The organism is Lactiplantibacillus plajomi, assembly GCF_005405405.1.
In the GTDB taxonomy this organism is placed as follows: Bacteria; Bacillota; Bacilli; order Lactobacillales; family Lactobacillaceae; genus Lactiplantibacillus; species Lactiplantibacillus plajomi.
This window is the reverse complement of sequence record NZ_BJDZ01000004.1, coordinates 57,672-114,438: the sequence shown is the minus strand read 5'-3', so window position 1 is coordinate 114,438 and position 56,767 is coordinate 57,672. Positions and strand designations below refer to the sequence as shown.

Below are 56,767 nucleotides of genomic sequence, written 5' to 3'. Positions count from 1 at the left end.
GATGACCATTAAAGTTGGAATTGTCCCGGCCGCGATCCAAGTCGAAATCATGGCACCGATTAAAATAAAGATAAAAATTGGAACGATACCTTTGTCGATACCTTCTTTAATGCCGGCGTTAACGGCTGGCCAGGGAAAGCCACGCAACATGGCCCAAGCGGTAACGACACCCATTGCCAGTAAAACCGGTACTTGGGGTGACAGGCCGAAGCCAATGACGCCCAGGCTCATAATGCCTAAAACGACTAGTAAAACAATTGCTGCTTCTAACGTGCTAACTTGTGGGGTACTCGTTTCTTTTTTCATTTGCTAACTCCTCTTTTTGGCTGAATCGACGACCAACAACCAAGTTCAGTCCTAATATCGAGCTAAGCCACCACACCGTTTCATTGTCATCCTAATCATCCTCTTCATTTGAATTTTTAATAAAAAAATCGTCCCCGTTGTTCATTCAGAACAACAGGGACGATTAGACTAGTCGCGGTACCACCCAGGTTGAGAATTGCCGACGGTGCACAATTCCCCACTCACTAGAAGATAACGGTTCTAGTTATTACCCGTTCAATCGAAACTCGGTTACCGTATTTCAACTACAGTTCCTGATCGGTTCGCAGCAACCACCGACTTCCTGACACCCAAAACTGCACCTACTTGATGTAACGTTTAACGTTCGTTTATTAACTTGTGTCTAACAATACCACCAACATTTTTAATCGTCAAGCAATTGTTTTAATCTTTTTATCATAAAATAATCAATCCGACGACGAACGAATTAATATTCTTTTCCACACCCGACTCGTATAATTGACTTAGTTAGTTGGCCGGTTTGCCTTACTAACCACCGACAATTTGGAGGGATTACATTGGACGATCAAAGTTTTAAGTATCCAGACAAGGCTGCTTACGAATTCGTGAGTCACGCCTTAGCTGCTAAGGGCATCACCTACAAGGAAATTGCGGAAATCACCTACAACTTACAAGTAAAGTACGTGCCCCAACTCACGGTTGCGGAGTGCGAGGCCGAGACTAAGGAAGTGCTTCATAAACGTGAACTGCTCAATAACGCGATGGTCGCACTGGAACTCGACCGACTCGCAACCGAGGGTCAGCTAAAGGAACCACTGCAATCAATCGTGGCCAACGACGCTGGCGTTTTCGGCGTTGACGAAGGGCTGGCACTGAACATGGCCAACATTTACGGTACGATTGGGGTCACCAATTACGGGTACGTTGACAAGGTCAAAGAAGGCATTATCAAACGTTTAGACGAAGACAAATCCGGCTCGGTCAATACCTTTATTGACGACTTAGTGGGTGCGATTGCGGCGGCGGTGGCTGCAAAGATTGCGCATAAATACGCATAGATTGACAAACAATTCAAAAGGCAACTACCTGCGCTCATCAGTTTTTGAGGGCAGGTAGTTGCCTTGGTTTTACATTTTAATTGGTTTTCCCAAAACTACGGCGGCTACTCTTAAAGCCAGTAGTTCTAAGCCATTTGATGGCTTTCCATCGCGCGCATCTTCAAAATTCGCTGTTCGCGAGGAATAAACATCCGAATTTCATCCTGGTTAAAGCCACATAGTAAGCGGTGATCATCAAAAATTATCGGGCGACGTAGCAGTTGTGGTGTCTGACTCAAGACCTTAACCGCCTCACTCAACGGCATGTCTTCAATCGGTGTCGTCTTACTGAGTTGGTGATACGCATTCGACTTGGTACTAATTAAATCGTCGATGCCATCATACGTATACTGTAGCAAATGCTTGATTTCGGCTTCCGTCAGTGGCTGAGCATTCATATTCCGTTCATGAAACGGAATCCGGTGCTCCAATAGCCAACGATGGGCTTTGCGACAACTTGCGGTACTTGGTAACACACATAAGTTAATCATAATATTATCCCCAATCTTGCTTGCCTAACAATGCAACCCCCATTATTGTGCACTGTAATAGTTGACGTCATTAATTAGCACCATCATCATAGCAGAAAAGCCTTATGATTACTAGCTTTTTCAGGTAAATAAATAAAATAATTTGATGTCCGCAGTTTAGCGTTGGTTTAACCGCCGAAATATCTATACCAGTATTAGCTTATTTATATATTAGTTTTCCGGTAACTTGCCACTGGCTTCCAAGTACGCTTTAAGGACGACCGCCTGGTTATGTTGCTCATCCTTAGCCCCGAAGAGTAAAATAACGTTAGTAGTCTTTAACTGGGTAGCCACCTGCTTGATGAAGTCGGCCGTAATCGGGTTGGCATCCAATTCAGCGCGGTACTTCTTCACAAATTCCGGATATTTTTCAACGTCGTGGTTGAACCAGCGCCGCAGTTCGGTTGACGGGCCAATCTCTTTGACCCAGTCATCCAAGTGGGCGTTCACTTTCGAAATACCGCGTGGCCACAACCGGTCAACCAGTAGCCGGTAGCCATCTAAATCAGCGGGTTTCGTATAAATGCGTTCAAGTTTTAACAACATTTCAACATCTTCAATCTTTTAGAATTAGAGGGATCTATTTTGACAACAACTAACTTTGCGACCGCCAGTTTCTTCACCGGCCGGCCAACGACTGAAATCGCCAAAGCGCTCCTCGGGTCAACTTTATTATACCGCAGTTCCAATGGGCTTACCGGTGGGTTGATCGTTGAAGCCGAGGCCTACTTAGGTACCAACGACACCGCGGCTCACGCCTATAACGGTCGGCGGAGTAAATTTACCGAACCGCTGTACCGTGAGGCCGGCACCCTGTACATCTACCAATTACGTGCCAACCTCTTGTTCGACGTCGTCACCCAACCGGCGGAAACGCCGGAAGGGGTCTTAATTCGTGCCATCGAGCCGACTCACGGCACCGACCAGATGCTCGCGAACCGCGGTAAATCCGGGGTCCAGGTTTCCAACGGTCCCGGTAAACTGACCCAGGCACTTGGCATCCGTGATCAAACGGATAATTTAAGCCTGATCGATGATAGTCCCTTCACCATTAGTCTAGCAGAAACCCGGCAGCCCCGCCAAATTCTGGCAGTACCACGGGTTGGTGTCAATCCGGACGCGGCCAGCGGACAACTGCCGCTCCGCTTTATTGTGGCGGGTAACCCCTACATCAGTGATAGTCGTAAACGTGACTGGCGCGATGACCATGGGTGGACGGAATAAAGTGCCAGCCAACCATTAAATAAGATTTAGGATACGATTGTCTCGTAAAAGTTAACGAATAACCATTGCGTTCCCATCCGTTAATTTTTACGGGATTTTTACATTGATTGATCAGTCAAAAATATTTATTGATCAAACATTTCTCTCTATATAAGAAAGCACCGACTCCTTAGTCGGTGCTATTTTTGCTTGTACACATCATTGCGTTTACCCGCCTTAATGACTTCAACCAAAAAAATGCCATCCTGGATATCAGCAATTATCCGATAGCTGCCCACTCGATAACGCCAAAGCGTGCTAAACTCCCCCTTGAGCGCTTTACCCCAAATACGGGGATTATCGGCACCTTCAATATGGCTACCCAGCCATTTGATAATTCCAATTTGAACCGGTTTATCAAAATTCGTTTTAAAATCTTTGAAAGCTTTTTGATTAAATGACCAAGTATATTTCATGATCAAAGGCCTAACTGCTTTTTAACATCTTCACGAGAGCTAGTTTGACCATGTGCTGCGCGAATATTTCTGATTGCGTCCCGGTAGTCAAGACTGTCTTCAAGTTTTTCTAATATCGCCCGACGCATAAAATCAGTGGCAGTTTGTCCATCCAATTTAGCCTGCTTATGAATTAAATTAAGGACATCTTCATCAAAACGGATCGTGGTTGATTTAGTAACTGTTTTCATTACCAGAACCTCCCTACTTGTGTAGTAGAATTATATCGCAGAAAGAATGCAAATGCGTTCTATCCCACCCGAATCCCGTTTTTTCAAAAACCAGCTAATAAATCACGATTTTAGCACGTGCTATCGAGAAAAAAATCCGGTTACTGGTACGCACCAGTAACCGGATCATTGATCGGTTAACCCTCACCAACCACAACTTCAACCTGCCCGCGTTTGGGCACAAAGTTGATGCCATAAATCGGTTCACGGAGTACTTTTTCGTATTCTTCCAACACGTCGTTCGGTAACGGGGTGTGCTCACTCAACTCCCGCAGGAGGTCGTCGACGGCGTAGACTTCACCCATATCAATGAAGATCCGCATGTTACTAACGACGTCGTTTAAGAGCGCGGTCAGGATCGCGTTCGGCTTGCCGTTACCGTCCGTGACGACCACTTGGTTACTATCGACTTCCTTATGATCAATTTTAGTTAGCTTAACAATGTCAAAAACGTTCAGCATCCCGTCGTCCTCCATTAATTTTCTTAAGTTTGCTATATTTTACCACACCGCGGCAAAATCGAAACCTAAAGTGTTGGCGCTTACTTACAACTCGATGCCGGCGCGGTCAAAAATTTTCGCTTGAACTTTGGGAATCGGCAGTTGCGCCAACGCTGATGGGGCAACACTTTGACCCGCAAAGTAGGCTAAATCAGCCGGGGTCACGGTGGCCGCAACCAGCTGAATTGTCCATTTTTGGTGAGTAAACGTATGGGTGACTGCTCGTAAGTCCAACTGGTTAACCTGAACGTCCAGTCGGCTGTCGTGTTTAAAGCGGGCCGTAATTGCCGCACGAAGTTCATCGAAATCACGCGGGTTTTCTAAATCCAAATCATCTAGTTTAATCAGGGGAACCGTCCACAGATTCGCCAGCATGCCGTTACTCGGTCGCTGGGTCATCAACCACTGCTCACCCATCCGTGCTAGGACCGCCACGTACGCCACCGGTTTAGGTCGCGGCTTCTTGGTCTTAACCGGGTATTGCAATTCATCACCATCTAAGTAGGCCTGGTTAAAGCGGCGAACCGGCGAATGCGCACTGTCCGGCTGGCGGGCCGTCATGTAACTGGACCCCAAGTCCATAATTGCTTGGTTAAAGTCACCCGGTCGCTCGCGCGGAATAATCCGAGCAATGACTTGTTCAAACAGCTTACGGGTCTGGGGCTTAGCAATGTCCGCATCAATCTTTAATAGCCGGCTAAAGACGCGGTAGGCGTTCCCATCGACGGCGGGAACCGGCTGATTAAAGGCAATGCTCGCAATCGCCCCGGCCGTGTACGGCCCAATTCCCGTCAATTGCGTCAATTCAGCCGCGGTTTGTGGCCACTGCCCGTCGTAGTCGGCTAGTAACTGACGGGCACAGCGTTGCATGTTGCGCACCCGCGAATAGTAGCCCAGTCCCTGCCATGCCTTGAGTAAGCGCTCTTCCGGGGCGTTCGCCAACGCCGTCACGGTCGGGAACCAGTCCATGAAGCGCTGGTAATAGGGAATCACCGTTTGGACCTGGGTTTGTTGCAACATTATTTCTGAGACCCAGACGTGGTACGGGTCGTGGTCGTGGCGCCAGGGCAGATCACGGCCTTCTTGGTCAAACCAATTCAGTAACGTGGTCTGAAAATCTTTAATCGTCACGTCATCCCATTCAATCGTAAGCAATTCCTCCTTGTCAAAAAAACGCCACGTACCCCGCAACGGGGCCGTGGCGTCACCAATAATTAGTTTAAGGTTCCTACTAGATCCACGAGGGTCTTTTCGTAGTGGTCGGTCACACTCTCGTCCTGGAAATCAGCGTTGAACACGGCCAACGTTAAATATTCCGGGTACTTCAAGATGACACCGGCTAACCGTTCGTGCGTTTCCGGGTATTTTTGATCTTCGTTATTTAAAATATCTAAACTTGCTTGGTAGCAGACGTTTGCTAAGAACAAATAGTCCACAAAATAATTAAATCCGGGCTCGTTTTTTAATTTGAAATGCGCCCCAACATCGACCGTTTCAGTAATATTGTCTAAATACTTAGTCACTATTTCTTGATATTGCCGAAGTAACTCCACCTTAGCTTTTGCGTGTACCGCTGTTGCCATGCTCAATCCCACCTAACTTTTCTCTATGGGAATTATAACATATGCCGCAACCCCTGCTGAATATTCTCAGCCAAACCAGCCAGTTGTGCGTACTGCCAGCGCCGTTCCGCACTGACCGCGACCTGGTTGTTTGGTTGGGTTAAGTTGACCAACTTAATGGCTAAATCGGAGGCCCGCAGCGCGTTTTCATCCGCGTCGGCCGAAGCGACCGCCCAGCGAACACATTCAATTGCGGTCGCCCCGATTGAGCTCGTACTGTTCGCCTGTAGCGCGGCCAACCTGGTCAACGCCTGGCGAACTTGATATACCGTCACCAAGTTAACTTGCCAAAGTTCATTGGCGTCAATTGCCAAGCGCAGTTTCCGATCATACTTTTGTTGATCGTCCACGTACTGTAACGCCTTCTTAGCAATAATCAGCGCCCATTTTGCGAGTTGCTGTTGTGAGAGTTCACCCGTTAAGGCTTCGATGTCGGCCCGTATTCCAGGGTCATCATCAATCGATATTTTAGGGTGACTCGGTCTAAAACCTTCCGTCATCACGCATTCCTACTTTCTTAATCAATCCGACAACAATTCCACGTTCACAACGAACGCGACTGGCAATTCCTCCAGTAACTTTAGATTGTACCAGATTTTTATAAATTTTGTGTTAATTATCCTTATTCTGTCTGTAAAACTTTTTGTCGTAAAAAACCGGCGGTCGGGATAATTCCCCCGACTGCCGGCCGTTTAGCTACCGTTTACTGAATTTCAATGTGATGGGTATCGGCCGCCGCCTTCTTCGGCAACGTCAACTGTAAGACCCCGTTTTCGTAACGGGCTTCAATCTTATCCACGTCAACGTCTGGCAGTGAATACTGGCGACCAAAGCGCCCGGAACGGCGTTCACTGGCAATCACGTTGCCGTCCGCGTCACTTTCATCATCGAAACTATCGCGCTTAACGGCCAATGATAACGTCCCATCGCGATACTTCAACGCAATGTCTTTTTTATCAATACCGGGAACGTCGATCTTCATCACGTACTGTTCATCGTTTTCTTTAATATCCGTCTTTAAAACCAAGCCGTTGTTGGCAACGTTCCAAAATGAGCGTCCCAAACCGTTGACCAAGCCATCAACCTTGGATAGGTCGTTAAAACGATCAAATAAATCATTATGCCAATTTAACATATCGTTAGCCATCTATAATCATCCTTTCAACTTATCTACACTATTAATGATAGGCGCTTCAACAACAATTTCAAGAATTTAGCACTCCATCTATCCGAGTGCTAAATCCCTACTTAACGCCGTAACGCGCCATATCGACCGGAATCACCCGCACAACTTTGTGCGGTGTGATCGTCAAGTTACGGGTCGTTGTCTGGCGCGGCCAGCTCGAGCGCGGTCGGTCTGCTAATTCGATTCCCACTAACTCCCGAACCCGCGTTAAGATGTCAGTCGCTCCGTACGCGTTGTCCCCCTGATTCAACGACGTTTGTAACATTGTTAATTCCACTTGCAAATGGTGATCATGGCAACTAAAAGTTGTCGGTATGAACACCACGTCGGCGCCACTAACGGTTTCCGTCCGCAGCGCATGATCTAACTCGTCAATAAAATGGCTAAATTCATCCATTTTTGCCACCCCCCATGGTTAGTCACATTATACTGCAAGCGGTGTCAAAAATGAACGCCAGTTTAATTGCAAAAAAAAGACTAGCTACCAAAGATTGGTAGCTAGCTTCATAACACTAAGCATGCAACTCACTAGTTGTCTTGTGACAACTTTTTAGCATCTTGGTCGATGGTTTCAAAACCGGAAACCCCGCTCTTCTTCTTTGGATGCTTTGCACGTTCTTCTTCGGCTTTTTGAATCATAGCCTTTTTTTGTTCCTTGCTAAGCTTTTGTGCCATGAAAATCGCCTCTTTTGTTTTGGTGTACCGGAGTCGAACTTCGATACAAGTCCATTATAGGACTAATTTTAAAAAGTGACATAATTTTGACCCACTTTTTTTGAAACCGTTCACTTGCATTCTGTAATCATTAGATTTACAGTTAAATTGTTTAGGAGGAGATTACATGACAAACGTACTGATTCTAGGGGCTGCCGGCCAAATTGCCCGGCTAGCTGAAAGCCAATTTTTAGCTGACGACCGCTTTAAACTGACACTTTACTTACGTCGTTCACAGCGGGTCGCCAACTTGAAATCCGACCGGGTCGCCATTGTCGACGGCGACGTGACCGATGAAACGAAGTTGGAAAAAGCAATGGCGGGTCAAGACATCGTTTACGCTAACTTAGCCGGTCAAAACATCCAGCAACAGGCCGAAACGGTGGTCAGCGCCATGCACGCAACCGGCGTTAAGCGGGTCATCTGGATTTCGACGCTTGGTATCTACGACGAAGTTCCGGGTAAATTCGGGCAGTGGAATAACCAAACGCTCGGCGACTACCTCACTCGCTACTACGACGCGGCCCAGGTCCTCGAAACTTCCGATTTAGATTACACCATCATCCGACCGGCTTGGCTGACGAATAAGGATGAAATTGATTACGAAACCACGCAACGACACGATCCGTTCAAAGGGACCGAAGTTTCCCGTAAAAGCATCGCGGCGTTAGTCGTCAAGTTGGCGCAAACTCCAACCGAAGGCGTCCGCGCCTCACTCGGAGTCAACAAACCGAATACCGACGGTGACAAGCCCGCTTGGTATTAACTCACAAAACGACATTCTTAAGGGGCTGTGACATTAGTCACAGCCCCTTGTGTGTTTCCGGATATTGATAGTCGAAACGTGCGCCAAAAGTCAGCTGGCTCCGCTTAACCCCGTAAGTCCAACAATCCAAGCCCAGGATTATTCGCCTTACGCCGTTATGCTCACCAACTAACCGACTTTTGTCACACTCTCTTTTTTTTTCGAATCACCAGTAACCTCACGCAACAAAAACCACGCGCGGCCTATTAATGTAAATACCGGTTTAACGTTGCTAAGTCCGCCGCCACCGCCGGCCGGACCTTCTTAAAGCGACGGGCGTAGGACGGGTGAAATAGCGGAAAGATTCGGTATGGGGCACTCGTTAGCTCAAATCGTTGCCGCGACGCATTCCAATAACGAATCGGCTGATTCAGTAATTGACCATGAACCGCGCTAATTTTAACTTTCGGCCCTAGCAACCGCTGCAAGCCGGTGTTACCCAGCGGAACGAGCAAGTGTCCCGCGAGCGCCCGTAGTTCCGCATCCAATAACGGCGCACTAGCACTAATTTCTGCTTGGGTCGGGCGCCGGTCACGCTTTAACCCGGTCGGACCGAGCTGATACGGTCGCGACCGAACCGCCCCGGTCAAGTAGAGCTGGTCGCGGGTCAGCCCCAATTCTGCGAACCACTGGTCGAGTAACTTTCCGGCCGGGCCCTGAAACGGGTGGCCAACTTCGACTTCCTTTTTACCAGGCGCTTCGGAAATCACCACGAACGCCGGGTCAACGGCCCCCTCACCCGGCACAAAACCTTCCAAGTGTTCGAATTGTAACGGTAAGGCCCGCCCCTGCTGGATTTGGGCGGCTGTAAGTAGTGTTGCCACGGTTGACCATCCCCTCTGCTTAAATTAACCTCATTATAACAAAACAGGGCTGCGACCTTATGCCATTTTGGATAAGGGCCTCTTTTAATCCGTCCTCAAAATCAACGATGTGATGAGGCATCTCTGCTTATTAGCAGAGACCGTGTAGTCACGATCGAAGTCCAAAAGCCTACGTTCAATTGTTAACGGACAGATACTCACTAAAATACAAAAAGTCCTGTAAAATCAGTTTGATTTTACAGGACCACGCTTAATATATTTTAAATTTAAGACTGCTCCGGATCACTCCGGTAACGTTGTAAGATGTAAATCGCAACGATCACTAATAATGATCCTAAGATTTCTACCCAGCTAACCGCTAAGCCCAAGAAGATAATACTGAGGACGAATGTTACGACCGGCTGAACGGCATCAACGATACTGACAACGGCGGACGGTGCGTACTGTAAACTATGCAGTAACGCCCCGAACGCCATAATCGTCCCAATCAACACGATGGCGCCAATCGAGATCACCAGCGTGGGCGTAATCGTTGGTGCGCCAACCCAAATCGGGTGGTATAGGTTGAACAGCACCCCAGCAATCAGGGTTCCCCAGCCTAAAATGATGATGGGTGAGCTATCCGCCACAATATTGCGGGGCAGCACCACGTACAACGCGGCCGTCACCCCGGCCAGGATTCCCCAAATCAGGGCGTCCGTTGGGATTGCCAATTCGTGGATATTCCCCTTAGTGATGGCCAAGAAGACCCCTAATAAGGAAACGCCGAACGCAATCAAGTCAGTCCGCAACGGTAACTCCCGTTTAAAGACCAACGTCCCGATAACAATGAATAGCGGACTTAAATATTGCAAAATGGTGGCCGCCGCCGCGGTCCCCTTTTCAATACTCACGTAGAAAGTATACATATTCGCCATCAGTCCCAAAGTTGCGTAGGCCACCAATTGGCCCACCGCCGCCCACGACCGGAAAACGTCAAAGATCCGCTTTCCACGTTGAATAAACCCGATGACCAGTAAGATAATTCCGGCGGATAAGGTCCGAACGGATAGGAACCAGTCGGCGGGAATCGCCTGGTTTTGTGAAACAAACTGCATCACCGTTCCAGAAATTCCCCACAGCGTTGAGGCCAGCATGGCCCACAAGATGCCTTTCATATAACGGCTAGTTGTGATATTTTTCAAGACTTCATTACCCCAATTTAATTGATGGCAATATTATACCGGTGGATAATTAAAACTCACTGATAATTTCGTGCTAATTCATATTATTAAAAAAAATACCACAGTCAACTTTTTATTTAATAAGTGGGGCCTACCGTGCCGGTCCATCCTAGTGCACCAGCGCGACCAAAATCAAAACCAGCACTAACAGGCCACCTCCAATAACAAGCGCGCCGCACCCCAACTTCGCCACCGTGAAACTCGCCCGCGTTAAGTCGTCCCAGGCCGTTGGTGGTACCCGCTGCCGTTGCCGCTCCTCCGAACGTTGCTTTCAAAATGCCATGTCATCACCCTCCCAATCATCAACTGGTTGCCCCCATTATTCAGGATTACCAAGATGACCGCAATAAAAAGACCATCAGAACCGAATTTCGATTCTAGTGGCCTACAATATTTCAAATTAAAATAATTTCCCGACGTAGTAGTGAATAAACATCGTGATGATACCGACGATCACGTTTCGGATAACGGCCGTCTTAACGTTCCCCTTACCCAACACCGCGGATAAGTAGCCGGTCAGCGCAACTGCGACCGACACCGCGATAATTGTCGCCGGCCATTGAAAACTGGCGGGCGCAAAGGTCATCGCAAACAGCGGGAAGATCCCGCCGGCCGAAGCCGAAAAGAGTGACGCAAAGGCCGCGTCCCATGGATTCATGTAATGGCCGAGTTCCATATCGTACTTAACACTGACGACCGTCTCCAACGGTTTCTTCGATAGTAAATCCTTCGCAATTTCAATCGAGGTGGCTTCAGAAACACCTAGGGTCATGTAGTGGCGTTTGACGGCCGCAATTTCATTATCAAAATCAGTCTTTAATAATCGCTTTTCTTTTTCAACCACCGCTTTTTCAGTATCCTTCTGGGTGCTGACCGAAGCGTATTCGCCCGACGCCATCGAGAAAGCGCAGGCTAATAAGTCGGATAAACCGGCAATAAAAATTGTAAATTGATTGGTCGTGGCGGCCGCAACACTGAACAGCACCCCGACAACCGTTAAAATCCCGTCGTTCGAACCTAACACCCCGGCCCGCAGCGAATTTAACTTCTCGTCCATCGTTTGTTTGGACTTTTTAGTTTTCGTTTTGGTTAATTGCATACTTTCGCTCCCCTTGACCTAAGAACCTACGCGAATAAGTGGCCGATAAAATAAGTTACGACCATCGTTAACAATCCGGAGACCACGTTCCGAAAAACCCCGTGCCCACGGTTGGCGTTCCCCAAGACCGCCGCCACGTAACCGGTAATCGCTAACGCAATCGCCACCGCAATCACGGTCGCCACCACCTTGACGTGTGGTGGGAAAAAGGTAATTGAAACTAGCGGTAAAATCGACCCGGTCGGAAACGAGATCATCGAGGCAATGCCGGCCGCGTACGGGCTAATGAACTGACTCGGATTAAAGCCGTAGCGTTCCCGCACCGTCGTGACCAGTGCGTCTTCGCTCATCATTTCCTGCGTCGCTTTCTTAGCTAACGGCGCGCTAATTCCTTGCTTAATGTACTTTTGGGCGACCCAGTCGGCTTCGCCATCGTAGTTAGCCGCGAGGGCCTGCTTTTGGTTGGCAATCGCCATTTTCTGCGAATCCTTTTGGGTGTTGACCGACACGTATTCCCCCATCGCCATCGAAATCGTCCCGGCTAGCATACCAGCTAACCCGGAAATCAGAATCGAAAAGCTGTTGCTAGTCGCACCGGCAACCCCCACGACGATCCCGGCAACGGAAAGAATCCCGTCATTGGCCCCCATCACACTCGCACGCAAAATATTGACGCGCTGTGCCAACGTCATTTTCTTTTTCATTAGAACGCCGCCTCCACGTTACTTTATAATCATTATCACATAGTAAATATTATATCTTTAGCCGAGTAATTGCAAGTTTTTCATTAAGTCGGGCACAATTAAAGTTATGGGCACCTAAACTCAAAGCTAGTGTAACATTAATTAAACGAAAATGTCAGCCACTTAAAAACGCGCCATTGATGAGATAACTAACTAATAGGACTAAAAAAACGATCGCTAGAATGTACTTCTAACGATCGCACTTTTAATGTTCAATTAACTTAAACGCGGGCCGCTTCCTGGAACTGCTGCTTAGCTGAAAGTGCAAATTCCGTTGGCTGATCCGCCGTCATCAAATCGTTGGTCAACGCAACCCGAGTAATCGTTTGATCCCCGTATGGTTGCATATAGAAGGCCGGTTCGTGCATGCTCATGTAGGCCCGGTACTGGGTGTAGTCCGCCGCCCCGTCGGCTTTGATCTTGACACCCTTAGGAATTTCAACCGAATTCAACATGTGGCTCAACGTATTGACCGCTTCCGCATCCGTATCGACCGCGTCGGTATGTTCGCGAATAAAGGCCGTCCGCACGAAGCGTGACACCGAGGTGTAGTCACCCGGCATCCCCAGCGCACCGGAACCGGGGCCGAACGCGTTAACCGTTAAGTCGCCGTATTGCCGCGCTGGGTGCGGCGTTGGTTGTAGTTGCATATAATTGTTCAAGTTCTTTAAATGCCAGTTAAAGTCGGGGGTGTTGGTCATCACACCGACCGGGTTTTCGATAAAGTGCATCCCGTCAGCTTCACGTTCCAAGACGTAGGTCGCCCCACTCTGGTCACTAACAATCCAGTGTAGCGGGACCACGATGTTCAGTAACGGTGCGGCGGCTTCGGTAATGTTCAAATCGTTTAAGCGTTCGCCCAATTCCTGAACGGTCTTGACGTTGCCCAAAATCCACATCACAACTTCGTGCGGTGCAAGGTTGACCTTGCCGCTTTCTGCCTGGGTCGCGTAGGCCGCTTGACCGGCGAAATAAAGGGCCGCGGCACTAACCCCGTGTTCATTGACCCCGTCGACGAACACGTAGCCGTTCAAGTTGCGGCCAGTTCCGACAAAGCTATACGGTGCATCGAACCCCTGCGCATCGACTACGCTGGTAAAGTGGTGCTTGCGGGGAACGGCAACCGGCCGCCCACCGAGTTCAAACCCAAAGTCCATTGTCCGGGCCAAAAATTGATCACCCGTCGTTGTTTGATACGTTAAACTAGTGCACATTGGTCTCACATCCTCAAATTAAGTACTTACATTTTATCACCTAATTCACGGGGAAACATGCATTTCGTCAAATTAATTTACGCTTATCAGTTTAGCCTGCGGTTCCCAGTTTATTTCCCAAGTCGCAACGTCATCGCGTTAATAGCGACAATAATCGTACTTAACGACATCACGACCGCGCCGAACATCGGGTTAAGTAGAAAGCCAACCGGGGCAAGGATGCCCGCCGCTAACGGAATCGTAATCACGTTATAGCCAGCCCCCCACCAGAGGTTTTGCGACATTTTGCGGGTCGTTTTACGTGCCAACGCTAGGAAATCGACCACGTCATTCGGATTACTTTTAACCAACACAATGTCGGCCGAGTCAATCGCGACGTCGGTTCCGGAACCAATTGCGACCCCGATATCCGCTTGCGCCAAGCTGGGCGCGTCGTTAACCCCGTCACCGATCATCATGACGTGCTGCCCTGCTTGTTGGTAATGCTGAACCAGCTTGGCCTTATCTTCTGGTAACAGGCTCGCATGGACGTCCTGAATGCCAAGTTGACGGGCGACGACTTGGGCACTTTGCTGGTTATCCCCGGTGAGCATCACTGGCGTCACGTTTTGTGCCAATAGGCTATCGATCAAGTGCTTTGCTTCCGGTTTGATCTGATCCCCCTGCGCAACGAACCCTAAGACCGTTTGGCCCGCCAATAAATAACTTAACGAGTTGCCGGCCGCCGCCAACTCGTCAAAGGTCGCGTGGTCGTAAGTTAAACCGTGCTGGTCGAGGTAAGCTGCCGAAACGATTTGGTAATCCTGCCCGTCAACTTGACCACCAAGCCCGACCCCGGTCAGTTGCTGGACATTACTTGCCTGCGCTGCCGTCAAACCGTGTGCTTTGGCTGCGGCTAAGATTCCGACCGCCAGTGGGTGACTCGAACCACTTTCCAAGCCGGCCATAATGGTTAAGACTTGGTCAGCGGTCAACTGGTCGCTCGTACTTTGATAGGCCGCGACCTTAAAATTACCGGCCGTTAACGTCCCGGTCTTATCCATTAAGGCGTAATTCAAATCCTTGACCCGTTCCATGGCGTCCCGGTTTCGAATCAACAACCCGTGGCTAGCCGCAATCGCGGTACTGCGTGCAACAACTAGCGGAATGGCCAACCCCAAAGCGTGCGGGCAGGCAATCACTAGCACCGTCACGGCAATCGATAGCGCAGCCGCCAAACTACCAACTAGCGCCCAAACGATGAAGGCAACGATTGCCACCGTCAAAGCCGCGTAAAATAACAGCCCCGCCACGCGATCAGCCATGTTTTCCTGTGCGGACTTAGCCGCCTGGGCGTCACTCACTAACTTCATGACCTGGGCCAAGTAACCATCTTCGCCGGTCCCAGTCACCTGCATCTCGAAGGTGCCGTCACCGTTGACGGCCCCGCCGACGACCTGATCATGCACGTGCTTTTCAACTAACCGGGCTTCGCCGGTCACCATCGCTTCGTTAACGCTAGTCGCACCGCTGACTAACACCCCGTCCGCCGGGATTTTCTCTCCGGCCCGGACTTGCAGGTGGTCACCGTGTGCTAATTGGTCAACACCGACGTCTTGCACCGTCCCGTCAACAAGCTTATGCGCGCGACTCGGAAGCAGCTTCGCCAAGTTATCAACTGCCGAGCCGGCGTTCATGACCGTGTTCATTTCAATCCAGTGGCCTAACAACATAATGTCGATCAAGGTCGCGAGTTCCCAGAAGAAGTCGGTCACGGCGGGCGTCACGTTCAATAAATTATTGGCGATGACGGCGTAAATACTGTAAACGTAAGCCACGCCGATACCCATACTGATTAGGGTCATCATCGCCGGTTTTTTATTTTGAAGTTCCGCTTTGGCCCCGCTAAAGAATGGCTGACCGCCATAGACGAAGAGCACCGTCCCTAAAATGGCGACCAGGTAGTCCGACCACGGCTGAAAAGTCAGTTGAAATGGTAACTGTATCCCCATCATCGGGCTCATTAAAATAATCGGTAGCGTCAATACGAGTGAGACCCAGAACTTGCGCTTCAAGTTACCCATGTGCATCATGTGACCGCCGCCCATATCCATGTCGTGTTCGGACATGTCCATTTGGTGATCGTGGTGCATCTTTTCCATTGACATTTCGTCGTTATGATCCATTTTCATCGTCATGACCGTCCCTTCTTAAACTTATGCCTAATCCGCTTTCACAAGTATAGTTTACAATTGTAAACGACAGCTGTCAACGAAACCCACTTCAACTAAAAAGGACCTAGCCAGAAACTATTCCAACTAGGTCCATTAATTTAATTGTTTATTAACACGTTTCGCCGGGAACGCAGTCACAGTCAACCATTTCCGGTGCCGTCGTGGCCTTTTGCGCTAAAATCGTTTGTAAGTTCGCGATGTCGCTCTGACTCAGTTCGGTCCGCTCAACGATGTCTGCCAAGGTCTGACCGACCCGCATCTGGCACAGGTGGGAGAACAAGGTCGTGACGGCTTCGTCCATCGACGGTTGTTCATCAACGGTCGGGTAGTAGGTAAACGCCCGGCCGGTCTTTTCCGCCCGCAGCGCACCCTTCTTGATTAACCGGCCGAGCAGCGTCTTAACGGTGGCCGGTTTCCACCCCATCTTGGCCGCCATGATTTCGGACACCTGACTACTGGTGACGTGGTCCAGCGTCCATGCGACCCGCATGACTTCCCACTCGGCGTCACTAATTTCAATTTTGGCTTGAGCTTCCATCGATTAACCCACCTTTCAATATTCCATAACTATAGTTTACACTCGTAAACGGAAAAGTGCAACTTTCCGGTTGTTAAGTTCCTCATTTAATTAAATGATTTCAATCATTAATTGATTAACCGTTTGGATGTGCAAACTGCGTCAGTAACGTGCTTAACTTAGTGACCGTTGCCGGATAAGTTGCTGGGTGTTTCAATAAGTAGCTGGTCAACTTACCTTGGTACAAGACGACGGTTGCGGCTTGGCCGTTCGTTTGGAGTAACGTCCGTCGGAATTCATGTAGTAGGTCTTGCAGCCCACTTTGTGCCGAATCCGTTCGGTCCAACGTTAACGCAGCCCGACTGACAGCGTCCAAAACTTCAGTTGGTGTCACTTTTGCTTTAGTTGCCATTCTGGCTCCCCCCATTTATAAGAATAGTTTCTAGTATACACCGCTGACGCTAAAGCGACCCGTTTTTTATCGCTAATTGTCACTCACGCTGGAAGTATGTTAGGATATGCCATAATCAATCGCGGAAGGCGGGCTAGTTTAATGAAGCCAAATTCAAAAACAATCCAACGTGTTCAGCGGTTCATGCGCGGACGCTACGGTCAAAACGACCACCTGAACCGTTTTTTAACGAATTTATCGCTACTACTGTTAATTATCAGCCTCTTTTTACGGACCCAGTGGTTAATCCTGGTCGCAATCCTATTACTGGCCTTTGGCTACTGGCGGTTATTTTCCAAGAAAATTTACCGTCAAGTTGCAATCAACCGCGGTTTTGAACGGATTTGGCTACCAATTATTCGCCCATTTTCACGGTTCCGCTACTGGATCAGTCAACACCGGCATTACAAGTTCTTTACTTGTGAGTCCTGCCAGCAACGTATCCGGATTCCGCGACACCATGGGTGCGTGCGGGTGACTTGTCCGACGTGTCACCACCAATTTAAGGCCCGGACTTAGGCCTAAATTTCAGAAATTCTCACCTTTTTTTCACAAAACACTTACGAAACGCGCTTTTTTTTGCTACAGTAACCTATTGTGCTTACTGTACAAAACAAAGGAGCGTTTTTTTATGACTAAGGAACACCGTACTAACCCAAATCTGATCATGATTGGGTTATTACTCGGGGGCTTCGTGGGAATGTTTAGTGAAACCGCTTTAAACATTGCCCTGCCCCAATTAGAACAACAATTAGGCGTTAATACTGGGACGATCCAGTGGTTAGTGACCGGCTACCTCTTAATGGTCGGCATCGTCTTACCGCTGTCCAGTATGCTGACGAAACACTTTACGACCCGTCAGTTGATCATCTTCGCGCTAGCGGACTTTATTGTTGGCGCCATCATTTCCGCCCTAGCAGGTTCGTTCGCCGTCTTGCTGATTGGCCGGATGATTCAAGGGATTGCGACCGGGATTTTACTACCGATGATTTTCATCGTCCTACTCGCGTTTTACCCGCCACAAAAACGGGGCGCGGCCATGGGACTGGTTGGTTTAGTTATCATGTTCGCCCCGGCGGTCGGCCCAACAATTGCCGGAATTATTTTAGGTGCCCTTTCTTGGCACTGGATTTTCTGGTTATTCGTCCCACTGTTAGCAATTGCCCTTATTATTACAATTTTCTTCATGCAAAACGTGTCCGAGCTGACCAAACCAAAAGTGGATGCCCTTTCGATTGTCTTGTCTTCATTTGGCTTCGGTGGCTTAGTCGTTGGTGCCAGCTTAGCCGGGGACCGCGGTTGGGGAAATCCAATGGTGGTCATTGCGCTGTTGATCGGGTTAGTTTGCCTGTTCTTCTACGCCTTTCGGCAACTACACTTGGAGACCCCCATCCTGAACTTACGCGCGTTCAGTTTCCATAAGTTCAGCTTAGGGACCGCCCTCGTCATGATCGACTTTGGGATCATCATGTCGTCGATGTACTTATTACCAATGTACTGGCAACGCGGACTGGTCGTACCGGTCGCCTTAACCGGGATCCTGATGTTACCCGGTGGTGTGATTAACGCCCTCGTATCCGCCACTTCTGGTCGGTTATTCGATAACTACGGCGCTAAGTACCTCACTCGAATCGGTTTCGGGCTGAGCTTTATCGGCGCGTTAATGCTCCTCTTCACGTCAACGACCTCCCCTTACTGGTACGTCGTTTTGGCCCACGTCGTCTTAATGATTGGCGCCCCACTAGCGATGTCACCCGCCCAGACGTACGGCTTAAATGCTCTACACGGGCCGGTTTCTGCCGACGGGAGTACCATTTTGAACACCTTACAACAAATCTTAGGGGCGTTAGCGACCGCCATTGCTACCAGCCTACTCGGAATTGGTCAAAGTGCCAGTGCAGCTGGCGGTGCGACCGCCTTCGTTCACGGTGTCCACTACGGTTTCTGGTTTACCCTGATCTTAGCCGCAATCGGCTTCGGGCTTTCAATGTTCGTATCCAACGAACCGGAACCCGCTGACGATCCGCTGGCTGACCGTGACCAAGCCGCCGTTGAAAATAACTAGCCGTTGCTAGCAATTAACTCTCAGTTAACCTATAATAAACATTGTTAATCAAACCGTTTTAGCTATGACAAAGCTGATTGTCATAGCTTTTTTATCTTCAATTAAAGAGGTGTTCTGATGAAAAAGACCGTCCCCCTACGCGTTCAACTTTCAATTTTAGCCGTAGGACTCCTGACCTTCCTAGGCGTTCTAATCGAAACGTCAATGAACGTGACTTTTCCAACCCTAACTAAGGAACTCAACGTCTCGCTGGGAACCGTCCAGTGGTTGACGACCGGTTACTTATTACTCACGACCATCGTGATGAGTACGACCGCCTTTATTTTAAAGAAGTTCAATCCACGGCGTATTTTCGTGGTAGCCGTCAGTCTATGCCTGATTGGCTCCTTGATTTGTTTTAGCGCGCCAAGTTTCGCCATTTTAATGGTGGGTCGCCTGTTACAAGCCGTTGCAACCGGCCTAGCCACCCCATTAATGTTCAGCCTGATTTTTGAAGAAATTCCGGTCACCCGTTTAGGCCTGTATACCGGCATCGCCGGCGTGGTCATCTCGCTCGCACCCGCACTGGGTCCAACTTACGGCGGCATCGTCAACCGTATTTGGGGCTGGCGCGAAATTTTCATTGGCATTTTACCGTTAATAGTGATTATTTTAATTCTCGGCTGGTTCACGATTCGCGGTCAAGCCCGCGGAACGGACGGAATTTCCTTCGACTACCTCGGCGTAGCCAGCCTAGCCGTCATTTTTGTGACCATTTTACTGACCTTTGATTCAGCGGGGCGCCACGGCTGGACATCGCCGCAATTTTGGCTAGGCACCTTAATTTCGTTAGCTTTCATTGCCGGCTTTAGCTGGTACACCCGTCACAGTAAGCGCCAATTAATCGATTTCAGTATTTTACGCCTACCCGTCTTACGGTTACGATTGTTTAGCTATTTTGGTCTGCAATTCATGAACATCGGGCTATCGTTCCTACTCCCCATTTTTGCCCAAACGGTTTTAAAAGCCGACTCCGCTCAAGCCGGACTCATGCTGCTTCCCGGCTCACTACTAGGATCGGTAGTGGGCTTAATTGCCGGCCAACTTTACGACAAGCGCGGTGCCACCCTCCCACTGATGCTGAGTGGCGGCTTAATCACGCTTGGCTGCGGGCTTTTCCTAGTTAACGCCGCAACACTGACGTTGACGAGCATTACCTGGATTTATATTCTCGTACGGGTCGGCTTCAACTTCGGTTTCAGCACGACCCTATCCGACGGGAGTGTTCAAGTTCAGGGTGCTTTAAAGTCGGATCAAAACTCCCTTTTCAGCATGATGCAACAGTATGCCGGTTCACTCGGGACCAACGTCTTATCGGTCGTGATTTCCGCAGTCGCACTGACCACCAGCAACCCCGTGACTAGCACGGCGCTTGGGGCTAAAATCGACTTTGTTTTGTTGACCATCCTCGCCGTTGCCATCTTAATTTCAATTATTTACGTTTACTGGCGCTACGAACGTCACCAGGCCTGAGATGACCGCGCTTTAATTGCAATTTTGCTCATTTTCCCGCACAATTAACGGTGAAAGGAACGATCCGCCACTATGGAACTGACCATCGACTTAATTATCGCAACCAGCAGCCTACTGGCCCTACTCTGCTGGGGACTAGCCGGCTACTACGTTCATCAGATTCGCCACCGCATCGCCAGCCTCTGGTTCGTCAGTGGCCTACTCGCCGCGGCGTGTGCCGGCTTCTTCATTTGGGCCGCCATTCCACTTTGGACCAGCATTTAAACCAGGAGGAGATCACCATGCACTCACAAGACCTGTTCCAACGCTACCTCGCTAAATACCACATTAAGTTACAGCACCCCGAACACGGCATGGTGCTACTGACCTCCCCCGTCTGGCCCCAGCACCCGGAGTTGCAACGTGCCATCCAAACTACCATTCAGGGCCTAACCGGTGTCGCCAGCGTCACCGCCTGCAGTCCCGAACAACTGATTGTTCGTTACGACTCCAACCAACTGCGCCGGATCAACCCGCTTTCACTAATTGGCGTTGAGCGCCGCTTAAACCAGCAATATCATCAAGCCGGCTATTAGCCAACTTATCCCACTTAATTATTTAAGTGGGATTTTTTATGACTTTGAAAACTCGTTGGCAAGCGTTAGAGAGTAGATTTTATTAATGAAAATCAGTAAGAAAACTCATTGCCAACTTGAATTGTATGAAATACAGACTTAGACGCACCAAACAGATGAATAACCCCACTTTATCTCAGTAGTTGGTAATCGATTCGAAGTTAGTAATCACTTGCCAGCCCTCCGGTCAGCGGCAATCAGTCCGGAACGCGGTGGCCGCGGGGTTAAGCCCACAGCCCAGGTCTTAACCGCCGGGCTTTCACTAACTCGCCACAAATCGGCGACCAAGTGAAACTTCACCGCTGGGACTGTTCCCGCCTTCCCTCCTGGCTTGAATTGGTCGTTGGCGGGCGGTAGTGGTTAAATTTTGCTGATGAGAAACAGCGAATAAACACGCTGCTAACCCGATTAGTACGGAATACAAACTTAGACGTACCAAACAGATGGATACCGGCACTTCATCTCAGTAGTAGGTAATCGATTCAAAGGTAGTATTCCCTTGCCAGCCCTCCGGTCAGCGGTAATCAGTCCGGAACGCGGTGGCCACGGGGTTAAGCCCACAGCCCAGGTCTTAACCGCCGGGCTTTCACTAACTCGCCACAAATCGGCGACCAAGTGAAACTTCACCGCTGGGACTGTTCCCGCTTTCCCTCCTGGCTTAAGGTGGTAGTTGGTGGGCCATGATATGTTAATTTGTATGAACTGATTGAGTTAGTCTGGCAATTGATTATTGAATGGTGGTCACTATTTATACAACTCGGCATTTCTGAATCCGGTCATCTATAATCACTGATCAAAGTTAGTTATCGATGAGCTTCAAATTGATTTTCTGCTAAGATGTCCAAGTTTAATGAATTGTCTACTAACTGTGTGGCTAGTTCATTAAAATTGTCACGTTATTAGTTATAGTGACGTTGTCAAGGTCCCGGAGCCCTTCGAAACATGGCTGTGAAATTGTTGTTGGTCGTCGTATTTTGACGACTTACAACAAGGCCGTCTTGGGAGACAATTCGGGGTGTGAATTAGCTTCCAAGCGTGCCCACAGCCTTGCTTTCGTGACGGCGGAGTGGACCGACATATTAGTACTATCTGTAAAATAAATTTTGCGAGCGATTTACATTAGGAAATGCTGTTTAATCTATGTATGAATGACTGTTAAATTAGATGCTACTACTCAGGTCCCGGAGCCCTTCGAAACATGGCTGTGAGATTGTTGTTGGTCGCCGTTTTTGGGCAACTTACAACAAGGCCGTCTTGGGAGACAATTCGGGGTATGAATTGACTGCCAAGCGTGCCCGCAGCCTTGCTTTCGTGTAGGCGGAGCGGACCGACATATTGGAATTATTTTAAAAATGAGTTTCGTGGTTAGTTGCTGTTGCTTGCGACTTACAACAAAGCTGGAATGGGCCGGCGCTTACGAACTCGTGTGATTGATAAATCAGCATAAAAATAACGCGTCCCCTAGTCGAAACACTAGTGGACGCGTTACGTTTTTTGAAATTAGAACTTGATGGCGGCTAAGATTTTACCCTCAGCGCCGCTAAAATCGATGATTTGGCGCTTAAGGTTGGCGGTCCAAGCTTGGCACCCGGCCGCGGTCAATTGCTTAGTGGCGTCCTTTAAGCTGAGCTGGCCGGCAACGTAACTGGTTGCGACCTTTTCAACGGTTGCCGGGTCTTCTTCGCGAGCCACCCGTTTACCGAAGCCGTTGGATAACCGTTCAACGAGATAGCCGTTGGCGCCAAAATACGTGGTCGATCCGTCGGCAACGTCGTATTGGAAATGTTGAACGCCGAGGTCGGCCTCCTTCTTTGCAACCGTGGCAAAGTCCACGTGGTCGCCTAAGTTACTAAGTACTTCATCTAAATCTGCTAATTTAAACATCGTGCCACCCCTTCAATTTTGTGTACATTACCATTGTAATCCAAACCGCCGCGGTTGACGATTGTTAACCCAAGTTGCGGCGTTGCGTTCCCCATAGATTCGCCGTAAGATAATCATATTAATATATTTATTAAAGGGGGCTAATTCATTGAAAGGCGCACTTGAAGGATGGCGGCGTAACCTTGCTGTCCTCTGGTTAGGCACGTTCATTGCCGGCATGGGCTTTTCGGAAGTCATGCCGTTTTTGTCACTTTACGTTGGCCAAATGGGCGATTTTTCCAAGGGTGAGCTAACGATTTATAGCGGCATTACATACGCGGTCACCTTCTTCGTGGTGGCAGTCGTTTCGCCATTATGGGGCAAACTAGCTGACCGGCGCAGTCGCAAATTAATGTTGCTGCGCTCCTCCTTAGGAATGGCAATCGTCATCGGTTTAATGGGGTTTGTCCACAACATTTGGATCTTAATCCTACTCTGCTTCTTACAAGGGCTGTGCGCCGGCTACATCCCCAACGCCAGTGCCCTGATTGCCACCGAAACACCGAAAGAAAGCAGCGGCACCGCGATTGGCATTTTAACGACCGGCTACGTGTCCGGCAACTTAATAGGCCCGATTTTAGGCGGAATTCTAGCCCAGGTTTTTTCGATTCGGTTAACTTTCATCATTACCGGCGTCTTGTTACTTATCGTGTTCGTACTCAGCCTGACACTAGTTCACGAGAACTTTAAGCCAGCCACCGACGCACCAGTTAAACACCAGGGATCGTTACTATCCCAGTTTAAAAATCCCACTTTAATTATCACGCTGCTAGTCTCAACGATGATTATTCAAATGGGGAATAACTCGATTACCCCAATTATTAGCTTGTACGTTAAGGAGCTGATGCACAACGTGGGGCCGATTACCGTAGTGGCAGGAATCATCGCCGCTTTACCGGGGATTTCTACGCTTCTGTCAGCCCCGCGACTCGGTCAGCTGGGGGATTCACGCGGAACTGACCGCATCCTCGTTTTTGGTTTTGTTTTCGCCATTCTGATGTACTTTCCGCAGGGGTTCGTCTCCAGTATTTGGACGCTAGGACTACTACGTTTCATGATTGGAATTTCGGACGGGGCACTCTTCCCGACCGTCCAAACGCTGTTGTCAAAAAATACTCCGCAAGCGTTGACCGGCACGATTTTTAGCTGGAACCAGTCCTTCCAAGCGATGGGCAGTATGCTTGGGTCGCTACTCGGCGGGCTGGTTTCAAACTGGTTCAACTATAACGGCGTCTTCATTTTTACGGCGCTATCACTACTACTGAACTTCATTGTCGTCCTGATTTTTATTCCGAGCATGCGCCATCCGCTTGCCCGTAAAAATCAAAAAATGAGAGTGTGACAAAAGTCGGTTTGCTGGTGAGCATAACGGCGTAAGGCGAATAATCCTGGGCTTGGATTATTGGACTTACGGGGTTAAGCGGAGCCAGCTGACTTTTGGCGCACGTTTCGACTATCAACATTCGGAAACACATAGGGATCTGTGACTAATGTCACAGATCCCTTTTTTGATTATTTAAGATATTTTGCCATGAACGTGGCCACTTTTTTCGTATATAACTGTGGGTGCTTCGTGAATGATTCCGCATGGGCAGCACCGTGGACGACCCAGAGTTGCTTATCCTTAACGCTGGTGGCGCGATAATTCTCGTAGACCATCTTAGTTGGCACGAAGGTGTCCTGATCCCCGTGAATGAAGAAAATCGGTAATTTATTTTGCTTAAGCTGGTCAACCGAGCTAGCGGTCATGAAGTTGAAGTGGGCCTTGGACTGTGCGACCCAGTTCGCCGTGTAAAGTAACGGGAAATTCGGTAAGTGGTATAACTGTTTCAACTCATACCCCAGTTCATCACCAACACTAGTATAGCCACAATCTTCAATAATCGCCTTCACCTGGGTCGGCAAGCGTTCACCGCTCATCATCATCACGGTCGCGCCGCCCATCGAAACGCCGAACAGTCCGATTTGACTGGACTGGCCGTTGCGCCGAATAACCTGCTTGGTCCATTTAACGTAGTCCAGCCGGTCCGGCCAGCCAAAGCCGTAGTAGTTTCCTTCACTCTTCCCGTTACCGCGGTCATCGGGGGCCAACACGTTGTAGCCCTGACGGTGCCATAACCGGATATAACTGGCCATTTCTTCTTTATTCCCCATGTAGCCATGGGCGATAACGATCGTCTTGTTCGTTTTTTGCTTAGCCGGCACGTAATCGGCCACCAATTTCAAATCATCGGTCGCCGAAGTCTCATGCCAAGTCTGCTTATCAACCCGCTTTAACCAGGCTTGATTACGTTTTAACGTTTGCTTATTCTTGCTGGAACTATGGTTCAACACTTTCGGCGTCGGTTCAAACGCGAAGTGGTATAAATAAAAACTACCGCCAGCTACCCCAACGATAAGAACGGTCACAACCGTCATTAGGGCCACCAGCCATTTTTTGCGGGTGCTCATACTTTCAATTCCTCTCTCTTATACAACTAACCCAGCGTTTGAACGGTTAGTAAGTGGTACGCCACCGTTTGTGCGGCGGTTTGAATCGCCACCGCCATCGTATCCGTCGCTGGTTGGAGCGCTTCTGCACGCAGTGTCTTTTCAAACGCCGTGCAAAAGGTCTGATAACGAGCCGCGACCTGCCGGGAATCGCGAATCGCTAGAATGGCCTTACCGATTGTCGGCAACTTAAAGTCGACCTTTAAGATTGATACCACTAACACTGCAACGACGTGGTTGCGGGTGTAGCGGCGCCCACTTGGTCGGCTAAAAAAATGCTGCTTAACGTAGCTGTTGACCATCGTTTTCGTCACTGCTGGTAATCCCAGCGGCGCCAGTGCGCTATTGACCAGCTGCAGTAGCTGATCCATGTAAACCGGGACGGTCGGTAACTCGTCCCAGCGAATCAATTTAAACCGGGTTAAATCCGTTGGTGCCATTAAAAAGCCTCCCCATAATTTACCTTAAAATAGAGTTGATTTCAAGACTAGCTCATTTATACATTATATTATGTAGAATTATACATTATATTATGTAAAATTACAATCTATTTAATATTTTAGCAAACGTTTGAAAACAGTTGTCAGTGATAATGCTTTTCCGCTACAATAGCCTTATCACGCAATTACTTGTAGTCCAGAAAGGAAAACTTTTCATGAATAACGTTTATTTAGCAGCTCCTTTTTTTGACGACGCACAAAAGCAACGCATCGCACAGGTTAAGGCCGCGTTGCAAGCAAACCCGACCATCAACTCGGACGGGATCTTCATTCCGGAAGAACATCAATTCGAAGAAGAACCGTTCGGTAGCCGCGCTTGGCAACAATACGTCTACGCTTCTGACATGCGCCAAGTTCACCGTGCGGACCTGGTTGTCGCCATCCTCGACTTCGACATGACCAGTGCTACCAACGAACCCGACTCCGGGACCATGTTCGAAGTCGGCGCCGCGGTCGCTGAAAAGACCCCGGTCCTCATCGTGCAGTTCGACCCTAAAAAGGACTTGAACTTGATGATTGCCCAAGGCTTAACCGGCTACTTCGACGCTAGCAAGGACGGCTTAAAAGAACTTGCCGCTTATAACTGCGACGACTTACGTTCTAAGCCAGCTAAACGCCCGGTTTTCTAATCAAGCTAATTTCAAAAAGACCACTAGGCAATCATCAGATTGCTTAGTGGTCTTTTACTTTAGGCCCATTTATTCAAAATCAGCTGTCCAATGGTACGCCAATGAGTTTCTAAAACGAAGTGGCCACCGTCCAGCAAATGCACCTCCGCGTTTGGGTCGTCCTTTAAGAACGCCTGCGCGCCCCGATAAATAAAGCTAGGGTCGTGCTTACCCCAAGCCGCAATCAGCTCCGGTTGGTTCTCCCGCAGATAACGTTGATACCGCGGATAATTAGCAATGTTATTTTGATAATCAAAAATGAGGTCCGACTGCCGTTCAGCGTAGTCTGGCGATTCCGTGTAGTGAATATCTAGCGTGTAGCCATCGGGACTGACCGTTCCGACCTGCTCACCACCCGTGTACTGGCCGATGATCGCGGCCGGTGCGAAGGCGGTTTGGTATTGTTCACGTAGTGCCTTAGTCGGGTGCCGCCAATACTGCTGGCGCCCCGCCCACTTTTCACCAAGCCCTTCTTGGTAGACATTGCCATTTTAACTCACGATTCCGAGAATACGTTGCGGATCACGCACCGCTAAGTTGAACCCGATCGGTGCACCGTAATCGAAAACGTACAGGTAAAAGCGCTCAATTTTCAACGCACACAAAAAACCGTCAACGTAATCAGTCAACTGGTCAAACGTGTAGTCAAACGCCGTATGCACCGGCGCGGCCGACTGACCAAAACCGATTAGATCCGGTGCAATGACGTGAAAGTCTTCTTCTAGCATTGGCATTAAATGACGAAACATGTGACTGGCCGTTGGAAACCCGTGTAACAGTACGAAAGTCGGCTTTTGCCGATCACCACTTTCCCGGTAAAAAACATCCAACCCGTTCACCTTAATCGTTGCGTACTTCATCATTGCTCCACCCCTGTCTTCACTAATTAGATAACTTTATTATAAACCAAGCTGACCTAACAAACCTTGTCATGCAATTGCCGTGATGGCAACTTAGTTATAACCAAAACGCCGAACGCTAACCAATTAGCATTCGGCGTTGAAATGTTTCCCGTGAAACATTTTATCCGTTAAGAGATTAACTTTCCTTTTTGTTCCGTTATCAGCAGTTGCCGCAGTTCGCTGGGGGACTGACCGTACCGTTGCTTGAACTTCTTGTAGAAGAACGATTTGGACGAATATCCAATGTAGTTAACGATTTCTTCCACCGAGATCCGCGGGTTTTCCAGCAGACTAACGGCCACGTGCATCCGCCGATCATCCACCAACTGGATGAACGACTTACCTGTCGCCGCTTTTAACCGGTTCGACAAGTAGTTCGGGTTATAATCAAACGTCTGGGCCATCATCGTCAGCGAACTAACGTCATAGTTTTCATCCAAATAAGTGAGTAGTTCCGTCGTGGTGACGTGTCGGGCCGGCAAACTTTGCGGGGCCCCGGCGTAGTCGGCCTGCCGTAATAATTCAATCAACAGCAATTGAAAGAAATGGGGCATCCGGGCCGCGCCAAACTGGGTGGGTGCCATGACTTCGCAAATCATCCGCTCCGTAATGTACGCCGAATCCGCAATCTTATTCCCATTAAACCGCGCGCAGTGCCACTGGTGATAATCCGCAATAATCCGCTGAATCACTGGGACCGACTCACCCGCGGACGTTGCCGGTAAGAGCTGTAATAACGATTGGTCCGCGGGCAAGTGGAGCGTGACCAACACGTCACCGGCTTTGAGGGCATCAACTTGGTAGGGCGTGTTCGCCGCTAAAAAGACTAAGTTACCGCTCAATAACGGCAGTTGTACCTGCTGAGTCGTTACCCGGGCCGTTCCTGAAAAGAGGTATAGTAACGTTGGCCGCGGACTTTGGTGCCGGTGCCGACGTCCATCTTCATTTTCTAACTTAGCATCTAACGTTGGCGTGAGTAGTGAGTTTGCCGGTGCCAAGTTTAACCAAGTCCCCTTCACTTGCCGCTTTTTGGCGACTAACTGTCGCTGAACTAATGCTTCACCTACGTGATAAATATCCATGTCACTGCCCCCAAGGTCACCTTTTAGTTAACGGCTTTCGCCGCGTTCAGACCCGCAAGCCGTCCGGAAGTGTAAGCAAATCCTAGCGTACCACCTTCAAAGTCTACGTAAATTTTACCATACATACCACCGGCGTCGGCCCCCGCCACGTACAAGTTCGGGATAGCCTTACCGTTAGACTTGGTGGCTTGAATCTGATCATTGATACGAACCCCACCGAGGGTCCCTAAGTTCCGCGCAACGTATTTGACCGCGTAGTACGGTCCGGTTTGAACATTGATCAAGCGCTTCGGGTTCGCAAAGAACTGGGTATCTTTCCCCTGCTTGATCGCACCATTATACTGGTTGACTGACTTCTTAAAGGCCGTCTGACTAACCCCCATTTGCTTGGCGAGGCCTGAAATCGAGTCGCTCTTGAACACGACCCCGTTGCCCGCTAACTTACTGAGTAGCGGTTCAAAATTCGTTGGGGTGTTCTCCTGTTTGATACTATCCTTGGTGTTCGACGGCTCGTTGAATTCCATGTAAGACTGCGGGTTATGCTTCCACTTACCGAACTGGTCTTCGATGGCGACGGTCCCCTTCGCCTTAATTTTATTCAACATGGCCGTATCAAAGACGACGTACTCCGTTTGTTTCGGTTGAGCCGCAATTTCAGCACCGCGGCGCGCGTACAACGTTGCGTCGGTTTCGTCACTGAACCGTTGGCCTTCCACGTTGACCCGTAAGTTCGGGTAAGCCGTGAAGGCGTTTAGCATGAAATACTTGGCCCCGACCGACTTGGTCATGTGTTTCACTTCATTATCCGTAAACGTTTCCCAGAAATAGTGGGTCGTATCCGTACCTTCCTTGCCGGCACCGGCGGACCAAGCCATCTTCAAGCCGTCACCCTTATTTTGTAGGACCTGCCCCTTGGTATTGGGTTTGCCTAAGTAACGGTTCAACATTTTCTGATTACCACCATAACCACCAGTTGCGATAATGACCTTTTTGGCGTGAACAGTGAACTTGGCTCCGTCCGCCTTGGTGGCCACGACCCCGGTAACCTGGTGCTTGTCATTAGTTAACAATTTCTTAGCCGGCGTACTAAAGTACAATTTACCGCCGTCCTTTTGATACTTATTCAATAACGTTTTGATTGCCTTGGTACCGCCCTTTTGGTAGCCGTGCAAGGTCGCCGGGTCCCCCTGATGGGCGTAACTGCCACCGGTTCCGGCATCCACAAGCTTCATGTCAGCGCCGTTCTTATTCAGCCAATCCACGGTCGGTCCCGACTGGTCGATTACTTTACGGACCAGGACGCTATTCATATAACCCTGCGACGCATCCATATACTTATCGTATAACCACTTTTTCGAAACGGTTTTGTGTTGCGCCTTTTGTTGCGCACTATCAGCGGCAAACATCCCGCCGGCAAGGGTCCCGGCCCCCATCGGTGACGCCGTCTTTTCAAGCAAAACCACTTTGGCTCCCGCTTGACGAGCGGCTAACGCGGCGGCTGTCCCGGCTGCTCCGGCCCCGACAACGGCGACGTCGGTATCCGTACTCTGGGCCTTAACCGCCCGCTTTTTAGCCGCTTTATTCAACTGGGCGTCAGTGGCACCGGCCTTTTTAAGGGCCTTCTTCGCACCGGCGATAATCCCGTTAGACGAGTGGGTCGCACCGGAAACCACGTCGACCTTCGTCGTTTGATACTTAACGATTTCCTTAGTGACTTTCTTTTCGGCTTCGGCGGCTAGTTTCTTATTATCATGCGTACTGAGCACTTTGACACCCTTAATTTTATCCTTTGAAACCGTAACTTGGACTTTGACCGGACCATCTTTCCCCTGACCAGTCCCGGTGTAAGTCCCGGCTTTGTAGGTTCCGGCACCGTTGCCGCACCCCGCAACGCTAAGCAACAGTACCGAAGCTGCTAAACTTGTGAACATTTTATTGAGCTTCATCGTAATCCCTCCAAGGTATTAATCTCGAGTCAAGATTACCAAATTTTGATGGCAGCTATAAGCCCAATATCAAAGGTGGCGCGTCCGCTTTTCACAGGTTGGCTTAATTACGGCCGGTAGCGTTACCATTACCAGCAGCTCAGTTTTTTGATAAATGAAAATAAGGGGCTTCAAAAACCCGCTAACCGTTGACGCCCGTTGAGACGATTAGCGTACGGAAACGTAAAAAAGCCGTGACCTCTGTCACAGCTTTCCATTTATCATCACTATTCCGCCACTTCAACGGCATACCGTTGTCGCCGTTGCCAGCGTTTATTTAATTCTAAGACTACGGTTGGCACCAACACACCGGCCAAGACGATTACCCAGCTCACTGCGGGTAACGCGGTTAAGCTGAAGAACGCCCGCAATGGTGGTACCGTCGCGATGACCAGCACTACGAGAATTCCCGCTAATAACCCACGGTTCAGGCGGGGATTACGGGTCAGGGTGTCCCAACTCATGGTGCGCCGATCCTTAATGGCGTAAATGTCGATCATTGACCCTAACGCCAAGACTAGAAAGACCATCGTCATCCCAACGGAAGCTTGGTTATCGGTCAAGCCAAAGCGGCCAACCGCGTAAATTCCCAGTGTTAAAGCCGTGAAGGTCGCCGCCCGCACAAACAAGCGTTGACCTAACCCGCGGGCCAGGATACTTTCATCGTTAGCCACCGGTGGTTGTTGCATCGCCAACGGTTCGCCCGGCTCCTGACTAATAAAGAAGCCCGGAATCCCGTCCGCCAACACGTTAATAATCAGTAGTTGTTCCGCTAACAACGGGGCGCCCCAACCAAAGAGGACCGCGCCGACCATTAGGAAAATCTGGGCGAAGTTCACGCCGACCAAGAATTCCACGGCCTTGATAATGTTTTGGTAAACCGTCCGCCCCTCTTTAACGGCGGCGATGATGGTCGCAAAGTTATCGTCCGTTAAGACCATGTCGGCGGCTTCCTTCGACACTTCGGTCCCGGTAATCCCCATGGCAATCCCGACGTCGGCGGCTTTCAGTGCCGGCGCGTCGTTGACCCCGTCCCCGGTCATTGCCACCGACTTGCCCAGTGCCTGCCAAGCCTGGACGATCCGAATCTTATCACTCGGCGATACCCGGGCGTAAACGGCGATTTGTTCAATTTGCTCACGTAAAGTTGCGTCGGACATTTCCCGGAGCTGGTCACCACTCACGGCCACGTCGCCGGCGGTCAAAATTCCGATTTCCTCGGCAATCGCCGTCGCCGTGACGAGGTGGTCACCGGTAATCATAATTGGCTTAATCCCCGCCTGCTTAGCATCGCGGATAGCCGCGACAACTTCCGGCCGCGGCGGGTCGATCAAGCCGACGATCCCGGCAAGTTGCAAGTCGCGGTTGACGGCGTCCCAGTCACTGATATCCGCATCCGCTGCTAAGACCCGGTAGCCGACCGCCAAGACCCGTAACGCGGCCTGACCAAAGGCGTCGTGGGCCCGCTGTCCGGCCTTCAAGCTCGGTAGGTCCGCCCGAAATGGCAGCCGGTCCCAAGCCCCCTTCACGATGACTAACTGGCGGCCATCCGCCAGCCGGTGTACCGTCGTCATCATTTTCTTAGTTGAATCAAACGGGTCTTCGGCAATTCGCGGGGCGTCCCGTTCCAAGCCCGCCCGACTTTGTTGGTGGTCTGCTAGCCAGCGGACCGCGGCCAGTTCAGTTGCGTCACCGATGGCTTGTTCCTCACCGTCGACCTGGTTGATTTCAGCGTTGGTCGCCAACCCCAAGTAGCGCATTAGTTCGCGACTACCACTGGTTAACGGCGTATCCGCCGCCAGGACCCCGGTCGTGGGTGTCCACAACTTAGTGATCGTCATTTGATTTTGCGTCAACGTTCCGGTCTTATCGGACGCAATCACGTCAACACTTCCGATCGTTTCAACGGCACTGACCCGCCGCATAATTGCGTTGCGGTCCGCCATCCGCCGCACTCCGTGTGATAAACTAATCGTTACGATAATGGGCAACGTTTCGGGCACCGCGGCCACTGCCAGCGAGACCCCGATCATTAAGCTGTCACCGATCCCTTGATTTTGAACCCAGACACTCAGGGCGAAAATTGTCATGCCACCCAGCACGGCAAAGGTCGTTAACCAGCTGGATAACCGGTTCAACCGGCCCTGTAACGGGGTCGCTCGCTGCTTCGTTTTATTCAGTAGACCGGCAATTTGGCCTAACTCGGTCGCCATCCCGGTCGTAACGACCTGGATCAACGCCGTTCCGGCCGTCACCGCCGTCCCCGAGTAAACTTGTTGTTCCGCGACGGGGGCGCCCGTCACGTACGGGCGTTTTTCAACCGCTTCACTTTCACCAGTCAAAACGGCTTCGTCAACGGCTAAGTTGGTACTTTCTAAAACAACCGCGTCGGCCGGCACCTGGTCACCCGCTTTTAGCAGGACCAAGTCGCCGGGGACGATGGCGGTCGCATCAACGGTCTGTACGTCGTCGTTACGCCGGACGTTAGCGGTGGGCAAACTCATCGACTTTAACGCTGCCAACGACTTTTCCGCCGACGCTTCCTGGTACAAGCCAATCACCACGTTAATGATTAAAATCGTCCCGATGACGATGGTCTTGGTCCAACCACCATTTTGGGCGATTGCTAAGTACGTCGCCAACCCCACCGCAAATAGCAGAACTAGTGACGAGACGTCACTCATATGGCGCCAAATTTTTTGCCACAGGGGAACCGGACGGGCAGCGACCAATTCGTTAGGACCGTACTTGGTCGTTCGGGTCGCGATTTCCCTGGTTGTTAAACCGGACTTGGGGGTAAGTTTCAATGTCGTGTTATTATTCTGCATGGCATCTCCTCCGTATTCGATTATGGTTACAATTGTTCTTATCTAATGATAGCGCATAATTTTAGTCGTTCTTTGCCCAAATTATGAAGAAGGTTTGAAGACCCGCGGCCCAACCTAACACGCCGGCGGAACTTCGTTAACCAACTTAACGATTTTTTTCGTGCATTCTACGTCCAAAACGGTTAAAGCTGCGAAAGATTGTTATAATAGAGGATAAATATTAACTGGAGGCTGGGCGATATGCAAATCAAATTAATTTCAACGAGTGACGTGCACGGCTACTTAGCCCCAACCAATTATAGCCGCCGAGACCACGTTGCGCCCTTTAGCCTCAGTCGGGCCGCCACGGTAATTGCCCGCCTGACCGCCCGCGACGACGACCAGGTGTGGCCGATCGTCATCGAAAACGGTGACTACGTTCAGGGTTCGCCACTGACCTACTTCATCGCCCGCCGACACCGCGAAGCCGCGCCGTTATTTTCCCGCCTAGCGGATTGTAACCACGTCGCTGCCGGGGTCCTCGGCAACCACGAATTCAACTACGGGCTCGACTACCTCGACCTGTGTGAATCCAGCCGTAACTACCCGCTACTGACCGCCAACATCCACGACGATCAACAACGGACACTCTTCTCAAAACCGTACACGATTCTCGAACGCGCCGGCGTCAAGGTCGCCATTCTCGGCATGACCACCCAGTTCGTCAGCCACTGGGAACAACCCAAAAACATTGCTGGCCTACACTTCGAAGACGTGGTCACCTGCGCCAAACGCTGGGTGCCTAAGCTCCGCGAACTAGCAGACGTCGTGGTCGTCGCCTACCATGGTGGCCTCGAACGTGATCCGGAGACCGATGCCGTCACCGAACGCTTAAACGGTGAAAACCGTGGTTCAGCATTACTCGCCGAAGTTCCGGGTATCGACGCCCTAATTACCGGCCACCAGCACCGCACACTCGCCGTCACCGTTCACGGCGTCCCGGTTACCCAACCCGGCATGAAGGGCAGTAACGTTGGCGTGATTACTTTAGAACTTGACGCTAACCACCAAGTGACCCACCGCACGCCCGCCGTCCTCAGCGTCAAAGACGCCGCGCCGGATTCACGAGTCATGGCGCAAGTGGACCCCATTAATCAAAAAATGGAAGACTGGCTCGACACCCCGCTCGGCTATATCAACGGTAACATGCTGGTTCACGACCACCTCGACGCCCGCTTGCATAACCACCCGTACATCGACTTCATTAACCGCGTGGAAATGGCCGCGACCGGTACCGACATCGCCGCCACGGCGCTTTTTAACGACGACGTTCCGGGGCTCAAACCGCACGTTACCATGCGCGAAGTCATGAACAGCTACGTTTATCCCAACAAGCTCGCCGTCGAAACCATTAGCGGTACCGATCTAAGGGGGGCCTTGGAGCGTTGTGCCAGCTACTTTTTATTGGTCAACGGCCGCGTTAGCGTCAACCCGGAGTTCTTACACCCGAAACTCCGGCACTACGTCTACGACATTTACAGTGGCATCGACTACACCTTCGATCTAACCCGCCCCATCGGTCAACGGGTCGTCCGCCTCGACTACCACGGTAAGCCCGTGGCACCCGAACAACGGCTGACGGTCACGCTCAACCACTACCGCGCCGGTGGTGGTGGCAACTACCCGATGTACACCACCGAGAAAATCGACCGCCGCCTGCCTACCGACATGACGGTCTTGATTGCCGAGTACTTCGCCACTCATCCGGTGGTCAACGCCGTTCAACCGACCAACTTTAACGTTGAATATTAATACAAAATGCGCGTCCCGAAAAATCGGGACGCGCATTATTGTTTATTGTGACAATTTCAATTTACTTATTGCATCAAGCGTTCGGCGTGGTAACCAGACGAACGGCGGCACGGCATGCTAATTGTTTAATCCCAAGTTAGCGGTCACTTATTTTAAATGATAACGTACATGACCCCCATCAATTTAAAACCCGTGAAGATCGATCATTTAACAACTGAATATCATATGAGCGACCATAAGCGCTATCCTTTCGATTAGTATCTAGATAAATTTGACCCGTCCATCGCTTGAATGACTTGGTTGGTGGTCGAAGTATCACGCGATAGACGATTGGACAATTTTTAAGCGTTAGGTTTGAATCAGAACGCTTGATTTTTTTTAGATATTTCTTGCTTTCAGCTAAAGTTTGCGCGTTAGAGAAGGTATATTCATACCACACAATTCCACTGAAAGGGCCAGATTCTGATTTCATTATTTTACTTCTGGGGATGCGCTGGACATAGTTGTTTTCTTTTAACATGATTCCCATCGCTGCCTTAGCGCGACTTAGCTCCATGTTAGTTTTCACGAACACACCGATTAAGCAAACGCCAATAACAAGAAATACGTAAAATAGCCTTCTAATAACTTTATGTTTTTTTAAATAGGAAAACATGACTAATATGTACCCACCTTATAGGTTATTTCAACTGCTTTTCTACTGTGCCTTGCTAGATTTCTTTCAGATGATGACCCCACTGTACCAACAATTACCCACCTTTTTAAATAGTTAAGTAAATTCGCATTGTCTCCCCCTTTGTTGGAATGTACAAAACATAACAAACCCAAATTAGTTTGTCACGTACTAATGGCATTCATATGTAGATTATCATCATAATCTTGATAACTTTTTTACTGCAACAATAACCAAATTTATACAATCCGGCTCGTCAATCCGCGTTTGAAAAGGTGCTTGTTAAAAAACAACTTTCCAAACTGTTGGGACGGTTTTATTTTTAAAAATTTATTTTGAAATTTTCAACGTGAAAATATTTCAAAGATTTGATTTAAGCATTCATCCCAACAAAAAAAGCCCCCCGTAGAGAGCTTTCAAATTAGCTTTGTTAGAAATCAACCTTATCCGGATCATTGGCTAAACCAGCCGCGCCGTGTAAGCCGTTGATGACTTGCATGTCGGCGTCGCTTAATTCGAAGTCGAATAATTCGGTATTTTGTTGGATTCGGTCAGCGTGAACCGACTTTGGTAGCGGTAAAAAGCCGCGTTGGAGCGACCAGCGTAAGACGACTTGGGCGACGCTCTTATGATACTTATCAGCCACCGTCTTCAGTTCCGGAATACCAAAGATTTTACCGGTGCCAAGCGGACTGTACGCTTCGGAAAGAATGCCGTGATCGCGGTTGTAGGCGACCACTTCGTCTTCAGTATCACTCGGATTTAAGAAAATCTGGTTAACCGCGGGAACGACCTTGGCCGTCTTTAACAGGGCGTCCAAGTGTTTCGGCCGGAAGTTTGACACCCCGATTGCCCGGGCTTTGCGGTCAGCGTAAGCTTCTTCCATGGCGCGCCAAGTATCCGCGTTGAGCTGTTCCCAATTATCACGCATTGCAGCAGGATTCGGCCAGTGAATCAGGTAAAGGTCAACGTAGTCTAAGCCCAACTTCTTTAATGAAGTCTTCAAAGCCGCTTTTGCCGCTTCGTAACCGTGATCGGCGTTCCACAACTTAGTGGTAACGAATAAGTCTTCACGGGCAACGCCACTGTCAGCAATCGCCTTGCCAACACTTTCTTCGTTACCGTACGCGGCCGCCGTGTCAATGTGGCGGTAGCCAGCCTTCAACGCTGCTAAGACCGAGTCGTACGCAACTTGCCCGTCCGGCGTTTGCCAAGTTCCAAAACCGACGATGGGAATCTTAGTGCCATTATTTAAACTATAAGTATCGGTTAATTTTGTTAAAGCCGTCATTCAAATTTCCTCCTAGTCAGTTGCAAACTAAACGCTTATTGATAGTCCAATTTTACCCTTAGTGCGGGGGGCGGCGTCAAACATTCTGTTCCAAAGTAGTGACGTCGTTAGCGTTTCGTGCGAAAATAGGTGAATACTAAGAACAAGAAAGGCGGTGGGCGCCTTGACGGCACAACCCGCACTCGTTTTACAAACAACTTTGCTGGCCGGCGCCATTTTATTGGAAAATGGCGCCGAAATCGAACGGGTCGAAGACACCATGCACCGAATCGCCACCAACGCCGGTTACCCCGACGCGCAGATTTTCGTCCTGTTAACCGGTATTACGGTTTCGTTACCCGCAACCGCCACTAGCCAGGTCCGGGCCATTCATCGCCGTGGCATGGACTTAGAAAAGGTGGACCAGGTCAATACGCTATCACGGCAATTTGCCGAGCGTGCAATCGACCTAACCGAATTTGCACGCCGCCTCGCACACGTGGAACGGGCCGTGCCGACCTTCCCACTTAGCTGGCTGGCCGTGGCCGCGGCGGTCGTTAGTGTGACCTTAATGGTGGCTTTTACTGGTCACGCAACACCGGTTGACCTAATTACCTGCGCACTGGCTGGAACACTCGGATTTGTCAGTTACGACCAGGTCAGTCGGCTGGGATCGATTCGCTTTTTGAGTGAATTCATCGGCGCACTCATCATTGGGCTGATCACGTTGGTTGGCGGTTTACTCACCCACAGCGGTTACCACGCCGACGCGATTATTATTGGGGCGGTCATGCCGCTGGTTCCGGGAGTGGCCATTACCAACGCCGTGCGCGACACCATGACGGGCAACCTACTCAGCGGACCAGCCCGTGCAATCGAAGCGGTACTATCCGCCTGCGCCATCGGGATGGGCATCGCGTTAACGTCATTTTTCTATTAGGGGGAATTCGCATGTTACATTGGTTACTGACAACCGGCCTCTTGCAATTAATCCTCGCCTACCTGGCGACCGCCGGTTTTGGCGTACTTCTAAACATTCCGCGGCGGGCAGTTAATCTCAGTGGCTGGGTCGGTGCGGCCGGCTGGTTTACATACGAACTATTAGCCGTTTTACTACCGGTGACCGAGGACGCCAAACTGGCGATCGGTAACTTAGTAGCGGCCATCGTCATCGGGATTGCGAGTGGCCTAGCCGCCCGGTACAAACACATGCCGATGATTATTTTTAACATTCCTAGTCTGGTGCCATTAGTGCCTGGTGGGCAATCCTACCGGGTAGTGCGTAACCTAGTAACCGGTAACCCCGACGCAGCGACCCACTACTTTGTACAGGTCGTCATCATTGCCGGGGTAATTGCCATCGGTTTTCTCGTGGCGGAACTGGTTAACCGGATTGCTTGGCGGTTAACAAATACTTAATAGCGCAAAAAAGACGTCCCGTTTAGGACGTCTTTTTTTACCCCATTACCGTCGTAATCCCAAAGTAGGCAATCACGATGATTCCCAAGATAATTCGGTACCACCCGAACACCTTGAAGTCGTTCTTTTTGATGTAATCCAGCAAGAAACGAATCGAGAGGTAGGCCACCACGAAGGAGACCACTACCCCAACGGCGAGAACCACGCCTTGAATACCAACCAACGTGCCACCGTGGGCAAAGAATTTCAATAATTTTAATAACGACGCCCCAAACATGGTTGGAATCGCCATGAAGAAGGAGAATTCGGTCGCAACGTACCGTGACGTACCGATCAGGATCGCACCCAGAATCGTTGCTCCGGAACGGGAAGTCCCCGGAATCAACGATAGTAATTGGAAGCACCCAATAAAGAGTGCGGTGGTGTACGGCAACGTCTTTAAATTGCTGAAACGCGGGGTTAACGCCTTATTGTGGTTTTCAACCACGATGAACAGAATCCCGTAAACGATCAACGCCGCGGAAACGACCGCCCAATTCATCAGGTGGGCGTCCATCCAGTCGTTCAGTGGTAACCCGACGATAATTGACGGAATGACTGCCAACAGCACCTTCCACCACAACGTCCAAGTATCCCGTTTTTCCGTCGAACTCTTACGTGGCGACAACGGGTTTAACTTATGGAAGTAAATCACAACGACCGCCATGATGGCCCCCAACTGAATCACCACGTTGAACATGTCGGTGAACTGCTTGGACTGTTGCATCTTAATGAACTCATCGACTAGGACCAGGTGTCCCGTGGAACTAATTGGTAAGAATTCGGTAATCCCTTCAACAATCCCCAGAATTACCGCTTTAATAATATCAAACACAAGCGAATTCCTTTCTTTTTCAAAGTCCGGCCAAGCCTAACCGCACTTCTTGGTGTCCCCCAATGAACTATAGCTGACCGTGAATCGCCGGCGGGGAAGCCCGCTGATTCACAAATGACTACCCCACATTATAGCAATTGCCCCGTCTTGAAGGTAGCATTCGCGTGTGATTTTGAGAAAAGTTAAGGTGTAAGCGCCGCCAACGCCCGTTCGTAGGCCGCTTGCGTTTGATCATCAAAACAAACAATCTGAATCGTCCGAAGCGGCGTGCCGGCCGCAGCCGTTTTAATCGTGGTTAAAGCAATCGGCGCCGCAATCGCCAACGGAAAGCGGTAAACACCGGTGCTGATCGACGGAAACGCCAAGCTGGTACAATCGGCTTTTGCCGCCAAACGCACACTGTTGCGGTAACTATTCGCCAATAACTCACGTTCGTGCTGCTGACCACCGTGCCAAATCGGTCCCGGCGTATGAATGACGTACTTGGCTGGCAACCGGTAGCCACCGGTCATTTTGGCTTCACCGGTCGCACAGCCGTGGAGCGTCCGGCACGCCGCTAACAGTTCCGGACCGGCCGCGCGGTGAATCGCCCCGTCGACCCCGCCACCGCCTAGTAACGTCGTGTTAGCCGCGTTGACGATTGCGTCGACCTTCACCCGCGTGATGTCGCCATGAATCACTTTAATCTCAACCATGAACTCGCTCTCCTAAAATTAACTGCACACTGGCCTGCGCCTGGCGCTTTAACTGACTAGCGCTCGGGTCCTGCTTTGCTAACAGCTGTAACCCACTGCGCGCCTGCATCAAGCTCGCCGCCACCGTGGCCACCGCCGCCGGTAAATCACTCGCAACCGGTGCTAATAACGCAACCAGGCGGGATTGAAAATCGGCGTAAACCGTTTGTAACTGGGCTTTAACGACCGTGTCTTCGGGACCCAATTCAGCCATCAAGTTAACCATTAGGCACCCCGCCGGCCACCGCTCACTTTGAAACGGTAATAACAGGCAGTCCGCTAGTAACGCGTACAACGGCGTTTGCCGTGCCCGGTCGCGTTCAATCAGGCGCGTCAACTGCTCATTAATGGTTGCTTGATATAGCTGCAAGCACTGCCGTAACGCAACCGGTTTACGCCGGAACTCGCGGTAAAACTGGGTCCGTGACAGCTGACTCACGGTCAGCAACTCATCGACCGTTGTCTGGTGGTAACCCGTCCGCCAAAATTGAATCATCATCGCCGTTTTAGCGGCCGTGACCTGATCCGTCCGTGCCATTTGATCACCTTCCTAAGAAACGATTAAGTACTGAATCCCACGTACAATTGACCAGAGGTAGCTAGCAACCGCCACGATCACCACGACGGCCATCAAGACGACCGCTAACCAGCCACTGTGAATGAAGTTATCCATGTAAAGCCCCGAAACCCCCAACGCGATGATAAAGATAATGGCGACAATCGCCGGTAACAAGTGCAACCAAAACGCCTTACCAGCCGCGCGGTGCGCCTCCGGATTATTGCCAGTTAATAACCAGACAATTAATGGAAACAAAACTGGTAAAAATAAAATACTCAAATAACTCAAACTATTAATAACGCGATTTTGGGTCATCTACCCCGCCCCCTAAAGACTATTTACCCCGAGTATAGCGAACCCGTGAGTCGCGCGCAAATAATAAAAAAGGGTTAAAAGCCTTAGAACATTCTGAAGTTTTGCCAGTCAGTCCGGTCAAGCGAACCCAATCTGGTATAATTAAGGCGCATTAGTTAGGATGCGGAGGAAATTATTATGGTGAAGCACTTTAGTTTTAAATTCAAATGGGTGGCGTTAGTCGCCACCTTCTTAATCAGTTTTGGCGGTTGGCAGGTCCTGGCACACGCCGACGATAGCGACAACCAACCGATTGTCACCCTCGGGAGCAGCTTAACCAGCAGCCAAAAAACGGGGACAATCAACACCTTAACCGCTGCTTTAGATGACAGCAGTAATTACCAAACACTAACGGTCAACGGGGATACCCTGGTGAAGTACCTCAACCCCGCCGGTGAAAGCTTTACTAGCAGCTCGGGCGTCTGGTCCAGTGCGATGATTCAAAAGACCAGCTCGGGTTCCGGGATCAACGTTAAATTATTAAACTACAATGGTAAGAACAACATCACCACCATCACGGCCGACCAGTACAAAAACGCGGCCCTGACCGCCGGCATTACCGACGCCAACATCTACGTCACGTCGGCCACACCAATCGACGGCTCCGGCGCCCTTGCCGGAGTTTACGCGGCTTACGCTAAAAACGGCAATAGCCTAAACAGCAAGCAGGTCAGTGCCGCCCAAAACGAACTGGGAACCCTAAGCGGTATTACCAAGGCCAACAAGGACAAGGACGGCTACTCCGACGCGCAGTTAAATAACGCGGTCGCCGGTGCCAAGCAAGAAATGGCTAAAAAGGGCTCCAACATTACCAAGAACGAAATCACGACTATCGTTAACCAACAAATTACTAACAATAACTTAACTAATGTCATTACCAATAACCAGAAAACTCAAATCATTAACTTATTAGTGACCATCCGTGATTCCGGGGCGTTAAATTCGTCTAGCTTTAAAAACCAGGCCAGCTCACTGATGAAAAACATTCAGTCCAACGCCAAGGGAATCTTCAATAAACTGAATACCAAGGAAAACCAAAACTGGCTACAACAAATCTGGACGTCAATTACCAACTTCTTTAGTTCGCTTTTTAAATCCATCTTTGGTTAAGCTTAAAATCCTCGCTGCTGCGGGGATTTTTAATTGCGTAAAAAGAGTGCGGAGACGCAAAAAAGCCGCGACGGTTGTCACAGCTTCTAAGATATCATTCTAATTTATCCGACTAGTCGCCATAGTCCACTCCGGCTATGCGCGTATCCGTCTGTTGTTCGGCCATTGCTTGTGACGGGTAATAGACCGTATCGACCCAAGCACCGGCACCGCCACAGGAAAGTAAGACCTTCGTTGACTTGCCGTCAATTTTAGTTTGCTTAGCACCGTAATACGCTCCGGCCCCGGCCGTTTGGTTCCACCCGTGCACGTTAACTAAGGTCGCCCCGTACTTATTGATCGTATTCGGCGTCACCTTCCAACGGTGCGGGTGCACATTATCTGGATCCATGGGGTCACTACCATCCGGCAAATACCAAGTCAGCTTATTACTTGGCTCCCCAGCAAACTTTGACGTTTCACTATGAGCATAAAACGTCAGCGTACTTAACTTACCATCACCATTAACCGCGTACCACGTCCCGCGCATTGCCGGGTCAATCGTGTACAATTCGGGCTTACCGTCCTGCTTATCGGACTGGCTGCTTGCGGTCGACTTACTGTCCGCTGTCGTAGTCGCCGACTTCGACGTGCTGGTCTTGCCCTCAACGATTCGACTAAAGCCGCCCGATAAGTCGGTATTAGCAGTCGTCTTAAAGTAAACCTTGTTTTCGGAATTCCCCTGGTTTTGTTCCGTAATCAGTACGACCGGCTGCCCCTGATGAATCGTGAAGAAGTACAGGTGGGCGCTGACCGAGTCGGCGTGGGCCACGTCGGAATAAATACCCACGACCTCGTAGTCGGCGTGCCCCTTACCGGTTTTCGACCACTCAAAGCTAGCATCCTCATTGTTAGCAACGAGGTTACCCTTAGTTAGTTCGGCGGGATACTTTAACCCGTAAAAGTCGGTGTTGTGCCCCGGCCGGTAACTATCATAGTCCTGCTTCATCGTCGTGCCCCAGCTCGTCATGAAGGTCGCCAGCTGTTGTTGCTTCTGTTCGTCCCACAATTCACTAACCGCCTTTTTAGACGACTGCTTCTTCGCCGAATGGTTACTTTTAATCGCCGAGTGTTTATTCACGGTCTTGGTTGCCGCCGCCGACTGCTTTTTGGGCGTGCGACTTGGCTGTTGGCACCCCGCTAATAGCGCGCTCAGTAAGCTGACCGCGACAATGATCCCCTTCCGCATATCCATTAACCCCTTTATAAATTACTCATTATATTATCAATTTAACCACGATAGTTACCGCGCTTCAACGGCTCAGCGGTTGAAAAATATAAAAAATGACCCAGCGTTTGCTGGGTCACCCGCTTGTAATTATTAAGCTTCCGCACGCTTTAACGGCGTGTAGTCGGCTTTTTTGGTTTGCTTATCGGCATTTTCGTTCACGAACTTGTCCATGAATTCTTCAACTAAGTCTAAGGTTTGGTACTGCTTAGCTAAGTTGAAGGATTGGCGCCATGAGCGGTTCCGTTGAATTAATTCAGTGAAGACTTCGTGTTCGACCCGCGCGCCTTCCGGAGTTAACTTCAAGACCTTGTTACGGCGGTCGTGATCTTCAGCTTCTTGGTATAAGTAGTCTTTACGGAGTAAGCGACCGATTAACCGTGAAATGGCTGAACGGGTTACCCCGTGGCTTTCGGCGATATCCATCAGGCGAATCTTACCCTTAGCTTCCGCGATGTCGTATAAGATGTAAAATTCGTCTAACGTGATCCCGTGTTCGGTTGCGGGTTCCGCAAACATATCTGATAAGTTTTTAAAGCCGTGTAAGTACATGTGGCTAAAACGGTTGAAAAATTCCATGTCGTCGTTCATTTCAAATCTCCCTTTCAATCTATCGAATTACTGCTCTCAATTACTCATAATTCGACCTAGTTTGTATAAATATAGTAAGCGTCTTTTATCATTTCCCCGCTTTAAAGTGTACTAGTATATTTTACGGAATACAAGTTTTTTAGGTCGCTTTTAATATTAAAATTTTATTTCATTACGCAGTTCAATCGCCGAATGTTGGTGGATACAAGCGATGAACTCGTGGTAGTAGTGATCCGTATTATACTTCGCGGTACTTAAATAAATCTGGTTGATCTGCTGCGTGTCTTCACCTAACAATAAGTAGAAGGCCTGATCGATGTTTTGAGAAATCCCCTCAACGCTGGCCCGTAAGAGTTTACGCTTGAAGAACACCGCCATCCCGCCGGACACGGCAAAGTTCAGCGCGTAGCGAATCACGGCGGTCTCACCGGAAACCCCGATGGCTTCCAACCAGTCCAGAATCACCAACACGATTTCGGTGGTCAGTTCCGGGCTTTCAAACACGTCACGAATGAAGTGCTCAATCGTTGGGTTTTCGTCCAACATGCGCAACAGAAAACTCATTTGAATCATCGTCCGTTGTTCAGGCGATAACGTGGTCATTTTTTCATTACCATAGATGAACGTACTGACCATTAGCTCGTTTAGCATCGTGCTTAACAAGACGATTTTCTTTGGAAAGTAATGTTGCAACAACGACTTGCTAATATCACAGGCGTCCGCAATGTCCTTCATTTGAACGTCGTTATAACCGTTTTCGGCAAATAAGCGAAAGGCCGTGTTAACGATTTCCATGCGCCGTTGCGTATTTCGTTTTCGTGGCAAGGCAAGCACCCCTTCTCACCCTGGCGACCCAGGATTCCAGTTCGCCAGTAATGGTTATTACTACTAAATAAACTATACTAATATAGCTTTCAACGCAAGAATTATTTAGGGGGTGTTGATACGAACTGAAAAATTGTTCATTAATTCGCAAGTGGCTAAAATTGCAACATAAACCCGTGATTACCCGCTTGTTAACCTCGATTTGGATGATCAAATAGTGCCCAAATCCCTTTACTGTCTCAAAATAAAGCGCTTACTCCTCGATAATCTATGCTAAAATGAATCTAACTTATGAGATAGGGAGGCACGTTTATGAGTACACATAATTCATATCAACGAGACGCCATTGGCCGTAGCAACCCCATTTTTTCACAAATTCGTTCCACGGTTGAAACGGCCTTTTATGGCAATAACATGACGCACGTTCCGGATGTCGCCACCGCTTACGAGCTGGCGACCCAGGATCCTGGCACGATTAAAACTGACTTACCGATTTACCGGCCAACCGACTTAGGGTTACCGGAAGACGCAAAGATGCTCGTGACCAACACGGGGAAAGTTGTGGGTCGGACCGCACAGGCGCGCCGTATCCTGGGCAATCCCGGCGTCGATGAAGCCGATATGGCCGGTCGCTTACGCCAAGCCATTTACGAAAGTCGCGATAAGAAATTCATCAAGGCCGACGTTTTTGTCGGTTTGGATCAGGACTTCATCGTTCGCGCCCACCTCGCTATCCCGAATGGTTTCGCCAACAACCTACTCTCATACATGCTGAACTTCCAGCCGATCACCAAGGCTTATCAGGAAATGTTTGAGAACTCCGTCGCTTATCCAGAAGGTGACATATACATCTATGCCGACCCAACTTACCACGATCCGGATTATCCGGACGGGCTGGCGCTCTTTGATCCTGAACATAACGTGGCGGCCATTTTGGGGATGTCCTACTTCGGTGAATTGAAGAAGTCAACGCTGACTTTAGCGTGGTCCATTGCCCACCGGCACGGCTATGTAGCCTGCCACGGTGGTTTAAAAGCCTTCCACTTTAAGGACAAGCAGGACCAGGTCTTCGCAATGTTCGGACTCTCAGGTTCCGGTAAATCGACCCTGACGCATAATAAACACGGCTATAAATACGATATTACCGTCCTGCACGACGACGCCTTCGTAATTAACCGCAAGTCCGGTCAATCGGTAGCGTTGGAACCGTCCTACTTCGACAAGACCAACGACTACCCAATGACTTCGGACGAAACCAAGTACTTCATGACGGTCCAAAACGTCGGCGTGACCCTCGATGATCAACAACGTAAAGTGCTGGTCACCGAAGACCTCCGCAACGGGAACGGTCGGACCATTAAGTCGCGCTACGCCTCAACGAACCGGGTTGATAAGGAAAATGCCCCGATCAACGCCATTTTCTGGATCATGAAGGACGATAGTTTACCACCAGTAATCAAAGTTGACGATGCCACCCTGGCCGCAACCTTCGGCGTTACCCTGGCCACGAAGCGCAGTACCGCCGAAAACTTAATCGGAGACGTGGACCGCAACGCGCTGGTGATCGAACCCTTTGCCAACCCGTTCCGAGTCTACCCGTTATCGCAAGACTACCACGATTTTAAAGCGCTCTTTGAAGAACGCCATTTGGATTGTTACCTATTAAATACCGGGTACTTTGGTGACAAGAAGGTGCCTAAGGAAATCACGCTGGGCGCGCTCGAAGCGGTCGTAAACGACACCGCTGAATGGGAATCGTTCGCCGGCTTGGATCACATGCAGGCGTTAAAACTGGCCGACTTCCCAATCGCCGCCGATGACCCGGCCTACCGCAAGTTAGTTGCCGACCGGCTTGAAATTCGTTCGAACTTCGTTGACCACTACCAGCACAGTAATGATGACCGGTTACCACAAGAGGTCACCGACGTATTGGTTAAATTACAACGTCAGCTAACTGAACAACCGGCAAAACCGTAACTTCAATGGTCTGACTTCCCCGTTTTTGCCGATTTAAGTTATAATGAAAGTATCAGTTACAGCGCACTGAACTTTTACGAATTCTAATAATCGGGGTGAGGAGCATGGAACTACCATTAAGTCAGTTGTCAGAAAAGATCATCGGGTTCGAACGTCAGCACCATCTCACGGATAATGATCTTGCCTTTGGCAGTCAGTTATCGGTCGAACGGATTCATAACATTAAATCCGGTGAAGCGACACCGACGCAAGAAGAGTTACAACTGTTAAAGAAATTCATGAACAGTAAAGCTAAATAAAGCCGAAGTACGTGCGCCCAAAGCCAACTAACTTTGGGCGCACGTTTCGACTACTATCGAACGAAAATAAACGTAACGAAGAGGCTGTGACTTGTGTCACAGCTTTTTTGACACAAAATAGGAGCCATTAGGAAGTCGCCTTCCTAAAAGCTCCTACTTTAAATTTCAGTTATAAGGTTCGCTTTACATGTGGATAGCAAAGCTTGGTTGGAAGTAAGTGGTGCTCTTGATTGAAACCGTTTCGCCGTAATCTGGTGAAGCGATGTATGAGCTACCGCCAAGTGAGATCCCAACGTGGTAAGGTTTGGAGTCAGAACCCCAGAAAATCAAGTCGCCGGCTTGGGCTTGGCTAGCTGGAACGTGTGAGCCAAGAGTTGCTTGGGCGTAAGTCGTCCGGCCAATTGAAAGACCAATCTTAGCAAAGGCTGCTTGCGTGAAGGCAGAGCAATCCATTTGTTCGTATGGAGTGCCTAAGAACGTCTTAGCAGCAGCGATAACTGAGCTGTAGTTTGATGAAATGTTAGCTGACGTTAACGATGGTGACGTATAGGTCGTCGAGCTTGAGCTTGCAGCAGCTTGACTGTTGTTGTTTGAGCTGCTTTGTGACGTTGCTTGTGAACTCGATGAAGTAGCCGTTGAGCTTGCTTGTGAGCTAACAGAAGATTGTGACGTTGATGAAGCTACGGAACTTGAGCTTGCTTGTGAAGCAACTGAGCTAGAAGAAGCTGACGTTACGCTGCTTGCACTAGCAGTGGACTTGCTGCTTGAAACTGCTTGGCTCGAGCTACTTGCACTAGTAACTGATGAGCTGGTAGCAGCTGCAGAAGTTGCTTGACTACTTGCAGAAGTTGCCGTTGTTGACTTGGCGCTGCTTGCACTAACAGCGGTCGTCTTCTTTGCGGCAACCTTTTCGCCAGTCTTAACACCAGGGATGTTGATGGTGTGACCCGCGATAATCAAATCAGGGTTGCTTAAGTTGTTTGCTTCAGCAATCTTGTCGATTGAAACGTTAAACTTTTGAGAATATGCCCAAACCGTATCCCCAGCTTTAACTTTCATCGTATCAGCACTAGCAACTGCTTGGCTGGTAACTAATAAGCCGGCCAATGCGGCGGTTCCTAACATTACTTGTTTAATATTTACTTTCACTTTGATAATGATCACTCCATAAAGAATGTCACGTATGTACTTCAAGCCAAGGTCTATACTACTCAATCTTTGTTACATGCAAATACCAACAAAATAACAATATGTTACGAATGTTACAAGAGGATAACAATCATTGATTACCGTAACATTTCCATTTGAAAACCTTGTCAAACCGGCATTGTTTTTTGCGTCTTCAGAAATTTTGTAACAAAAGAATTTTGAAAAAAACGCTATTTAGCCTTAAAAAAAGCGCATTTTTACGTTAGGTCAACGTAAAATCCGCTTTGTTACCCTAGTTAGTCATAAAATATTTCGGTAATATCCGCTTTCAAAACTTATCGTTGCCGCCGGTGGGCCCGTGGTAAATCTAACAGCCAGCGAATATCATTGCCGGTAAAATTAAACTTCACAACTTCTGCCGAGATTGCCCGTTGGTACATTTCCGTGAGTACTCGTGACCCGAGCGTCACCACCCGCTTGGCAATCGCTTCGTCAAATAGGTAGTCGTGGGTCGCCTGGTTAATCATCTGAATCGTAAAAATCTGATCAGCGTGGTCAAACAGCGCTTGCGAATCACGGGCCAGCTGTTCACGCTGAAAGGCGTCGTAAGCGTTGTCCAGAACCGTCGCCGCCGTAGTCATTAATTCAGTCGTTTCAATCATCATTTTCTCCTCCTCACTTGGTGCCCACATTTTACCGAGTTACGCGACACATTACCACGACTGACCCGTCTTTTTAATCAAAATCTGATATACTTAACGCAACTAAGGGGGAAGTCAATTGACGAACACGGACGACCGCTACTACCAACCTAGTAGCATTAAAGACGCTTTAATGACCATTCAAAAATTATTCAATAGTTACACCGACGCACTGCTAACAACCGAGCTCGTTGCCTACCACCAAAAATTGGTTGGCCAGCTACAAACTAACCTGTTACCGTTGGCCCAGCAGCAAGCCGACCAACTACGCGTCGACCAAATCAACAGCATGGTCACGATTATGCAGGATTGGCTCAAACGCCGTTTAGCTGGTCAGGCTTTCGGTGGCAAAATGCGTCACTTTAAGTTCGAACCAGCGAACCGACCGCAATTCAAACGCAAAGTGCATAAAATTCGTGGGAACGCAAACCACCGCGCCAGCCGACATTAATTTTCTTAACGGCACGGCTTGCACGATGACTAAATTGCGGTATACTGAAATAGTACTCGGGCCCTTAGCTCAGTTGGGAGAGCGCCTGCTTCGCATGCAGGAGGTCGTCGGTTCAAATCCGGTAGGGTCCATTATAATTACCGCTAGTTGCCACCTATGATATTGGGTGGCAACTTTTTTTATCCAAAAACGGATTTAACTGAATAAAAATACACTACGCTAGTCGCTACGAGTTTGGTTGCTCAGCAAACACCCTAACCCCCGCTGAAATCCCGTCAAAGACGGATTTTGGCATTGCTTTTAATTGACTATTTTAAGGGGCTTCGGTACGCTGAAATTAGCTTAATCTATGCCATTTTTGGAGGGGATAATTATGTCAATCGATCCAAGTCGTGCCCAAGATGTCTGGAAAGACGTTGGTGAACACGTTCAATTTACCGTTCTGAAATTAAACCGCGAAAATCAGCAACACGATCAAGAAGTGTTCCAAGAATTTGCGGACCGCTCGCAAGCCATTATTCGTTCATTACGGATTCGCGACGCCAAGCCCGAAAGCGGCAGCCAACTAAAAGTTGCCATCGGGATCAGCAACGCGGCCTGGGACTACCTGTTCCCAAACGCGCCTAAGCCCAAGGAACTTGAAACGTACGAAACGTTAAAGGGTCCGGAATATGAGATGCCCGCAACCGCTGGCGACCTCTTCTTCCACATCCGCGCCAGCGACGAAGCGGTCGTTTACGAAGCCCAGACCCAGTTCCAGCGGGTGCTCGCACCAATTACCAGCGTGATTGACGAAACTAAGGGGTTCCGCTACTTCGAAGGTCGCGCCATCATCGGCTTTATCGACGGGACCGAAGCCCCTGCCGTGGAAGACGCCGCCGATTACGCGCTCGTCGGTGACGAAGACCCGACATTTGAAAACGGCTCCTACGCCTTCGCCCAAAAATGGCAACACGACATGCCGGTTTGGGAACACATGTCCACCGAAAACCAAGAAAAAGCGGTTGGACGTGAGAAGTTCAGCGACTTCGAACTGGCCGACGAAGATAAGTTCAAGAACGCCCATAACGTCGCGTCACAATTTGAAGTCGACGGTGTTGAACAAAAAATCGTGCGGATGAACGTGCCGTTCTCCAACCCAGCGGCCGGTAATACCGGGACCTACTTCATCGGTTACGCCCGTCACTGGACCGTCACCAAGGGAATGCTTAAGAACATGCTTGCCCAATCCGACTTCCTGCTGACGTTCTCCAAGATTTTATCCGGACAGGTCTACTTCATCCCGTCCCGCGATTTATTGGCAAAAATTGCCGACGACGAGTTTCACTAATGTGACTTAACTTTAAACGGACCGTGGCGGAAAATCCGCTAACGGTCCGTTTTTTGCGTCCTTTTTTAGCGCCAGTCTGCTATAGTGAACTTAACGCTTCAGGTAGGAGGAATTTTTATGGCAAACCGTTACTTACATAACGTTCGTGGGCTCTTTGACACCATCGCCCCTAATTACGACCGGATGAACAATATCATTAGCTTAGGCACCCATCGGCACTGGCGCAAACAAACAATGCGTCACATTCACTTGAACGACACCGCCCACGCCCTCGACCTCTGTTGCGGTACCGGCGACTGGACGATTGCCCTGGCCCAAACAATTTCTAGTAAAGGCGAAGTCATCGGCCTCGACTTTTCGGCACCGATGCTCACGATTGCCGAACAAAAGGTGGCACGGGCGCACTTACAAGACCGCGTTTGGCTACGACGCGGGAACGCCATGCACCTGCCGTTTCACGACAACACCTTCGATTTAGTTACGATTGGTTTCGGCTTACGCAACTTACCGGACAAACCGGCCGCCCTCGCCGAAATTTATCGGGTACTAAAGCCGGGCGCACGGTTGGTTTGCCTTGAAACCTCCCAACCCGACTTGCCAGTGATCAAACCAGTCTGGCAGTGGTACTTCACCAAGGTCGTCCCGTTTTTGGGCCGGCTGTTTGCGCACCAGTACCAAGAATATTCGTACTTGCAGGAAACCACCCGCCACTTCGCTAGTTACCGCCAACTCGCCACAATGTTTCAACAAGCTGGCTTTCAGGACGTCCACTTCCAACGCTTCAACTTCGGCGCGGCGGCCGCCCACTTTGGTACGAAGGCGGTGGCTAAATGACCGCATTAACGCAACTTAACCGCTGTCTGAACTGGCTGACCGCCGCCCAACCGTTACCCACCACGGTCGACGGCATCGTTCTGTGCGGTAATAGTCTCCCCGTCACGGCTCGTATGGCGGGCGAACTAGCCCAACGCTACGACTTACCGGCAATGATCATTGCCGGCGGGGTCGGTCACGCCACTAAGTATTTGCGCCAAAACCTGAACATTGAAAACGGCCTGAGCGAAGCCGCCCTAATGACCTTACTCGTGCGCCAGGCCGGCTACTTGGGCCAGTTGCACTTAGACCACACTTCCACCAACTCTGGCAGTAACGCGACTAACGCACGCCAGCTGGCACCCAATAGCTGGCACCACGTTTTACTGGTTCAAGACCCGCTGCTCGCCCGCCGCACTGCGCTTACTTTTCAACACCAGTGGCCGACAACGGTGACGTTCACTTACTACCAGCCGCAGTCACTAACGCTAGACCAACTACCAACCGACCAGGTAACCTTTGATAAGCTGACCTGGGACGCCGGCTACTTTACCGAACTGGTCCTCGGCGAGTGCCAACGCCTGATCGACACGCCGACCGGTTACGGTCCGCTTGGTCGCCATTTCATCGACCACGTCGACGTCCCCAGCGACGTAATCACGGCCTACCAACAGTTAAATCAGCAAGCGCTTGACCGGCGACGCTAACCGCAAACAGAGTGTGTCAAAAGTCGGTTAGTTGGTGAGCATTAACGGCGTAAGGCGAATAATCCTGGGCTTGGATTGTTGGACTTACGGGGTTAAGCGGAGCCAACTGACTTTTGACGCACGTTTTGGCTATTAATATTCGGAGACACGCAGGAGGCTGTGACTAATGTCACAGCCTCCTTTTCGGTATTCTAATCATCAAACAATTGCGGGTACCGTTGCCGTAACGCGGCTGCTAACCGTTGCCCGGCAATCCGCGAACCGGCCAAGTCGGGGTGCACCTGATCGGTCAGACTAGGTTGCCAGTAGGCGGTTTCAATTAATTGACCAACCGGCATTGCGGCCATGACCCGGCGAATCGTCCGGTCAAAGCGCTGATTAAACGGGATTACAACCGCTAACGGCGTGGCGGGATACAAATCCAGCACTTGGTTTAAAAAGGTGCGCAACGTTACGGCAAATTCATCTCCGGATTGGCCCCCGTCGTTGGTGCCAACGTTGACGACCACTAAATCAGTAGCCGCTGGCTGCCACGGCGTTGCGCCGTCGATGGCCGTCAGCACGGCCCCCAGTGGCGGCACCCCGCCAGTGCCACCCCGACTCAACCCGGCCGCACTGTAAGCGATGCGGACATTACGGGCGTTCAGCGCGTCACTGGCAACGGCGGCGTAGTTCGTTTCCGCGCGGTAATCTTCACCCGGCTGACGGCCCGTGACCCAGCAACCGGCCGTGATTGAATCGCCAATAAAGGTGATTTCCCGCCGTCCCAAGCGAACCGGCGTCAACTGCCCATCACTGCGCACCCCCTTAACCGCGAAACCGGCGTGGCCGGCCCAGACCGGGTCGCCGTCGGTATTGCCGCTCATGACGACCCGAATAACGTGCGGCTGCCGGTCCAACGTTAAGCGAATCGTTGCAGCCGTAATTGGGAACCGCTGGTACGGTAACCCGTCGATCTGGACCGCCAACCAGTTCGGTAACGCCACTTGCCGCGGGACTAGTTCAATGGCGAGCCAGCCCGCACCTTCAACTAATACGTCGAACTCGGCACCCAGGTTCGTACTATAGAGGACCGGGGTGGCGCCAAGCCGCCGTTCGACCCAGCGTCCCTGAAAGTAGGCTGGAAATAGCGCCTGGTTGGCGGTCACGCGTTCATAATTCATGTTAAACTTCCTCCGTTTACAAAACTTTTCTGGTTTCTTGACAAAACTTGACGGCTATCAAGTCGGGGTGGGCTTTTCCTGACTATACTAGGGTCATCAAATCAATTAAGGAGCGAATCCCGTTATGAAATTTCAAATCTTTTTAACCAAGCATACGAACCAGATTACCCTTATTACGGGGATTCTGATCGTCCTTGGCGAACTCAGTAAATACGCACTTAACTTTACGTTAGGTTATCAAGTCGTGCTGGCGGTGGCTTCAATCATCGCGGCCGTCCCGATTGCCGTGCGGGCGTTCAGTGCGTTACGTAACAAGGTCTTTAGTATCGAACTACTAGTTTCAATCGCCGTGATTGGGGCCTTTATCATTGGTGAATTCAACGAATCCGCCATCGTGACCTTCCTCTTTCTGTTCGGGTCCTACCTTGAAAGTAAAACCTTGCAAAAGACCCGGACAGCCATTAAGGGGCTGACCGACATGTCCCCTACGACCGCAACCTTGGTCACGGACACCGGCACCGAAGAAGTTGACGTCGATGACGTCGATGAAGGCGACGTCGTATTAGTTAAAACCGGTGGTCAAGTCCCGGTTGACGGCCAAGTCGTTGAAGGTAGCGGTTATTTGAACGAAGCTTCCATTACCGGTGAATCCCGCCAAATCAATAAGCAAAAGGACGATAGCGTCTATTCCGGTACGATTGTCGAAAACGGCTATATTAAGGTCAAAGCGACCCAGGTCGGTGACGACACCACCTTTGCTAAAATCATTGAGTTAGTCGAAGAAGCGCAAGATACCAAGTCCAAGGCCGAAAAATTCATCGACCGCTTCGCTCAATATTATACGCCAGCCGTCATCGTTTTCGCCGCCATCGTCTACGCTTTCTCACTCGATTTTCGCTTAGCGATTACCGTCCTCGTGCTCGGTTGCCCCGGTGCTCTGGTTATCGGCGCGCCCGTTTCAAACGTTGCCGGGATTGGGAACGGTGCCAAGCGCGGGATCCTAATTAAGGGTGGCGAAGTCATCGACACCTTCTCCAAAGTCGACACGCTAGTCTTCGATAAGACCGGGACGTTGACGGAAGGGAAGACCGCCGTGACAACTATGCACCAGTACACCGACAACGTTGCTGAACAACTCGGGTTAGCCGCCGCCATCGAAGGCGTTTCCGACCACCCACTTGGTCAAGCCATCATCACCTACGCCGACCAACACAAGACGACTGCCGCACCAACCCTGGACGACACCGAAACCGTTAAGGGCCAAGGCATTTGCGCCAAAGTAGCGGGTAAAACCGTCGTTATCGGGAACCAAAAAATGATGAGCGCTCACCACATCGACTTAACCAGCCAACAAGCCACGGATCTAAACGGCTTACAAGCCGCCGGTCAATCAACGGTCATCATGGCCGTTGACGGCAAGGTCCAATTAATGTTCGGCATTGCCGACACCATCCGGCCCGAAGTCAAGGATTCACTCGCCGCTTTGAAGGCTCAGGGCATCAAGCGAACAATCATGTTAACCGGTGATAACCAGTTAACTGCCGAAGCCGTTGCCAAGGAACTGAACCTCGACGAAGTGCACGCTAACCTGCTTCCAGAAGAAAAGGTCGACTACGTCAAGCAGTTAAAGGCCGAAGGAAACACGGTCGCCTTTATCGGTGACGGGATTAACGACAGCCCGTCGATTGCCACCGCTGATATCGGCATTGCCATGGGTAGCGGGACCGACGTCGCAATCGATACGTCCGACGTGGTCCTCATGCAATCAAGTTTTCCAGCCCTCGTTCACGCCCACGGCCTCGCTAAGAAGACCGTGTTGAACACCCGCGAAAACATCTTCATCGCGATTGCAACCGTCGCCTTCCTGTTAATTGGTCTGGTCTTTGGTTACATCTACATGGCCAGCGGGATGTTCGTTCACGAAGCTAGCATCCTAGTCGTTATCTTCAACGCAATGCGCCTAATTCGTTTCAAGACCAAGTTTGACAAACGCCAACCAGCGACGACCACCGCAGCCGTTACGGCTTAACGGCATTAAAATAGACTCCTACCAAATTAAGGTAGGAGCCTATTTTTTTAGCTCATGACTGGTTAGCTACGCCGCCGTCGGATCAAACAACCCGCTACGGTTAGTCCGAGGACTGCTAAGCCGATCCAAACCAATGACTTGGTCGCCTGTTCATTCGTTTGTGGCAACGTTGCTGGCGTTTGCCCGTTCTGGCCGGTCGGCGCTAGTAACGCGGCCGTTGCGTTGACCGGTAGTGGTGCTTGAATCCCGCTAGCTGGCGCCGGCGTCTGACTGCCCGTTCCACTTTCAAACACTGGCGTTAGCGGTAACGTTCCTGGTGCACCACCGGGTTGAGTAGATGGCTCAGCGGGAGCCGTTGGTGCAGTACCGGTGCCACTGGTCGTACCAGCCGGGGCCGGTTGACTGCCAGCGCTGCCTTCCGTCCCGTCAGAACCAGATTGCACGGGACCACTTGGCTGATCATTTTCTGGTTCAGTTGTTCCTGGCTGCTCTGGTTCAGTCGTGCTAGGCACTTCCGGTTCAGTTGTACCAGGCTGTTCTGGTTCAGTCGTTCCTGGTTCTTCCGGTTCGGTCGTACTTGGCTGTTCTGGCTCCGTCGTTCCCGGTTCTTCTGGTTCAGTCGTACCCGGTTGCTCCGGTTCAGTTGTACTAGGTACTTCTGGTTCGGTCGTACCCGGCTGCTCCGGTTCAGTCGTACCCGGCTGCTCTGGTTCAGTCGTGCTAGGTGCTTCTGGTTCGGTCGTGCCCGGCTGCTCCGGTTCAGTGGTTCCCGGTTCTTCCGGTTCAGTCGTACCCGGCTGCTCCGGTTCGGTCGTGCCCGGCTGTTCCGGCGTCGTTGTCGGCGTATCGTTCTCATTGGACCCGTCCGGCGTTGAGTCAATGCGTTCTATGGTCGCACTAGCCGAACCACTGTTGCCAGCACTGTCCTTATAATCGGCCTGGTTCTTAAACACCGCGGTTCCGGCCGGCTCATTGGTCGTCGTCTGGTAAGTTAACTTCAATTGATTAACGAACGAACCGTTAATATTAAAAGTAAGTACCGAGCCACTGATTGTCGGCTCAACTGAAACGACGTTGCCGTATTCATCGGTTAGCTTCGCACTGTCCGGCACGTACGTCT

General features: G+C 50.1%; 60 protein-coding genes and 1 tRNA gene (2 of these 61 only partly in view). 22 read left to right on the top strand and 39 right to left on the bottom strand.

Annotation, left to right across the window (positions count from 1 at the left end; translation table 11 throughout):
* A protein-coding gene (nhaC, locus tag FFM82_RS02500) for a Na+/H+ antiporter NhaC (RefSeq protein ID WP_137644292.1) crosses the window boundary here: on the bottom strand, positions 1-306 show its 5' portion. 1,125 nt of this gene lie to the left of the window's left edge; 306 of the gene's 1,431 nt are visible here — the first part of the coding sequence; the start codon lies at positions 304-306; the stop codon falls past the left edge of the window.
* A gap of 557 nt (positions 307-863) precedes the next feature.
* On the opposite strand from nhaC, the gene FFM82_RS02495 reads away from it, so the two are divergent.
* Positions 864-1,364, top strand: a complete 501-nt coding sequence (locus FFM82_RS02495) for a phosphatidylglycerophosphatase A family protein (protein WP_137644291.1) — start codon at positions 864-866, stop codon at positions 1,362-1,364.
* Positions 1,365-1,489: 125 nt separating this feature from the next.
* On the opposite strand, the gene FFM82_RS02490 is transcribed toward FFM82_RS02495, so the two are convergent.
* Entirely contained in the window at positions 1,490-1,894 is a 405-nt protein-coding gene (locus FFM82_RS02490) for a Spx/MgsR family RNA polymerase-binding regulatory protein (RefSeq protein ID WP_137644290.1), read from the bottom strand.
* 210 nt (positions 1,895-2,104) lie between these two features.
* Positions 2,105-2,479 (bottom strand): DUF488 domain-containing protein, encoded by a 375-nt coding sequence (locus FFM82_RS02485; RefSeq protein WP_137644289.1) that lies wholly within the window; start codon positions 2,477-2,479, stop codon positions 2,105-2,107.
* Between the two features lie 39 nt (positions 2,480-2,518).
* On the opposite strand from FFM82_RS02485, the gene FFM82_RS02480 reads away from it, so the two are divergent.
* Entirely contained in the window at positions 2,519-3,157 is a 639-nt protein-coding gene (locus FFM82_RS02480; RefSeq protein ID WP_137644288.1) for a DNA-3-methyladenine glycosylase, read from the top strand.
* 179 nt (positions 3,158-3,336) lie between these two features.
* On the opposite strand, the gene FFM82_RS02475 is transcribed toward FFM82_RS02480, so the two are convergent.
* The 9 genes from FFM82_RS02475 to FFM82_RS13500 all read right to left on the bottom strand — a co-directional run bounded on the left by FFM82_RS02475 (position 3,337) and on the right by FFM82_RS13500 (position 7,864).
* A complete protein-coding gene (locus tag FFM82_RS02475) occupies positions 3,337-3,612 on the bottom strand; it encodes a type II toxin-antitoxin system RelE family toxin (protein ID WP_137644287.1) in 276 nt (91 codons plus the stop codon).
* Between the two features lie 2 nt (positions 3,613-3,614).
* On the bottom strand, positions 3,615-3,842 hold the full coding sequence (gene relB / locus FFM82_RS02470; protein WP_137644286.1) for a type II toxin-antitoxin system RelB family antitoxin: 228 nt from the start codon (positions 3,840-3,842) through the stop codon (positions 3,615-3,617).
* Positions 3,843-4,018: 176 nt separating this feature from the next.
* Positions 4,019-4,342 carry a hypothetical protein gene (locus tag FFM82_RS02465; RefSeq protein WP_137644285.1) on the bottom strand — a complete coding sequence of 108 codons (324 nt, stop codon included), beginning with the start codon at positions 4,340-4,342 and terminating at the stop codon, positions 4,019-4,021.
* Positions 4,343-4,426: 84 nt separating this feature from the next.
* Positions 4,427-5,536, bottom strand: coding sequence for an A/G-specific adenine glycosylase (gene mutY / locus FFM82_RS02460; protein ID WP_225425588.1), 1,110 nt, complete (start codon positions 5,534-5,536; stop codon positions 4,427-4,429).
* Positions 5,537-5,595: 59 nt separating this feature from the next.
* Positions 5,596-5,964, bottom strand: a complete 369-nt coding sequence (locus tag FFM82_RS02455) for a hypothetical protein (protein WP_137644284.1) — start codon at positions 5,962-5,964, stop codon at positions 5,596-5,598.
* A 32-nt stretch (positions 5,965-5,996) separates the two neighbouring features.
* The gene (locus FFM82_RS02450) at positions 5,997-6,503 is read right to left on the bottom strand and encodes a putative immunity protein (RefSeq protein WP_137644283.1); all 507 of its coding nucleotides are present in this window, start codon (positions 6,501-6,503) and stop codon (positions 5,997-5,999) included.
* Between the two features lie 203 nt (positions 6,504-6,706).
* Positions 6,707-7,150 carry an Hsp20/alpha crystallin family protein gene (locus FFM82_RS02445; RefSeq protein ID WP_137644282.1) on the bottom strand — a complete coding sequence of 148 codons (444 nt, stop codon included), beginning with the start codon at positions 7,148-7,150 and terminating at the stop codon, positions 6,707-6,709.
* 97 nt (positions 7,151-7,247) lie between these two features.
* On the bottom strand, positions 7,248-7,586 hold the full coding sequence (locus FFM82_RS02440) for a hypothetical protein (RefSeq protein WP_137644281.1): 339 nt from the start codon (positions 7,584-7,586) through the stop codon (positions 7,248-7,250).
* A gap of 131 nt (positions 7,587-7,717) precedes the next feature.
* Positions 7,718-7,864: a hypothetical protein gene (locus tag FFM82_RS13500; protein ID WP_170178181.1), complete on the bottom strand. Its 147-nt coding sequence runs from the start codon at positions 7,862-7,864 to the stop codon at positions 7,718-7,720.
* A gap of 166 nt (positions 7,865-8,030) precedes the next feature.
* Here FFM82_RS13500 and FFM82_RS02435 point away from each other — a divergent pair, with 166 nt between their 5' ends.
* Complete coding sequence (locus tag FFM82_RS02435; RefSeq protein ID WP_137644280.1) at positions 8,031-8,669, top strand: SDR family oxidoreductase; 639 nt, start codon at positions 8,031-8,033, stop codon at positions 8,667-8,669.
* A gap of 245 nt (positions 8,670-8,914) precedes the next feature.
* On the opposite strand, the gene FFM82_RS02430 is transcribed toward FFM82_RS02435, so the two are convergent.
* The 8 genes from FFM82_RS02430 to FFM82_RS02395 all read right to left on the bottom strand — a co-directional run bounded on the left by FFM82_RS02430 (position 8,915) and on the right by FFM82_RS02395 (position 16,953).
* Positions 8,915-9,532, bottom strand: coding sequence for a uracil-DNA glycosylase (locus FFM82_RS02430; protein WP_137644279.1), 618 nt, complete (start codon positions 9,530-9,532; stop codon positions 8,915-8,917).
* A gap of 266 nt (positions 9,533-9,798) precedes the next feature.
* Entirely contained in the window at positions 9,799-10,689 is an 891-nt protein-coding gene (locus FFM82_RS02425) for a DMT family transporter (RefSeq protein WP_170178186.1), read from the bottom strand.
* Positions 10,690-11,155: 466 nt separating this feature from the next.
* Positions 11,156-11,854, bottom strand: coding sequence for a VIT1/CCC1 transporter family protein (locus FFM82_RS02420; protein ID WP_137644278.1), 699 nt, complete (start codon positions 11,852-11,854; stop codon positions 11,156-11,158).
* A gap of 26 nt (positions 11,855-11,880) precedes the next feature.
* Positions 11,881-12,558: a VIT1/CCC1 transporter family protein gene (locus tag FFM82_RS02415; RefSeq protein ID WP_137644277.1), complete on the bottom strand. Its 678-nt coding sequence runs from the start codon at positions 12,556-12,558 to the stop codon at positions 11,881-11,883.
* A 260-nt stretch (positions 12,559-12,818) separates the two neighbouring features.
* The gene (locus tag FFM82_RS02410; RefSeq protein WP_137644276.1) at positions 12,819-13,811 is read right to left on the bottom strand and encodes a choloylglycine hydrolase family protein; all 993 of its coding nucleotides are present in this window, start codon (positions 13,809-13,811) and stop codon (positions 12,819-12,821) included.
* A gap of 110 nt (positions 13,812-13,921) precedes the next feature.
* Positions 13,922-15,982: a heavy metal translocating P-type ATPase gene (locus FFM82_RS02405; protein ID WP_371852231.1), complete on the bottom strand. Its 2,061-nt coding sequence runs from the start codon at positions 15,980-15,982 to the stop codon at positions 13,922-13,924.
* A 151-nt stretch (positions 15,983-16,133) separates the two neighbouring features.
* Positions 16,134-16,562, bottom strand: a complete 429-nt coding sequence (locus FFM82_RS02400; protein WP_137644275.1) for a CopY/TcrY family copper transport repressor — start codon at positions 16,560-16,562, stop codon at positions 16,134-16,136.
* A 115-nt stretch (positions 16,563-16,677) separates the two neighbouring features.
* Entirely contained in the window at positions 16,678-16,953 is a 276-nt protein-coding gene (locus FFM82_RS02395; RefSeq protein WP_137644274.1) for a hypothetical protein, read from the bottom strand.
* Positions 16,954-17,094: 141 nt separating this feature from the next.
* Between FFM82_RS02395 and FFM82_RS02390 the strand changes: the two genes are divergently transcribed.
* From FFM82_RS02390 to FFM82_RS02370, 5 genes are all read left to right on the top strand, one after another.
* Positions 17,095-17,511: a Zn-Finger Containing protein gene (locus FFM82_RS02390; protein WP_137644273.1), complete on the top strand. Its 417-nt coding sequence runs from the start codon at positions 17,095-17,097 to the stop codon at positions 17,509-17,511.
* 112 nt (positions 17,512-17,623) lie between these two features.
* Positions 17,624-19,057 (top strand): DHA2 family efflux MFS transporter permease subunit, encoded by a 1,434-nt coding sequence (locus tag FFM82_RS02385; RefSeq protein ID WP_137644272.1) that lies wholly within the window; start codon positions 17,624-17,626, stop codon positions 19,055-19,057.
* 117 nt (positions 19,058-19,174) lie between these two features.
* Positions 19,175-20,569 (top strand): MFS transporter, encoded by a 1,395-nt coding sequence (locus tag FFM82_RS02380; protein ID WP_137644271.1) that lies wholly within the window; start codon positions 19,175-19,177, stop codon positions 20,567-20,569.
* A gap of 72 nt (positions 20,570-20,641) precedes the next feature.
* Positions 20,642-20,833 carry a hypothetical protein gene (locus FFM82_RS02375; RefSeq protein ID WP_137644270.1) on the top strand — a complete coding sequence of 64 codons (192 nt, stop codon included), beginning with the start codon at positions 20,642-20,644 and terminating at the stop codon, positions 20,831-20,833.
* Positions 20,834-20,850: 17 nt separating this feature from the next.
* Positions 20,851-21,144: a hypothetical protein gene (locus FFM82_RS02370; RefSeq protein WP_137644269.1), complete on the top strand. Its 294-nt coding sequence runs from the start codon at positions 20,851-20,853 to the stop codon at positions 21,142-21,144.
* A gap of 1,539 nt (positions 21,145-22,683) precedes the next feature.
* Here the strand turns inward: FFM82_RS02370 and FFM82_RS02365 are convergent.
* Positions 22,684-23,067, bottom strand: coding sequence for a DUF1398 family protein (locus FFM82_RS02365; RefSeq protein WP_137644268.1), 384 nt, complete (start codon positions 23,065-23,067; stop codon positions 22,684-22,686).
* A 148-nt stretch (positions 23,068-23,215) separates the two neighbouring features.
* On the opposite strand from FFM82_RS02365, the gene FFM82_RS02360 reads away from it, so the two are divergent.
* Positions 23,216-24,448 carry an MFS transporter gene (locus FFM82_RS02360; protein ID WP_137644267.1) on the top strand — a complete coding sequence of 411 codons (1,233 nt, stop codon included), beginning with the start codon at positions 23,216-23,218 and terminating at the stop codon, positions 24,446-24,448.
* A gap of 170 nt (positions 24,449-24,618) precedes the next feature.
* Here the strand turns inward: FFM82_RS02360 and FFM82_RS02355 are convergent, their stop codons facing one another.
* Entirely contained in the window at positions 24,619-25,557 is a 939-nt protein-coding gene (locus tag FFM82_RS02355; RefSeq protein ID WP_137644266.1) for an alpha/beta hydrolase, read from the bottom strand.
* 26 nt (positions 25,558-25,583) lie between these two features.
* Positions 25,584-26,036: a DUF1836 domain-containing protein gene (locus tag FFM82_RS02350; protein ID WP_137644265.1), complete on the bottom strand. Its 453-nt coding sequence runs from the start codon at positions 26,034-26,036 to the stop codon at positions 25,584-25,586.
* A gap of 215 nt (positions 26,037-26,251) precedes the next feature.
* Between FFM82_RS02350 and FFM82_RS02345 the strand changes: the two genes are divergently transcribed.
* Complete coding sequence (locus FFM82_RS02345) at positions 26,252-26,725, top strand: nucleoside 2-deoxyribosyltransferase (RefSeq protein WP_137644264.1); 474 nt, start codon at positions 26,252-26,254, stop codon at positions 26,723-26,725.
* A gap of 530 nt (positions 26,726-27,255) precedes the next feature.
* Here FFM82_RS02345 and FFM82_RS13660 read toward each other — a convergent pair.
* The 4 genes from FFM82_RS13660 to FFM82_RS02325 form a co-directional block, all read right to left on the bottom strand.
* Entirely contained in the window at positions 27,256-27,627 is a 372-nt protein-coding gene (locus FFM82_RS13660) for an alpha/beta fold hydrolase (RefSeq protein WP_225425586.1), read from the bottom strand.
* A 167-nt stretch (positions 27,628-27,794) separates the two neighbouring features.
* Entirely contained in the window at positions 27,795-28,748 is a 954-nt protein-coding gene (locus tag FFM82_RS02335; RefSeq protein WP_137644263.1) for an AraC family transcriptional regulator, read from the bottom strand.
* A gap of 23 nt (positions 28,749-28,771) precedes the next feature.
* Positions 28,772-30,694 (bottom strand): FAD-dependent oxidoreductase, encoded by a 1,923-nt coding sequence (locus FFM82_RS02330; protein WP_137644262.1) that lies wholly within the window; start codon positions 30,692-30,694, stop codon positions 28,772-28,774.
* 266 nt (positions 30,695-30,960) lie between these two features.
* The gene (locus FFM82_RS02325; RefSeq protein ID WP_137644261.1) at positions 30,961-33,561 is read right to left on the bottom strand and encodes a cation-translocating P-type ATPase; all 2,601 of its coding nucleotides are present in this window, start codon (positions 33,559-33,561) and stop codon (positions 30,961-30,963) included.
* A 240-nt stretch (positions 33,562-33,801) separates the two neighbouring features.
* Here FFM82_RS02325 and FFM82_RS02320 point away from each other — a divergent pair, with 240 nt between their 5' ends.
* Positions 33,802-35,352 carry a bifunctional metallophosphatase/5'-nucleotidase gene (locus FFM82_RS02320; RefSeq protein ID WP_137644260.1) on the top strand — a complete coding sequence of 517 codons (1,551 nt, stop codon included), beginning with the start codon at positions 33,802-33,804 and terminating at the stop codon, positions 35,350-35,352.
* Between the two features lie 1,103 nt (positions 35,353-36,455).
* On the opposite strand, the gene FFM82_RS02310 is transcribed toward FFM82_RS02320, so the two are convergent.
* A complete protein-coding gene (locus FFM82_RS02310; protein WP_137644258.1) occupies positions 36,456-37,316 on the bottom strand; it encodes an aldo/keto reductase in 861 nt (286 codons plus the stop codon).
* Positions 37,317-37,479: 163 nt separating this feature from the next.
* Here FFM82_RS02310 and FFM82_RS02305 point away from each other — a divergent pair, with 163 nt between their 5' ends.
* Both FFM82_RS02305 and FFM82_RS02300 read left to right on the top strand, forming a co-directional pair.
* The gene (locus FFM82_RS02305) at positions 37,480-38,235 is read left to right on the top strand and encodes a threonine/serine exporter family protein (protein WP_137644257.1); all 756 of its coding nucleotides are present in this window, start codon (positions 37,480-37,482) and stop codon (positions 38,233-38,235) included.
* An 11-nt stretch (positions 38,236-38,246) separates the two neighbouring features.
* Positions 38,247-38,714, top strand: coding sequence for a threonine/serine exporter family protein (locus FFM82_RS02300; RefSeq protein WP_137644256.1), 468 nt, complete (start codon positions 38,247-38,249; stop codon positions 38,712-38,714).
* A gap of 37 nt (positions 38,715-38,751) precedes the next feature.
* Here the strand turns inward: FFM82_RS02300 and FFM82_RS02295 are convergent, their stop codons facing one another.
* The 4 genes from FFM82_RS02295 to FFM82_RS02280 form a co-directional block, all read right to left on the bottom strand.
* Positions 38,752-39,588 carry an undecaprenyl-diphosphate phosphatase gene (locus tag FFM82_RS02295; protein WP_137644255.1) on the bottom strand — a complete coding sequence of 279 codons (837 nt, stop codon included), beginning with the start codon at positions 39,586-39,588 and terminating at the stop codon, positions 38,752-38,754.
* A 182-nt stretch (positions 39,589-39,770) separates the two neighbouring features.
* The gene (locus FFM82_RS02290; protein ID WP_137644254.1) at positions 39,771-40,283 is read right to left on the bottom strand and encodes an O-acetyl-ADP-ribose deacetylase; all 513 of its coding nucleotides are present in this window, start codon (positions 40,281-40,283) and stop codon (positions 39,771-39,773) included.
* Positions 40,276-40,860, bottom strand: a complete 585-nt coding sequence (locus FFM82_RS02285) for a TetR/AcrR family transcriptional regulator (RefSeq protein ID WP_137644253.1) — start codon at positions 40,858-40,860, stop codon at positions 40,276-40,278. The genes FFM82_RS02290 and FFM82_RS02285 overlap by 8 nt, the downstream gene beginning before the upstream one ends.
* 12 nt (positions 40,861-40,872) lie before the next feature.
* Positions 40,873-41,196, bottom strand: coding sequence for a hypothetical protein (locus tag FFM82_RS02280; RefSeq protein WP_137644252.1), 324 nt, complete (start codon positions 41,194-41,196; stop codon positions 40,873-40,875).
* A gap of 177 nt (positions 41,197-41,373) precedes the next feature.
* On the opposite strand from FFM82_RS02280, the gene FFM82_RS02275 reads away from it, so the two are divergent.
* The gene (locus tag FFM82_RS02275; RefSeq protein WP_137644251.1) at positions 41,374-42,345 is read left to right on the top strand and encodes a DUF1002 domain-containing protein; all 972 of its coding nucleotides are present in this window, start codon (positions 41,374-41,376) and stop codon (positions 42,343-42,345) included.
* Between the two features lie 112 nt (positions 42,346-42,457).
* Here the strand turns inward: FFM82_RS02275 and FFM82_RS02270 are convergent, their stop codons facing one another.
* From FFM82_RS02270 to FFM82_RS02260, 3 genes are all read right to left on the bottom strand, one after another.
* Complete coding sequence (locus FFM82_RS02270; protein WP_170178180.1) at positions 42,458-43,573, bottom strand: DUF4767 domain-containing protein; 1,116 nt, start codon at positions 43,571-43,573, stop codon at positions 42,458-42,460.
* A 132-nt stretch (positions 43,574-43,705) separates the two neighbouring features.
* Complete coding sequence (locus FFM82_RS02265; protein ID WP_137644249.1) at positions 43,706-44,203, bottom strand: MarR family winged helix-turn-helix transcriptional regulator; 498 nt, start codon at positions 44,201-44,203, stop codon at positions 43,706-43,708.
* 156 nt (positions 44,204-44,359) lie between these two features.
* Positions 44,360-44,998, bottom strand: a complete 639-nt coding sequence (locus FFM82_RS02260; RefSeq protein WP_170178185.1) for a TetR/AcrR family transcriptional regulator — start codon at positions 44,996-44,998, stop codon at positions 44,360-44,362.
* Between the two features lie 342 nt (positions 44,999-45,340).
* Between FFM82_RS02260 and FFM82_RS02255 the strand changes: the two genes are divergently transcribed.
* Together FFM82_RS02255 and FFM82_RS02250 are read left to right on the top strand one after the other, a co-directional pair.
* A complete protein-coding gene (locus tag FFM82_RS02255) occupies positions 45,341-47,005 on the top strand; it encodes a phosphoenolpyruvate carboxykinase (ATP) (protein ID WP_137644247.1) in 1,665 nt (554 codons plus the stop codon).
* A 104-nt stretch (positions 47,006-47,109) separates the two neighbouring features.
* Positions 47,110-47,304, top strand: coding sequence for an LBP_cg2779 family protein (locus FFM82_RS02250; RefSeq protein ID WP_137644246.1), 195 nt, complete (start codon positions 47,110-47,112; stop codon positions 47,302-47,304).
* Positions 47,305-47,487: 183 nt separating this feature from the next.
* Here FFM82_RS02250 and FFM82_RS02245 read toward each other — a convergent pair whose 3' ends face one another.
* Both FFM82_RS02245 and FFM82_RS02240 read right to left on the bottom strand, forming a co-directional pair.
* A complete protein-coding gene (locus FFM82_RS02245; RefSeq protein WP_225425584.1) occupies positions 47,488-48,453 on the bottom strand; it encodes a C40 family peptidase in 966 nt (321 codons plus the stop codon).
* A 335-nt stretch (positions 48,454-48,788) separates the two neighbouring features.
* Positions 48,789-49,115 carry a hypothetical protein gene (locus FFM82_RS02240; protein ID WP_137644244.1) on the bottom strand — a complete coding sequence of 109 codons (327 nt, stop codon included), beginning with the start codon at positions 49,113-49,115 and terminating at the stop codon, positions 48,789-48,791.
* Positions 49,116-49,233: 118 nt separating this feature from the next.
* On the opposite strand from FFM82_RS02240, the gene FFM82_RS02235 reads away from it, so the two are divergent.
* The 5 genes from FFM82_RS02235 (at position 49,234) to FFM82_RS02215 (ending at position 52,455) form a co-directional block, all read left to right on the top strand.
* The gene (locus tag FFM82_RS02235) at positions 49,234-49,605 is read left to right on the top strand and encodes a hypothetical protein (RefSeq protein ID WP_137644243.1); all 372 of its coding nucleotides are present in this window, start codon (positions 49,234-49,236) and stop codon (positions 49,603-49,605) included.
* A 58-nt stretch (positions 49,606-49,663) separates the two neighbouring features.
* Positions 49,664-49,736 (top strand) — tRNA-Ala (locus FFM82_RS02230).
* A 242-nt stretch (positions 49,737-49,978) separates the two neighbouring features.
* A complete protein-coding gene (locus FFM82_RS02225; protein ID WP_137644242.1) occupies positions 49,979-50,935 on the top strand; it encodes a Dyp-type peroxidase in 957 nt (318 codons plus the stop codon).
* A gap of 117 nt (positions 50,936-51,052) precedes the next feature.
* Complete coding sequence (locus FFM82_RS02220; RefSeq protein ID WP_137644241.1) at positions 51,053-51,769, top strand: demethylmenaquinone methyltransferase; 717 nt, start codon at positions 51,053-51,055, stop codon at positions 51,767-51,769.
* Positions 51,766-52,455 carry a YdcF family protein gene (locus FFM82_RS02215; RefSeq protein ID WP_137644240.1) on the top strand — a complete coding sequence of 230 codons (690 nt, stop codon included), beginning with the start codon at positions 51,766-51,768 and terminating at the stop codon, positions 52,453-52,455. Before FFM82_RS02220 ends, FFM82_RS02215 begins: the two co-directional genes overlap by 4 nt.
* A 191-nt stretch (positions 52,456-52,646) precedes the next feature.
* Here the strand turns inward: FFM82_RS02215 and FFM82_RS02210 are convergent, their stop codons facing one another.
* Positions 52,647-53,618: an SGNH/GDSL hydrolase family protein gene (locus FFM82_RS02210; RefSeq protein WP_137644239.1), complete on the bottom strand. Its 972-nt coding sequence runs from the start codon at positions 53,616-53,618 to the stop codon at positions 52,647-52,649.
* A 124-nt stretch (positions 53,619-53,742) separates the two neighbouring features.
* On the opposite strand from FFM82_RS02210, the gene FFM82_RS02205 reads away from it, so the two are divergent.
* Entirely contained in the window at positions 53,743-55,647 is a 1,905-nt protein-coding gene (locus FFM82_RS02205) for a heavy metal translocating P-type ATPase (protein ID WP_137644238.1), read from the top strand.
* Positions 55,648-55,709: 62 nt separating this feature from the next.
* On the opposite strand, the gene FFM82_RS02200 is transcribed toward FFM82_RS02205, so the two are convergent.
* Positions 55,710-56,767 carry the 3' portion of an Ig-like domain-containing protein gene (locus FFM82_RS02200; RefSeq protein ID WP_137644237.1) on the bottom strand. 613 nt of this gene lie beyond the right edge of the window, so only the last 1,058 of its 1,671 coding nucleotides appear in the window; its start codon lies beyond the right edge, outside the window; it ends in the stop codon at positions 55,710-55,712.

Excerpts from the sequence above, each read along its gene's own strand:
- FFM82_RS02490 (WP_137644290.1), bottom strand. The coding sequence starts at position 1,894 with ATGATTAACTTATGTGTGTTACCAAGTACCGCAAGTTGTCGCAAAGCC.
- FFM82_RS02485 (WP_137644289.1), bottom strand. The coding sequence starts at position 2,479 with ATGTTGTTAAAACTTGAACGCATTTATACGAAACCCGCTGATTTAGAT.
- FFM82_RS02475 (WP_137644287.1), bottom strand. The coding sequence starts at position 3,612 with ATGAAATATACTTGGTCATTTAATCAAAAAGCTTTCAAAGATTTTAAA.
- relB (WP_137644286.1), bottom strand. The coding sequence starts at position 3,842 with ATGAAAACAGTTACTAAATCAACCACGATCCGTTTTGATGAAGATGTC.
- FFM82_RS02465 (WP_137644285.1), bottom strand. The coding sequence starts at position 4,342 with ATGCTGAACGTTTTTGACATTGTTAAGCTAACTAAAATTGATCATAAG.
- FFM82_RS02455 (WP_137644284.1), bottom strand. The coding sequence starts at position 5,964 with ATGGCAACAGCGGTACACGCAAAAGCTAAGGTGGAGTTACTTCGGCAA.
- FFM82_RS02450 (WP_137644283.1), bottom strand. The coding sequence starts at position 6,503 with ATGACGGAAGGTTTTAGACCGAGTCACCCTAAAATATCGATTGATGAT.
- FFM82_RS02445 (WP_137644282.1), bottom strand. The coding sequence starts at position 7,150 with ATGGCTAACGATATGTTAAATTGGCATAATGATTTATTTGATCGTTTT.
- FFM82_RS02440 (WP_137644281.1), bottom strand. The coding sequence starts at position 7,586 with ATGGATGAATTTAGCCATTTTATTGACGAGTTAGATCATGCGCTGCGG.
- FFM82_RS13500 (WP_170178181.1), bottom strand. The coding sequence starts at position 7,864 with ATGGCACAAAAGCTTAGCAAGGAACAAAAAAAGGCTATGATTCAAAAA.
- FFM82_RS02435 (WP_137644280.1), top strand. The coding sequence starts at position 8,031 with ATGACAAACGTACTGATTCTAGGGGCTGCCGGCCAAATTGCCCGGCTA.
- FFM82_RS02425 (WP_170178186.1), bottom strand. The coding sequence starts at position 10,689 with ATGAAAGGCATCTTGTGGGCCATGCTGGCCTCAACGCTGTGGGGAATT.
- FFM82_RS02420 (WP_137644278.1), bottom strand. The coding sequence starts at position 11,854 with ATGCAATTAACCAAAACGAAAACTAAAAAGTCCAAACAAACGATGGAC.
- FFM82_RS02415 (WP_137644277.1), bottom strand. The coding sequence starts at position 12,558 with ATGAAAAAGAAAATGACGTTGGCACAGCGCGTCAATATTTTGCGTGCG.
- FFM82_RS02410 (WP_137644276.1), bottom strand. The coding sequence starts at position 13,811 with ATGTGCACTAGTTTAACGTATCAAACAACGACGGGTGATCAATTTTTG.
- FFM82_RS02405 (WP_371852231.1), bottom strand. The coding sequence starts at position 15,982 with ATGAAAATGGATCATAACGACGAAATGTCAATGGAAAAGATGCACCAC.
- FFM82_RS02400 (WP_137644275.1), bottom strand. The coding sequence starts at position 16,562 with ATGGAAGCTCAAGCCAAAATTGAAATTAGTGACGCCGAGTGGGAAGTC.
- FFM82_RS02395 (WP_137644274.1), bottom strand. The coding sequence starts at position 16,953 with ATGGCAACTAAAGCAAAAGTGACACCAACTGAAGTTTTGGACGCTGTC.
- FFM82_RS02390 (WP_137644273.1), top strand. The coding sequence starts at position 17,095 with ATGAAGCCAAATTCAAAAACAATCCAACGTGTTCAGCGGTTCATGCGC.
- FFM82_RS02385 (WP_137644272.1), top strand. The coding sequence starts at position 17,624 with ATGACTAAGGAACACCGTACTAACCCAAATCTGATCATGATTGGGTTA.
- FFM82_RS02380 (WP_137644271.1), top strand. The coding sequence starts at position 19,175 with ATGAAAAAGACCGTCCCCCTACGCGTTCAACTTTCAATTTTAGCCGTA.
- FFM82_RS02375 (WP_137644270.1), top strand. The coding sequence starts at position 20,642 with ATGGAACTGACCATCGACTTAATTATCGCAACCAGCAGCCTACTGGCC.
- FFM82_RS02370 (WP_137644269.1), top strand. The coding sequence starts at position 20,851 with ATGCACTCACAAGACCTGTTCCAACGCTACCTCGCTAAATACCACATT.
- FFM82_RS02365 (WP_137644268.1), bottom strand. The coding sequence starts at position 23,067 with ATGTTTAAATTAGCAGATTTAGATGAAGTACTTAGTAACTTAGGCGAC.
- FFM82_RS02355 (WP_137644266.1), bottom strand. The coding sequence starts at position 25,557 with ATGAGCACCCGCAAAAAATGGCTGGTGGCCCTAATGACGGTTGTGACC.
- FFM82_RS02350 (WP_137644265.1), bottom strand. The coding sequence starts at position 26,036 with ATGGCACCAACGGATTTAACCCGGTTTAAATTGATTCGCTGGGACGAG.
- FFM82_RS02345 (WP_137644264.1), top strand. The coding sequence starts at position 26,252 with ATGAATAACGTTTATTTAGCAGCTCCTTTTTTTGACGACGCACAAAAG.
- FFM82_RS13660 (WP_225425586.1), bottom strand. The coding sequence starts at position 27,627 with ATGATGAAGTACGCAACGATTAAGGTGAACGGGTTGGATGTTTTTTAC.
- FFM82_RS02335 (WP_137644263.1), bottom strand. The coding sequence starts at position 28,748 with ATGGATATTTATCACGTAGGTGAAGCATTAGTTCAGCGACAGTTAGTC.
- FFM82_RS02330 (WP_137644262.1), bottom strand. The coding sequence starts at position 30,694 with ATGAAGCTCAATAAAATGTTCACAAGTTTAGCAGCTTCGGTACTGTTG.
- FFM82_RS02325 (WP_137644261.1), bottom strand. The coding sequence starts at position 33,561 with ATGCAGAATAATAACACGACATTGAAACTTACCCCCAAGTCCGGTTTA.
- FFM82_RS02320 (WP_137644260.1), top strand. The coding sequence starts at position 33,802 with ATGCAAATCAAATTAATTTCAACGAGTGACGTGCACGGCTACTTAGCC.
- FFM82_RS02310 (WP_137644258.1), bottom strand. The coding sequence starts at position 37,316 with ATGACGGCTTTAACAAAATTAACCGATACTTATAGTTTAAATAATGGC.
- FFM82_RS02300 (WP_137644256.1), top strand. The coding sequence starts at position 38,247 with ATGTTACATTGGTTACTGACAACCGGCCTCTTGCAATTAATCCTCGCC.
- FFM82_RS02290 (WP_137644254.1), bottom strand. The coding sequence starts at position 40,283 with ATGGTTGAGATTAAAGTGATTCATGGCGACATCACGCGGGTGAAGGTC.
- FFM82_RS02285 (WP_137644253.1), bottom strand. The coding sequence starts at position 40,860 with ATGGCACGGACGGATCAGGTCACGGCCGCTAAAACGGCGATGATGATT.
- FFM82_RS02280 (WP_137644252.1), bottom strand. The coding sequence starts at position 41,196 with ATGACCCAAAATCGCGTTATTAATAGTTTGAGTTATTTGAGTATTTTA.
- FFM82_RS02275 (WP_137644251.1), top strand. The coding sequence starts at position 41,374 with ATGGTGAAGCACTTTAGTTTTAAATTCAAATGGGTGGCGTTAGTCGCC.
- FFM82_RS02270 (WP_170178180.1), bottom strand. The coding sequence starts at position 43,573 with ATGCGGAAGGGGATCATTGTCGCGGTCAGCTTACTGAGCGCGCTATTA.
- FFM82_RS02265 (WP_137644249.1), bottom strand. The coding sequence starts at position 44,203 with ATGAACGACGACATGGAATTTTTCAACCGTTTTAGCCACATGTACTTA.
- FFM82_RS02260 (WP_170178185.1), bottom strand. The coding sequence starts at position 44,998 with ATGGAAATCGTTAACACGGCCTTTCGCTTATTTGCCGAAAACGGTTAT.
- FFM82_RS02255 (WP_137644247.1), top strand. The coding sequence starts at position 45,341 with ATGAGTACACATAATTCATATCAACGAGACGCCATTGGCCGTAGCAAC.
- FFM82_RS02250 (WP_137644246.1), top strand. The coding sequence starts at position 47,110 with ATGGAACTACCATTAAGTCAGTTGTCAGAAAAGATCATCGGGTTCGAA.
- FFM82_RS02240 (WP_137644244.1), bottom strand. The coding sequence starts at position 49,115 with ATGATTGAAACGACTGAATTAATGACTACGGCGGCGACGGTTCTGGAC.
- FFM82_RS02225 (WP_137644242.1), top strand. The coding sequence starts at position 49,979 with ATGTCAATCGATCCAAGTCGTGCCCAAGATGTCTGGAAAGACGTTGGT.
- FFM82_RS02220 (WP_137644241.1), top strand. The coding sequence starts at position 51,053 with ATGGCAAACCGTTACTTACATAACGTTCGTGGGCTCTTTGACACCATC.
- FFM82_RS02215 (WP_137644240.1), top strand. The coding sequence starts at position 51,766 with ATGACCGCATTAACGCAACTTAACCGCTGTCTGAACTGGCTGACCGCC.
- FFM82_RS02210 (WP_137644239.1), bottom strand. The coding sequence starts at position 53,618 with ATGAATTATGAACGCGTGACCGCCAACCAGGCGCTATTTCCAGCCTAC.
- FFM82_RS02205 (WP_137644238.1), top strand. The coding sequence starts at position 53,743 with ATGAAATTTCAAATCTTTTTAACCAAGCATACGAACCAGATTACCCTT.